We start from the raw sequence: 50,485 nt of genomic DNA, 5'->3' as shown, positions 1-50,485 counted from the left end.
GCGCGCCGCCCTCGCCGCCGGGCTCGACGACGCCCTCCCGGATCTGCGCGACGGCGCGCTTCTCCTCGCGCGGCTGCGCAGCCTGCTACGCGACCGCGGCGACGGGCTCGCGCCGGAGGTGCGCCGCAGCGCCGAGGCGGCGATGGGCTGCGCCGAGGCAGCGGCGGGCTTCGCCCCCGCGCCGCGCATCGCGCACGTCGCCGCCGAAGGGGTGTGCGCACGGGCGCAGGCCGATGCGCTGTCCGCGGCGCTGGGCGTACCGGTCCCGCTGACGCCGGCCGCGGCGCTGCTGACGGCCCAGGGGCCCGCACCCGACGCGGTGCTGATCGGGCTGCCGCCCCACGCCGACGCGGAGCTGGAACTTCTTCCGGCGCTCCGCGCGCAGCACGCCCTGCGCCGCGCGGCCATCGTGGTCCATGGCGGCGANCGCGGTGCTGATCGGGCTGCCGCCCCACGCCGACGCGGAGCTGGAACTTCTTCCGGCGCTCCGCGCGCAGCACGCCCTGCGCCGCGCGGCCATCGTGGTCCATGGCGGCGACGCGGGCGGCCGCGCCGTCGCGCGCGCGCTCGACCTCGGGGCGCATGACGGAATGCCCGGCCCCTTCGAGGTCGAGGAGCTCGCCCTGCGGCTGCGGGGCAGGCTGGCCGCGAAGCGGCGCGCCGACCAGATGCGCGCGGCGCTCGAGGCCGGTCTTGCCGCGGCCGTCATCGACCCGCTCACCGGCCTGCACAACCGCCGTTACGCGGTGCCGCAGCTTGCCCGGATCGCGGCGGCGGCGCGCCGGGAGGATAGGCCCTTCGCCGTGATGATCGCCGATCTCGACCATTTCAAGCAGGTCAACGACCGGCACGGCCACGCCGCCGGCGATGCCGTGCTGACCGAGGTCGCGCGGCGATTGCGCGCCGGGCTCGGGCCCGACGCTCTCGCGGCGCGGATCGGCGGCGAGGAGTTCCTCCTCGTGGTGCCGGACATGCAGCGCCACGCGGCCGAGGCCGCGGCACGACGTCTTTGCGCCACCGTCGCCGAAAGACCCTTCGCGCTGCCCGATGGCCAGGGCCCGGTGCGGGTGACGATCTCCATCGGTCTCGCCGTCGGGCCCGACCCGATGGCGGCGGGACATGCCGAACCCGAAGCGCTGCTCGTCCAGGCCGACCGCGCCCTTTATCGCGCCAAGGCGCGCGGGCGGAACTGCGTCCGCCTCGGCCGCCCCGCCGCGTGACGCCCGACGCGCCTCAGGGGCGACCCGCGCCGCCATGGCGGCCGCCGCGCATGGCCTCGGCAAGCCGGTCGGCATAGCGCGCACGCTCTTCCGGGCGCATCGCCGCGATCTTTGCAAGAAGCGCGCGCCGACCGGCGTCCTGTACGAGACTCGCCGCCGCGAACTGGCGGGAGAGAAGCGCCTCGAACCGCTCGACCGAAAAGGGATCGTCCCGAAGGAGCGAAAGCGCCTCGTCAAAACTCGACCGTCGCGCCTCGCGGGTCATGCCGCCGGCCCGCAGGGCCTGCCGGATGTCCCGGCCGACAGCCAGGCGGTCCCGCACCGGCAGTGCCGCAACGTAGGGCCAGCCGCCGTCGCGTGCCATCGGCGCGCGCCCCTCGCCCCGCAGGGCGAAGCCCGCCACCATCCCCACCACGAGGAGATTGAGCGCGAGCGAGCCCACAAGCAGGATCCTCACCCAGAGCGGCGTCCCCGGGCGGCCGTCGCCGCCTTGGCTGCCGCGTTCCGCTTCCGACTCGGTCATCGCTCAAAGCTCCTCCAGCGCCAGCTCGAACCCGGCCGCGGGCCCGGGCATCGCCGCGCCGCCGCCCGCGAGGGCGGCGAGGCCACCGTCGAGCGCCCGCGGCGCCGCCACCCCGATCCAGACCCCGGCGAGCGCCGCCGCGGAGAGCCCCGCCGCCGCGGGCCAGCCGCCGAGCGTCCGCCAGATCTCCAGGAGCGGCCCCGGCGCCCGGGCGCGCCGCGAGGCGGGCGCGGAATTCAGCGCCGCGGCATCGGCGCGCACGCGCTCGGAGAGACCCGCGGGCGGCTCGGGCCTCGCGGCCCGCGCGGTAGCGAAATGGCGCTCGAGCAGCGCCTCGGTCTCGCGGTCGATGTCATTCATCGCGGTATCCCAACTCCTCGCGCCGCCCGGACAGACTGCGGGCGAGCGCTCTCTTGCCCCGGGCGGTCAGGCTTTCCACCGCCTCGGGCCCGATCTCCATGATGCGGCGATCTCGGCGTTTCCAAGCCCCTCGATATGGCGCAGCACCACCGCCTGGCGCTGGCGCGGCGGGAGCGTGGCGAGCGCGGCCTGAAGCGCCTCGGCGCGCGCCGTCTCCTGCAAGGCCGCCTCGGCGCCCGGCCGCGTGTCCGCGGGCTCCGGCACCCGGTCGAGCGCGAGCGCGCCGCCCGGTCCCGGCCGGGCCGTCCGGCGCTGGCGGTCGATGCAGAGATTGGCCGTCACCCGGTAGAGCCATGTCGTCACCTTCGCTTCGCCCGCCCGCCACTCCGGCGCCACCCGCCAGAGCCGGAGCATCGCCTCCTGCGCCACGTCCTCGGCTTCGGCCGCATCGCCCAGAAGGCGGACGGCATGGGCGTAGACCACCGGCAGGAGCCGATCCGTCAGTCGGCGCGCGGCCGCCCGGTCGCCCCGGGCGGTCGCGGCCAGCAGCGCCGCGTCGTCCAGTTCCGGGCCAGCGTCCTGAGGCATCGCCATGTCGCTCCGGCGTAGTCGCAAGTCATGCCCGGCGCAATCGGCGGGAAGCGCGCCCCCGCCGGATGTGGCCCGCGCCGCCCGATTCAGGGCCGGCCGACCCCGCCGTGATGCGCCCCGCGCATCCCGCGGATGGCGGCGAACTCCTCCCGCGTGAGCGCGCCGTCGGAATTCGCATCGAGCCGCGTGAACATGCGGTCCGCGCCGCGACGCGCTGCAAGCTCGGCCCGGTCGAGCGCACCGTCGCCGTTCATGTCGAGCCGCGCCACCATGCGCGCGATGCGTTCGGCGCGACGCCGCTCGGCCGCCGCCTCGAGTTCGGCCGGCGAAAGCGTGCCGTCGCCGTCGGCATCGGCCGCGGCGAAACGGGACGCCGCGCGGGCCTCCAGCTCTTCGCGGGTGAGCCGGCCGTCGCCGTCGGCGTCGAGCGCCTCGAAACGGGGCATCTCCCGGGCGCCGTCTTGCGCGCGCGCCGCGCCGGCCGCGGAGGTCAGGGCGAGGGCCGCCAGCGCGCCGAGAAGGGCGGCGGGGGTCAGGAACGAACGGGTCATGTCTGTCTCCTTGGTGTCGCGTTTCGGTCAGGACCCGGGTCCTTTGCGTCCGGGGTCGCAGGCTGATACGACGCGCGGCGCGCGTTCCGTCGCCGAACGCCGCGGCAAGGTGGCCGCCGCGAGCGCGGCATCCCGCCGCAAGGACAGGCTGCCGCGTTTCGGGCAAGGGCATGGCAGGGCAGTGTTGGCGGCACGCGAGCGAGGTGAGACGATGCAAGATCACACGACCATTCCCGACCCGCGCCCGGCCCTTCCGGCGCTCTGGCGCGGATGGCGACGGCGTTGCCCGAGCTGCGGCCAGGGCCCGTTGCTTTCGGGTTACCTCGAGGTGCGCAACGCCTGCACCGTCTGCCGCGAGGAGCTGCACCATCATCGCGCGGATGACGGGCCCGCCTATCTCACGATCCTCATCGTCGGACACGTGATGGCGCCGCTTCTGCTCATGGTGTTCATGGCGTGGCGACCCGAGCCGCTGGTTCTCTTCACCATCTTCGCGGTTGGCTGCGTCGGCCTCTCGCTGTATCTCTTGCCGAGACTGAAAGGGATGGTGGTGGCCTTCCAGTGGTCGCGGCTGATGCACGGCTTCGGCGAGGATCCGGCCTGACCCGCCATCCGGGGGGGGCCATGACCGCCGACAGCACGCCGATCCGCGACGCCGCCTCGGTGATCGTCCTGCGCGACCGGGCCACGGAGCCGCGCATCCTGATGGGGCAGCGCGGGGCGGCAGCGGCCTTCATGCCCAACAAGTTCGTCTTTCCCGGCGGCGCGGTCGATCCGCGCGACGCCGAGGTCCCGCTGGCCGAGGGGCTTCACGAGGTCTGCGCCGCGCGGCTGGCCGAGGACGCGGCGGCGAATCTTGGTCCGGCCCTCGCCGCGGCGGCCGTGCGCGAACTCTGGGAGGAGACGGGCCTCATCCTGGGCGCACCCGGACGCTGGCAGGGCACGCCCGGCGTGGACTGGACCGAGTTCGCCGCCACCGGCCACGTGCCCAGCGCGGCGGGGCTCAACTTCGTCTTCCGCGCGATCACTCCCCCGGGCCGGCCGCGCCGCTTCGACGCGCGCTTCTTCCTCGTGGACGCCGACCGGCTCGCCTCGGACCCCGACGATTTCAGCCGCGCGCAGGACGAACTGAGCCATCTGCAATGGGTGCCGCTCGCCCGCGCGCGGGAGGTGGACCTGCCCTTCATCACCGAGGTGGTCCTCGCAGAGGTGGCCGGGCGGCTCGCCGATCCCGGCCCGCCGCCCTCGGTCCCCTTCTTCCGGAACACCGACGAGGAAAGCCTGTTCCTGCGGCTGCGGGGCAAGAGCCCGCTCACCGCGGGCTGAGGCGCGTCAGGCGACGAGGACGAGGCTCACCACCGAGGCCGAAAGCAGCGCGATCCCGGCGAGTTCCGTGCGGCTCACCCGCTCGCGGAACACGAGCACGGTGATCGCCAGCGAGAAGATGAGCTCAACCTGCCCCACGGCCTTCACGAGCGCCGCCGTCTGAAGCGTGAAGGCGAGGAACCAGCAGAAGCTGCCCGCCATGCTCGAAAGCCCGACCCAGAGCGCCACGCGGCGCGCGCCCCAGACCGCGGCGAGCTGGCCGGGCTCGCAGGCGCGCAGGTAGAACGCCATCCCGATCATCTGCGCCGCGGTCACGGCCGCCAGCGTGACGCCCGCGCGGAGGAGCGGGTTTTCGCTCGCCACCTCGAGGGTCGCGCCGCGGTAGCAGACGGAGGAGATCGCGAACAGGAACCCCGAGCCCAGCCCGAGCGCCGCGGCGCGGTTGGCCAGGCGCCGCCAGCCGCGCACCACCTCGCCCGGCGCGGCCGAAAGGAGCCAGACGCCGAAGAGCCCGAGCAGGATCGCGGCGAAGGCCGCCCAGGAGATGCGCTCGCCCAGAAGCGCAACCCCCACGACCGCCGTCTGAACGCCCTCGGTCTTCTTGAAGGTGATGCCGACAGCGAAGTTCCGCGCCCCGAAGAGCGCGACCACGCAGGCCGTGGCCAGCACTTGCGCGGTGCCGCCGGCCAAGGCGTAGGCCCAGAAAAGCACGCCGGTTGCAGGAAGGCCGCCGCCGGTGACTGCGAGGTAGGCCGAGAGCGCGAGCGTCACCAGCGGCGCGGAGTAGGCGAAGCGCGCGAAGGTCGCGCCGACGGTGCTGAGCGCCCCCATGCGCAGCACCTTCTGCAGCGTGAAACGCAGGGTCTGGAACGCGGCGGCCAGGAGGGTGACGAGGATCCAGAGCTCCATCGCTCCCTACTGGCGCGGTTTCAGCCCCTTGGCCAGAGCGGATGCGGCACGGGATCCTTGGCGCGGCGGAAGTAGCGCGCGAACACCTCGCCATAGCTCGCGTAGCGGTAGCTGTCGTTCCGCGCGAGGTAATGCGCGCGATTCGCGGCATAGACCGCGGGAAGCCGGTACCAGGGCACGCGCGGGTGCATGTGGTGCACGACGTGCAGGTTGTTGTTCAGGAAGAGCAGGGAAAGCGGCCCGCGATCCTCCACGATCACGGTGCGCGCGCGGGGTTTCTCATGCGCCTGGTGTTCGAGGAAGGTGCGGATCTTCAGGATCGAGAGCGCGCCGTAGACCGAGAAGAGATAGGCCCACCACGGCATCGCCGCGACCGCGCCCATCCAAAAGACCACCAGCGCCACCGCCGGCACGTGCAGGAGCCAGCCGGCCAGCACCCGGCGGTCGCCCGCGCGGATCGCGCGCCAGTCGGCGGCCATGAAGGCCCACTGCCCGATGGCGGGCCCCACCAGAAGCCGCCCGGCGAGCGTGTTGTTGAACGCCAGCAGGCGCTTCTGCCACGCGGGCAGGCGCGCCCAGACCCGCGGATCGCGGTAGTTGCTTTCCGGATCGTCGTAGGGGTCGGTGATGATCGCGTCGTTATGGTGGGCGAGATGCGTGTCCTTGAAGCGCAGGTAGGGCACGACGAGCGTCAGCGCGGGGAAGACCAGCGCCGCGTTCAGAAGCGGATTGCGGAACGGATGGCCGTGCAGCACCTCGTGGCTGAGCGAGGAGTGCAGCGCCCCCGAAAGCGCCACCAGCACGATGCCGTGAGGAAGCCAGAACGCCGCGGCCCAGGTGGTGCCGAGCGCCCAGACGCCGTAGGCACCGACCAGAAGCGCGAGCGTGGGCCACTCTACCCTCCGGGCGGTGCGGGGATGCGCGCGGGCGTCCGGAGGGGCCTTGGCGGAGAGAACGGGCCGCGAAAGGTCCGTCGTCGCCGCCCGGGCATCCGGGCACAGGGCGTCACGTTGCAAGCCGCGTGGTTGCGTCGTCATTCACGTCTCCGATTGTCTGAAACCGCAGAACGAGTATCAGCGGACGATGTGCTGCGGAATTCCGTATGTGATTAACAAAACGCCGCGAATGTGATACAAATTACCACATGACGCAGATTATCGACAAACGCCGCCGCGCGGAACAATTCCGCCAACGGCTCCGCCAGGCGATGGACGTCACGCAGACCAGCCAGAGCGCGCTCGCCCGCGCGATCGGCGTGGACCGCTCCACCGTCTCGCAGCTTCTCAAGGAGGGCGGCGCGCGGCTCCCGAACGCGCAGGTGGTCGGCGAATGCGCCGCGGCGCTGCGCGTCTCGGCGGACTGGCTGCTCTCGCTCTCCGACCGGCCGGAAAGCGCGGCCGAGATCATGGCCAATTCGCTCACCCTGACAGAGGCGCCCCGGGCGCTCGTGGACGAGCAGATCTTCGCCTGGCATCGCGAGGCGGAGGGCTACAAGATCCGCCACGTTCCCGCCGGGCTGCCCGACATGCTCAAGACCCAGGCGATGCTCGAATGGGAGTATTCGCCCCATCTGGGCCGCACCGCGCAGCAGGCGATCGGCGCCGCGCAGGACCGGCTGGCCTGGATGCGGAGCGCGCAATCGGACTACGAGATCGCGATGCCGCTTTTCGAGATCGACAGCTTCGCCGCCGCCGAAGGGTATTATTCCGGCCTGTCACGAGAGATTCGCCTGGGCCAGATCGACCGTCTGCTGGAGCTCAACGACCAGTTCTATCCTCGGCTGCGAATCTTCCTGTTCGATGCGCGGCGGGTCTATTCCGCGCCGGTCACGGTGTTCGGGCCGATGCTGGCGGTGCTCTATGTCGGGCGGAACTACCTCGCCTTCCGCGACAGCGCGCGGGTGCAGGCCTTCGTGCAGCATTTCGACTGGCTCGTGCGCGAGGCCACGGTCTCGGACCGCGACTTCGCCGCACATCTCGCCCCGCTGCGCGCCGCGCTCGCCTAGACGCGCGACCTTGCAGGGAGGGCTCTTGCCCTTTTCCTTTCGCCCGGCTGCGGGCAAGACTGCGCGGGGAAAGCCAGCAAAGGGAACGGCACGGATGGCGGAACGCATGATCGGGGTGATCGGGGGCTCGGGCCTTTACGAGGTGGAGGGGCTTGCGCAGCCGCACTGGCGCACGGTCGAGACACCCTGGGGCGCGCCCTCGGATTCGGTCCTGACCGGGCGGCTCGACGGCGTGGCCATGGCGTTCCTGCCCCGCCACGGGCGCGGCCACCCGCTCGACCCCGCCTCGGTGCCCTATCGCGCCAACGTCGCGGCGATGAAGATGCTGGGCGTGACCGACCTCGTCTCGGTCTCGGCGGTCGGCTCGTTCCGCGAGGCCATGAAGCCCGGCGACTTCGTGATCGTGGACCAGTTCATCGACCGCACGAAGGGCCGGGCGCAAAGCTTTTTCGGCCCCGGCTGCGTGGCGCATGTGAGCCTCGCCCACCCCACCTGTCGCCGGCTGATGGACGCGGCCGAGGCCGCCGCGGCGGCGGCGGGCGCGACCGTGCACCGGGGCGGCACCTACCTCGCCATGGAGGGCCCGCAGTTCTCCACCCTGGCCGAAAGCCGCCTCTACCGCGAGGTCTGGGGCGCGGACGTGATCGGCATGACCAACATGCCCGAGGCGCGCCTCGTGCGGGAGGCGGAGATCTGCTACGCCTCCGTCGCCATGGTCACAGATTACGACAGCTGGCATCCGGACCACGGGGAGGTCGAGGTGACCGAGATCCTGAAGACCGCCGCCGCCAATGCCGAGACCGCGCGCCGCATGCTCGCCGCGCTGCCCGGGCTTCTGGGCCCGCACGCGCCCTGCCCGGAAGGGTGCGACCGGGCGCTCGAACACGCGATCATCACCGCGCGGGACGCCCGCGACCCCGAGATGGTGGGCCGGCTGCGCCCGATCGCGGGCCGGGTGCTGGATTGACACCGCAAGCACGCCGACGCGCGCCGCGCCCCCACATTCCTGCAGGAAGAGTTTCGCATGAACGACGTCAAGGATTACATCCGCACCATCGTGGACTTCCCCCATGAAGGAATTCTCTTTCGCGACGTGACGACGCTGTTCGCCGACCCGCGCGGGTTTCGCATGGCGGTGGATCGGATGCTGCATCCCCATGCCGGCCGGCGCATCGACATGGTCGCGGGCCTCGAGGCACGCGGCTTCATCCTGGGGGGCGCCGTCGCGCACCAGCTCGGCGCGGGTTTCGTGCCGATCCGCAAGAAGGGCAAGCTTCCGGCCGCCACGATCTCGGAAAGCTACACGCTCGAATACGGCGAAGCGGTGATGGAGGTGCACGACGACGCGATCGCGCCCGGCCAGTCTGTGCTGATCGTCGACGATCTGCTGGCCACCGGCGGCACCGCCGAGGCCGGCATCCGCCTCGTGGAGCGGTTGGGCGGCGACATCGTCGGCTGCGCCTTCGTGATCGAACTGCCGGAACTTGGCGGACGCCGCAAGCTCGAGGCGCTGGGCATGGACGTGCACGCGCTTTGCGCGTTCGAGGGCGCTTGAGACCCCCAGGGCCGCATGCGCCGCCACAAATTCGTGAGGCGCGCGCAAGTCGGCTCGACAGGCCGCGGGGACCGCGATAGCCAGCTATGCAACCCGTCCAAGATCGTGCGAGTGCCGTGACAATCCTGCCTGCCCTGGCTCGTCTTTGCCTTCTCGTCACCGCGCTTGGCCTTGCGGGGTGCGCCGCACCGCGCGAGGGCCCGCCGCCCCCCGGCACCGCCGCCGAGATCGATGAGCTGCGCCTCGGGCTTCTGGCGCTCGGCCCCGACGTTGACCCCGAGGAGGCCGCCCGCGCGGCGCGGCTGACCTATGAGACGACGCACCGCCTCGCCCTCGAATACCAGATCGTGGATCCGCCCCTCGTGCACAACGCGAAGGTGAATGCGGGTCTCAAACCGCGCGGCCTTTGCTGGCACTGGTCGGTGGATCTGGGCGCGCGGCTCGAGCAGGAGAACTTCGAGACGCTCGAGGTGCATTACGCCATCGCCAACGCCTTCAACCCCTTCCGGATCGAGCACAGCACGGCCATCCTCAGCAGCCGCGGCGACAGCATGTATGACGGCATCGTCGTGGATCCGTGGCGCAAGGGCGGCGTTCTCTTCTGGTCGCCGATCGCGGAGGATGTCCGCTACGACTGGCAGCCGCGCATGGAGGTGTTCGCGCGCAAGCGCGCGGTGCAGGACCGGCGCGAGGAGCTTACCGCGCGCGAAAGCTTCTGAGGCAGGCGCGCGTCAGGCCCGCAGAACGGCGCCCGGATTCATGATGCCCATCGGATCGAGCGCCGACTTGATGGCGCGCATCGCGGCCAGTTTCGCAGGGTCGGCGTAGCGTTCCAGATCCTCGACCTTGAGGCGCCCGACGCCGTGCTCGGCACTGACCGACCCGCCGAGCGCGTGCACCAGGTCGTGGACGCAGCGCTTGATGTCGTCGCGCCGGGCCGCGTCATCCGCGCGCCCCTGCCCCGCGACGGGAAAGACGTTGTAGTGCAGGTTGCCATCGCCCACATGGCCGAAGCAGTTGAGGCGGAACGCCCCGATCTTCGCCAGCGCGGGGCCCGCGCGGTCGATGAATTCGGGGATCGCGGCCAGCGGCACGGAGATGTCGTGGCTAGAGATCGCGCCGATGTGGCGGTTGGCCTCGGGTATGCGCTCGCGCACCGCCCAGAACTCGGCGCGCTGCGCCTCGGACTGCGCCACGATCCCGTCATCCGACAGACCCGCCTCGAGCGCGTGTTCGAAAAGCGTCTCCAGTGCCGCAGCGGGGTCGAGCCCGCGCGGCAGCCCCACCTCGATCAGCACCGACCATTCCGGCGGCTCCGGCCAGGGCAGGCGCGTCTCGGGCATGGTCTCGGCCAGGAAGTCGAAGCCCTGCCGGTGCATCAGTTCGAAGGCACTGATCCCGTCGCCGAGCTGGTCGCGGGCCAGCGCGAGCAGCGCAAGCGCGGCCGCGGGGCTTTTCACGGCCAGAAGCGCCGTGCCTTCGCCCGCCGGGCGCGGGTGCAGCGCGAGCGAGGCCGCGGTGATCACGCCGAGCGTGCCCTCGGAGCCGATCAGCAGGTCGCGCAGATCGTAGCCCGCGTTGTCCTTCCTGAGCGGCGTGAGGCCGTGCCAGAGCGAGCCGTCGGGCAGCACCGCCTCGAGGCCGAGGCAGAGCGCCCGGGCGTTGCCGTAGCGCAGCGTGTTGACGCCGCCCGCGTTGGTGGCCAGAAGCCCGCCGATGCGCGCACTGCCTTCCGAGGCGAGCGAGAGCGGGAAAAGCCGCCCGGCGCCGGCCGCGGCGGCCTGCACGTCGGCGAGGATCGCGCCCGCCTCTGCCACGAGGACGTTCTCTTCCGGCGTGACCGAGCGGATCGCGGTCATCCGCTCCAGCGACAGGATGACCGGGGCGGGGCCCTCCGGCGCGATCTGCCCGCCCACCAGCCCGGTGCCGCCGCCATAGGGCAGGACCGGCACCCGTGCCTCCGCGGCGGCGCGGATCACGGCCGCGACCTCCTCGGCGCTGGCGGGGCGCACCAGCACGCCGCCCTGCCCCTGCCAGCGTCCGCGGGGCTCTTCGAGATAGCCCGGCGCGAGCGGGCCGATCGCGCCCGCCCCGAGCCGTGCGGCAAGGCGTTCCGCGAAGCCGGCGTCGGCGGAGACGAGATGGGGCTGGCCGTCCGCCATCACTCGTCCCGCAGCCAGGCGGGCTGGAGGAAGACGACGGTGGGCCGGTCCGGAAGCGTGGCGAGGCTGATGTCGATGTAGGGCGCGCCCTGGTCCACGATGGCGAATTCGTCGGCCATGCCCGCGCGGAACGCGCCCAGCGAATGGCCCGAGAACCAGTGCATCGGCAGCACGACCGAAGACCGCAGGCGCTTCAGCGTGGCGATCATGTCCGACAGCCGAAGCGTATAGCCCCCGTCCACCGGCGCCATCACGACATCGAGCCGTCCGAGCGCGGCGAACTGTTCGTCGGTGGGAACGTGGTGCAGGTGCCCCAGATGCCCGATGCAGAGCCCCGCCACCTCGAAGACGAAGATCGAATTGCCTTTGGGTTCGTCGGCCCCGCCGAAGCCCGAGCGGATGTCGGTGGACACGTTGCGCACCAGCATCTCGCCGAGATCGAGGTGATGGTCGCTTCCTTCCCCGAACGCCTCCCCCCAGCCGCGCAGCACATGGGGGATCGCCGGGTCCGGGTTGGCCGTCCAGTGCGTTTCATGGGCGTGGTTCATCGTCACGACATCGGGAATGAGCGCGGTGTTCCCGATGAATCCGGTGTAGTCCGTGACCGCCGTAAGCCCGCCATGGGTACGCAGCAGAAAGGAGGCGTGCGCGATGAAATGCAGCCGCACCGTGTTTTCTGGCAAGGGCTCGGTATGGGACGCCGTGCCGCCTGCCGCGTGGGTGCCCTCGTGGGCGCGCCAGAGGCGTTCGGGCCCGGCGGCCGAAGCGCGGTGCAGGTAGTGTAGCCCCGGCGCCTGCTCGGCGACGGCGATGCAGTGGCTGGCGCGGCGCTCCTGCGCGGCGGCCGGCAGGACGAGAAGGACGAGCGCGACGGCAACGGCAATCCGGATCATCAGGGCACCTCCTGAGTGAAACGATAGCACGGATGGCGCGATCCTCCATCCGAATGCGTCCCTTGACCCGGCCGGCCCGCGGGCTTCACGCGGCCCGGGACCACCGTGTCCGCGCAGCGCACGTTCATCCCGCATCCGTCCGGCCCCGGCGATCGGCGCGCAGCGCCGCGTAAAGCACATGGGTGCGCCATCGCCCGGCGATCTGAAGATAGCTCTGCGCGACACCCTCGTATTTGAAGCCCGCGCTTTCCAGAAGCCCGCGCGAGGCGACGTTCTCGGGCAGGCAGGCGGCCTCGATCCGGCTGAGGTCGAGCCGGTCGAAGGCGTGGTGCACCACCGCGTCGATCGCCTCGCGCATGTAGCCCTGCCGCGCGTAAGGCGCGCCCGTCCAGTAGCCCAGCGTCCCCGACTGCGACGGCCCGCGCCGGATGTTGTCGAGCGTGATCGCCCCCACGAGGACCTGATCGTCGCGCCGGATCATGAAGAGCGGCACCCCGGTGCCGCCCGAGACCGCCCGGCTGGCCCAGTAGACCCGGTTGGTGAAGGCCTTGCGCGAGAGGTGGTCCGTGGCCCAGGCGGGTTCCCAGGGCGCGAGGAAGGCTTCGCTGTTGCGGCGCAGCGTGGTCCAGTTGCGGAAATCGGCGTGCTGGGGCGGGCGCAGGGTCAGCCGCTCGGTCTCGAGCCGCACCGTACGCCGCGCAAGAAGCATCACGCCGCCCGTCGCGCCTGCAATTCGTCGAGGCCGGGCGCGCCCGCGACGGGCCCGTAAAGCGTGAGCGCGGCGCGCGACCCGGTGACGAGCCGCGCACCGAAATCGCGCACGTCACCGGTGGTGACCGCATCGACCCGCGCCACGGTGTCCTCGACCGTGGGCACCTCGCCCCAGATCTGCACCATGCGTGCGAGGCGCTCGGCACGGTTCGACGGGCTTTCGAGGCCCATCAGCAACCCCGCCTTCATCTGCGCGCGCGCCCGCGCCACCTCGTCCGGGGTCATGTCGTCGGCGGCGCGCTTCATCTCGTCGAGTGTGATCCGCGCGAGCCCCCCAAGCTGGTCGCCGCCGGTGCCAGCATAGATCGTCATCATGCCGGTGTCGGCATAGGCGCCGGCCTGGGCGAAGATCGTGTAGCAGAGGCCGCGCCGCTCGCGCAGTTCCTGAAACAGGCGGCTCGACATGCCGCCGCCGAGTGCGACGGAATAGACCTGCGCGGCGTAGACCTCCGGATCGGTCTGCGCAGGGCTTTCGAAGGCCAGGGCGAGATGCGCTTGCTCGAGCGGTTTTTCGCAGCGCATTTCGCCGCCGCGGAACTCGGCGCCGGCGGGCGCGGGCGCCGCGCGCGGGACGAGATGCCCGAACCGGTCCCCGGCCGCGCGCAGCAGCCAGTCATGGTCGATATCCCCCGCCGCGGCGAGGATCATGCGCCCGGGCCCGTAATGCTCGGCCACGAACCGCGCGAGGTCCTCGCGCCCGAAACGGCCCACCTTCTCGGCGGGGCCGAGGATCGGCCGCCCGATGGGCTGGCCGGGATAGGCCACTTCCTGAAGCCAGTCGAAGATGATGTCGTCGGGCGTGTCGAGCGCCTGGCCGATTTCCTGAAGGATCACGCCGCGCTCGAGCTCGATCTCGCGCTCCTCGAAGCGCGGCGCGAGCAGGATGTCCGAGATGAGGTCGAGCGCCAGCGGCACGTCCTCGCCCAGAACCCGTGCGTAGTAGGCCGTGGCCTCGCGCGAGGTATAGGCGTTGATGTAGCCGCCCACGTCCTCGATCGCCTCGGCGATCTGCAGCGCCGTGCGCCGCTCCGTGCCCTTGAAGGCCATGTGCTCGAGGAAATGGGCGATGCCGTTCTGCTCTTCCCGCTCGTCGCGCCCGCCGGCGCAGACCCAGATGCCGATGGCGGCGGATTGCAGCCCGGGCATGTGTTCGGAAACCACGCGCAGGCCGTTGGGCAATGTGTCGAGTCGGGTCGTCAATTCCGGATACGCTCTCTTACGATGTCTTCCAGCGCGGCGAGGTCGTTGGGCGCCTCGGTCACGCGTTCGTCAAGCTCATAAAGGTTCGCCATGCGCGGGGGAAGCCCCGGCCGGATCCCGGTGGCCTTTTCCACCGCGTCGGGAAACTTCGCCGGATGCGCCGTGGCGAGCGTGACCATCGCGGTGCCGGGCTCCCGCAGCTCTTCGGCGACCTTCACCCCCACCGCGGAATGGGGGCAGAGAAGCTCCCCGGTCCGGCCGAGCGTGCGCTCGATCGTCTCGAGCGTCTCCGCCTCGGTGGCGCGGCCCGAGGCGAAGACCTCGCGCAAGCGCTGGAGCGCGCCCTGGCTGACCGCAAAGCCGCCCTCGGTCTTCAGCTCGTCCATCAGCGCGGCAACCGCACGACCGTCGCGGTCATAGGCGTCGAAGAGCGCGCGCTCGAAGTTCGAACTCACCTGGATGTCCATGGACGGGCTGACCGAGGGGATCACCGCCTCGGTGCGATACTCGCCGGCGGCGAGGCAGCGGTGCAGGATGTCGTTCTGGTTGGTGGCGACGACCAGGCGCTCGATCGGCAGCCCCATGGCGCGGGCCACCCAGCCCGCGAAGACGTCGCCGAAATTCCCGGTGGGCACCGTGAAGCTGACGGGGCGGCCGGGCGCGCCGAGGCTGGCCGCGGCGGAGAAGTAGTAGACGACCTGCGCGAGGACCCGCGCCCAGTTGATCGAGTTGACGGCGCCCAGCCGCACCGCGTCGCGGAAGGCGAAATCGTTGAACATGTCCTTCACGCGCGCCTGGCAGGCGTCGAAGTCGCCGTCGAGCGCGATCGCGTGGACGTTCTCTTCCACCGGCGTGGTCATTTGCCGGCGCTGCACCTCCGACACCCGGCCGTTCGGGAAGAGGATGAAGACATCCACCGCCTCGAGCCCGCGGAACGCCTCGATCGCCGCGCTGCCGGTGTCGCCGCTCGTCGCGCCCACGATGGTCACCCGTTCGCCCCGGCGCTTGAGCGCCGTTTCGAAGAGCTGCCCGATGAGCTGCATCGCGAAGTCCTTGAAGGCCAGTGTCGGCCCGTGGAAGAGCTCGAGCAGGAAATGGTTCGGCGCCAGCTGCTTGAGCGGCGCGCGTGCCGCGTGGCCGAAGCCCGCATAGGCGCGCGATGCAAGCTCGGCAAAGGCGTCCTCGGTGAAGCTTTCCGAGACGAAGGGATACATGACGCGCACCGCCGCCTCCTCGTAGGGAAGCCCCGCCAGCGCGGCGATGTCGCCCTCGGCCATGCGCGGGATGGCCTCGGGCACGTAAAGCCCGCCATCGCGCGCAAGCCCCGTCAGCATCGTGTCCTCGAAGCCAAGAACGGGCGCCTGCCCCCGCGTGGAAACGTATCTCATGACCGGGTGTCCCTCCGTCCCGTCCTGCCGAGCGTGCGCCAGACAAGAAACATGCTCATCGCCGCCCAGACCGCCGCCAGCCCGAACCAGGTGACCGCGTATTCGAGGTGATCGTTCGGGATGCCGGCAGTGTCCACCGGCAGCGGCGTCAGGCCCGGCGCCGAAAGCGACGTTTCCCGCACCACGACGAGCACCGGCTCGGTTCCGAGCGCCTCCGCCATCCGGGGCACGTCGCGCGCGAACCAGATGTTCGCATCGGGGTCGGGCTCCGGCGTGAAGCCGTCCACCTCGTCGGGCCAGTGCAGGTTGCCGACGATATCGGCCGCGCCGGTCGGGCGATCGGCCTCCTTGGCCTCGTTGCGCACGTAGCCCCGATCGACCATCACGCGCCGCCCGGCCTCGGTCGAAAGCGGCGCGATCACGCGAAAGCCCGCCCCCTCGGCCCGCGTGGAGACGAGGACGTGCAGCTCGTCCTCGCCGATCTCGCCCGACACCGCGACGGGCAGGTAGCGGTCCGCCTCGGGATCCGGCTCGGCCGGCAGCGGCACGGGCTCCGCCGCGATCCGGGCCTCGATGTCGGCGAGCACGCCCTCCTTCCACGCCAGCCGCTGGACCTGCCAGACGCCGAGCGCGATCAGGACGGCGGTGCCGAGGATGCCGATGAGCAGCGGGCCGAGGATACGGCGCATGACGAACTCTCCCGGAACGGATCGGGGCGCGCGACCCCTGCCCGCGCGCCCCGTCTTGAACCTGCCCGCGACCGGATTTGCAACCGGACGCGGCACCTTTCGGCCCGCCGCGGGTCAGATGCCCCAGATGTAGACGGCGAAGAAGAGGAACAGCCAGACCACGTCGACGAAGTGCCAGTACCAGGCCGCCGCCTCGAAGCCCATGTGGTTCTCGGCGGTGAAATGCCCTGCCCGCACCCGCAGGTAGCACACAAACAGGAAGATCGTGCCGATGATCACGTGCAGGCCGTGGAATCCCGTGGCCATGAAGAAGTTCGAGAAGAACTTGTCCCCGCCGAAGGTCCAGTCCTGCTCGACGAGCAGGTAACGGTACTCGTAGGCCTGAAGCGCGGTGAAGGCGACGCCCAGGATCACGGCGATCAGAAGCCCGTTCGCCACGTCCTTGCGGGGCCCGTTATGCACCAGCGCGTGATGCGCCCAGGTGACCGCGGTCCCGGACAGCAGAAGCACGAGCGTGTTGATGAGCGGCAGGTGGAACGCGTCCACCTGATAGAATTCCGGCGGGACGTAGCTGGAGCCCGCGTATTCGTTCATCGGGTAGATCGCGTGCTTGAAGAAGCTCCAGAACCAGGCCGCGAAGAACATCACCTCGGACATGATGAAGAGGATGAAGCCGTAGCGCAGCCCGATGAGCACCACCGGCGTGTGGTCGCCCTGCAGGTTCTCGGCCACCGTGTCGGCCCACCACGCATACATGACGTAAAGCACCAGGGCGAAGCCGATCAGTGCCATCCACGGGCCGCTGCCGTGCATCCACAGAACGGCCCCGAACAGCATCACGAAAGCCCCGACCGCGCCGAGGAACGGCCAGATGGAGGGGTTCAGGATGTGGTAGTCGTGGTTTTTCTCATGCGCCATTACGGGTCCCTCGCTGGAGCGCTTACTTCACTGTCGTCGCGTCCGGCTGCGTCAGCGCGGCCTGGGTGGTCGCGTCGGGCAGCGGAATCTCGTGGAACGTATAAGAGAGCGTGATGTGCGGCAAATGCTTGGCGTCGCGGTCGTCGACGATGTCGGGGTCCACGAAGAAGGTCACTGGCATTTCCACCCTCTCGCCGGGTTGCAGCACCTGCTCCTCGAAGCAGAAGCAGTCGATCTTGGCGAAGAACCCGCCCGCCTCGAAGGGCGCCACGTTATAGCTTGCCGTGCCGGCCACCGGACGGTCTGTCGGGTTGTAGGCCTCGTAGAAGGCCAGCCCCGTCTCGCCGATGCGCACCTCCATGCTGCGCTGCACCGGGCGGAAATCCCACGGCATGTCGCGGGCCTTTGACGCGTCGAACCGCACGGTGATCGTCTGATCGAGGATCACGTCAGAATTGGCACCTGCCCGGCTCGTCTCCCCGCCATAGCCCGTGACCCGGCAGAAAAGGTCGTAAAGCGGCACCGACGCCCATGCCATCGCGCCCATGAAGAGAAGCGCCGAGCAGACCTGCACGACCGTCCGGGTCTTGGGCTCGAGCGCGGCGAATGGATTGCGCAGGCTCATCCGTATCCCTCCTCCAGCTTGGGCGGTTCGTACTCGCCCTCCGACACCTTGGCGACCGTCACGGCGAAAACGATGATGACGAGCGCGGCGAGCGCGAGGCCCACGCCGAGATTGCGCCCGAGACGGCGCTTGTGCAGGTCGTGCGTCCGGCTCAGAGCCATGCCCACACCCCCAGCCGTGTCAGCCCGGCATCGACGAGGATCGCGCCGAAATGCGCGAAGAGATAGATCAGCGACAGCCGGAAGAAGCGCTTCTCCACCGCGTAGGAATCCGCCTCGGCCGTCGCCTCGTCGCGCTGCCAGATGCGCCACGCCCCGACAAGGAACATCGCGTTCAGCACCACCGCGGCGGCGAGGTAGACCGGCCCGCCGATCGGCGTCGCCGCCACCCAGAGCGCCAGCGCGGCCAGCGCCACGGTATAGGCGAAGACGTGCCGCCGCGTCGACCGGCGGCCGTGGGTCACGGTCAGCATGGGCACGCCCGCGTCGTCGTAGTCGGACCGCATGAAAAGCGCGAGCGCCCAGAAATGCGGCGGCGTCCACATGAAGATCAGCGCGAACATCAGCCACGGCTCTAGGCTCGTGCCGCCCGTCGCCACGGCCCAGCCGATCACGGGCGGAAAGGCGCCCGCCGCCCCGCCGATGACGATGTTCTGCGGCGTCGAACGCTTCAGCCACATCGTGTAGACGACCGCGTAGAAGAAGATCGTGAAGGCGAGCAGACCGGCGGCGAGCCAGTTCGCCGCGAGACCGAGCAGCACCACCGACAGCCCCGACAGACCGAGCCCGACCGCAAGCGCCTCGTCGGGGGTCACGAGCCCGGCCGGCACGGGGCGCCGGCGGGTGCGGCGCATCACGGCGTCGATGTCGGCGTCCCACCACATGTTGAGCGCGCCCGAGGCGCCCGCGCCGACCGCGATGAAGACGATCGCCGCGAAGCCGATCACCGGATGCACGCCGCCCGGCGCGGCCAGCAATCCGACGAGCGCGGTGAACACCACCAGCGACATCACGCGCGGCTTCAGCAGCGCGAAATAGTCGCCGAAGCCCGCTTCCTGCGGTCCGCTCGCACTCTGGAGGCTGACGTCGGTCATGGTCTTCCTTTGGATGGCGGCGGGCCGCGCAGGGCCCGCCTGTCGGCTCGTGCGCCGGCTTACTCTGCCGCGGCCACGTCGTAGGCCGCGGGCTGTCCCGCGTATTCCGCCCGCGCGCCGTCGAGCCACTGCTCGTAGGCCTCGGGGCTCACGACCTTCACCGTGATCGGCATGTAGGCGTGGTCCTTGCCGCAAAGCTCGGAGCACTGGCCGAAGTAGACGCCCTCCTTCTCGGCGTTGAACCACAGCTCGGCCAGGCGGCCGGGAACGGCGTCCTGCTTCACGCCGAAGGCGGGGATCGTCCAGGAATGGATCACGTCGGCGGCGGTCACCTGCATCACGACGGTCGCGCCGCTCGGGACCACGACGGCCGTGTCCGTGGCCAGAAGGTACTCGTTCTGGCTGTAACCGTACTCCTCGAGCTGGTCGCGCTGCAGCATGAAGCTGTCGAAAGCGAAGCCCTCGTCGACGTATTCGTACCCCCAGAACCACTGGTAGCCGGTCACCTTGATGGTGATGTCGGCCTCGGGAATCTCCTGCTGCTTGAAGAGCACGGGCAGCGAGAAGGACCCGATGAACACCAGGATCACGATCGGCACGACGGTCCAGGCGACCTCGATCGGCGTGTTGTGGGTGAATTTGGCGGGCTCGGGGTTGCGGCGGCGATTGTAGCGCACGATCGAGACCGCCAGCAGCGCGGTGACGAACAGCACGATCGCGGTGATGATCACCATGAGCATCCCGTCGAGCCACTGCAGGTCGCGTGCGAGCTCGGTCGCCGCGGGCTGGAACCCGGTGGCGCGGTCCACCGGGCGGCCGATGATCTCCAGCCCTTCGGTGGCGGCGTTCATGTCCTGCGCGGCTGCGGGAAGGGCGGTCATCGCAGTCAGAGCGGCGGAAAATGTCTTGATCGGTCGCATGAATCACCCTGATCGTTGGCTGGCACTGGTCCCGGCTGGCGGGGCGGTGGGTGCCGGTTGTCTCGCGGCTGGTAGAAACCATATTCCGAGAGACAGATAAAGCACCATCCTTGCGGCAAAGGGCCGCTTTTTTTGATCTGGATCAAATCCGAGGACCGTAAGTCAATGTCGCACAGCGCTTTCCGCCCCTTCGATACGCATCTCGACCGCGACGCGACACTCGCCGCGCTTCGCGCCGCCACGGACGGCGCCGATGACGGCGAGATCTTCCTCGAACGGGCCAGAAGCGAAAGCCTCGTCTACGACGACGGGCGCCTTCGCAGCGCCTCCTACGACGCGTCCGAAGGGTTCGGGCTGCGCGCGGTGCGGGGCGAGGTCACAGGCTATGGCCACGCCACCGAGATCAGCGCCGCGGCGCTCGACCGCGCCGCAGAAACCGCGCGGCTTGCGGTCGGCGCCGGCGGCGGCACCTGGTCGGAGCCGCCCGCGGCCACGAACCGGCACCTATATTCCGACATCGACCCGATCGCCGGCGCCGAGTTTCCCGTGAAGGTCGAGACGCTCCGCGCCATCGACGACTACCTGCGCGCGGCCGACCCGCGCGTGGTGCAGGTGACCGCGAACGTGGCCGCCGCCTGCCAGGAGGTCGAGATCCTGCGCCCCGACGGGACCCATGTGCGAGACGTGCGGCCGATGGCGCGCCTCAACGTCTCCGTGATCCTCGAGGAGAACGGCCGCCGCGAAGCGGGCAGCGCCGGCGGCGGCGGCCGCATCGGCCTCGAGTCGCTCATCGACCCCGCGGCCTGGCGCGAGCGCGCCGACGAGGCGCTTCGGATCGCGCGGGTCAACCTGCGCGCCGAGCCCGCGCCGGCAGGCGTCATGGACATCGTGCTCGGCCCCGGCTGGCCCGGCATCCTGCTGCACGAAGCGGTGGGCCACGGGCTCGAGGGCGACTTCAACCGCAAGGGCAGTTCGGCCTTCGCCGGGCTGATGGGAAGCCAGGTCGCGGCGAAGGGCGTCACCGTCATCGATGACGGCACGCTTCCCGATCGCCGCGGCTCCATCACCGTGGACGACGAGGGCACGCCCAGCGCCCGGAACGTGCTGATCGAGGACGGTGTCCTCGTGGGCTTCCTCCAGGATCGGCAGAACGCGCGGCTGATGGGCGTCGCGCCCACCGGGAACGGACGACGCCAGAGCTTCGCCCACGCGCCGATGCCCCGCATGACCAACACGATCATGGAAGGCGGCGATGCCGACCCGGAAGCGATGATCGCCGAGTTGAAGGACGGCATCTACGCCGTGGGCTTCGGGGGCGGCCAGGTCGACATCACCAACGGCAAGTTCGTCTTCTCCTGCACCGAGGCCTACCGCGTGAAGAACGGCAAGATCGGCGCGCCGGTGAAGGGCGCCACGCTGATCGGCGACGGCGCGACGGCGCTGCGCAACGTGCGCGCGGTCGGCAACGACATGGCGCTCGATCCGGGCATCGGCACCTGCGGCAAGGACGGGCAGTGGGTGCCCGTGGGCGTGGGCCAGCCGAGCGTGACGATCGGCGGGCTGACCGTGGGCGGCGCGCAGGCGGGGTGATCGACTCCGCCCGCTGGCCGGCGCTGCGCACAAAACCGGTCGCGCGGCCGCCCCTTCAACGGCTCGCCGCCGCTGCGCTCGCCGCATGGATCGCGCCGCCGGCGGCCGGTGCGGCGCTGCTGGTGCTGGGCAACCTTTTGCCGCCGGGGCCCGGCCCGACGGCTCTGAGCGTCGAGGGCTTCTTTCTCGTGTCGTCGGTGCGACTGTCCTGGGCGGGCCTCCTGGCCGGCGTGCCGCTGTCAATGCTGGCGCTGCGCGCGGGGTTGGCCGGCTGGGCCGTGGCGCTGGGGGCCGGTGCGGCGCTGGGTGTGGGCGCAGGCCTTGCGGTCGGGCTCGAGCCCGGGATCGTGCTGCCCGGTTCGGTCATGGCAGCCGCCGCCTACTGGCTGACGCTGCGCGGGGCGATCGGGCCGGACCGGATGAGACCCGAGGACCGCTGACGCCGCGACCAGAGTTTACGCGCCATTAACCCTCGAGGGCCTACAAGCGATTCTGCAAGACGGCGGAGCGGCGATGGCCGGAACATCAGTTTCTTCCACTCACCCCCCACTCCCACACACCATGGAAGACGACGTGGTCACGTGGCTTCGCCTCTTGCGCTCGCGGCGGGTGGGGCCGACCACGTTCCACAGGCTCATGGCGGAGCACGGCTCGGCGGCGGCCGCGCTTGACGCGCTGCCCGGGATCGCCCGCGCCGCCGGGATCGAACACTACCAGCCCTGCCCCCCCGGCGTCGCGCAGGCCGAACTTGCGGCAGGGCACGCGGCCGGCGCGCGGCTCCTGCGCTTCGGACAACCGGGTTATCCGGCCGCGCTCGCCGATCTGCCGGATGCGCCGCCCGCGCTCTGGGCGGTCGGACGCCCCGACAGCCTCGCGCGGCCGCTCGTCGCACTCGTGGGGGCGCGAAACGCCTCCTCGCTCGGCACGCGGATGGCCCGCGCGCTGGCGCGCGGCCTGGGCGAGGCGGGCTATGCCGTGGTCTCGGGCCTTGCCCGCGGGGTCGACACCGCCGCGCATCACGCCGCGCTGGAAACCGGCACGATCGCCGTGCTGGCAGGCGGCGTCGACGTCGCCTACCCTTCCGAAAACGCGGAGCTTTTCCAGATGATCGGGCGGCAGGGGCTGCGGCTTTCGGAACAGCCCCCCGGCCGGGTCCCGCAAGCGCGCCACTTCCCCGCGCGCAACCGCATCATCTCGGGGCTGGCGCGCGCGGTCGTCGTGGTGGAGGCGGCGGCGCGATCGGGCAGCCTGATCACCGCGCGCGCCGCGCTCGACCAGGGGCGCGAGGTTCTGGCCGTGCCCGGCCACCCGTTCGACGCGCGCGCCGCGGGCTGCAACATGCTGATCCGCGACGGGGCGCGGCTGGTGCGCCGGGCCGAGGACGTGATCGAGGCGATAGGGCTGCCCGGGGACCACCCGACCGGCCAGCCGGACCTGCCCCTGGCGCCGCCCGCGGCCCGGACATCGACGGAGGCGGGAGGGTCGCCGCCCGCGGTGCCGCATTGCGGTGTCCCGCGGGGCACCGCATCGCTCCGGGACGACATACTGGACAGGCTGGGCCCGTCCCCACTGGCCGAGGATCAGCTTGTGCGCGACCTCGCGCGGCCCGCGGCCGAGGTCGCCCCCGCGCTTCTGGAGCTCGAACTCGACGGGCGGATCGCGCGGCGGCCGGGCGGCCTTCTCACCCGGACCTGACGGGCCCGGCGGGCGGCAGGGCCTCGCGGCGCCGATTGACTCGAGGGGCTTGCACGCCAAGTGTTGCGCGGTCATATCCCGGCACAAACCGCAGGAGCCGCCCCCCAGCATGCCCGTCGTCGTCGTCGAATCCCCGGCCAAGGCCAAGACCATCAACAAGTATCTTGGCGACGACTATACCGTTCTGGCCTCCTACGGGCATGTCCGAGACCTGCCGCCCAAGGACGGATCGGTGGATCCCGAGCACGGCTTCGACATGAAATGGGAGGTGGCGAGCGACAGCCAGAAGCATGTCCGCGCCATCGCCGAGGCGCTCAAGGACGACCCCGAACTCATCCTCGCCACCGACCCCGACCGCGAGGGCGAGGCGATCTCCTGGCACCTCGAGGAGGCGCTCAGGAAGCGCCGTGCCCTCAAGAAGGACACGCCGGTGCGCCGCGTCGTCTTCAACGCGATCACCAAGTCGGCCGTCACCGAGGCGATGAAGAACCCGCGCGACATCGACGCCCCGCTGGTCGAGGCCTATCTCGCGCGCCGGGCGCTCGACTACCTCGTGGGGTTCAACCTCTCCCCCGTGCTGTGGCGCAAGCTGCCCGGCGCGAAATCGGCGGGCCGCGTGCAGTCGGTCTGCCTGCGCCTCATCGTCGAGCGCGAGATGGAGATCGAGGCGTTCCGGCCCCGCGAATACTGGACGGTGACGGCCGAACTCGCCACGCCGCGCGGCCAGACCTACGCGGCGCGGCTTACCGTGCTTGGCGGCAAGAAGCTCGACAAGTTCGACATCGCGGACGCCACGCAGGCCGAACTTGCGGTGCAGGCGATCACCTCGCGGGATCTCGCCGTCAGCTCTGTCGAGGCCAAGCCCGCCACCCGCAACCCGGCGCCCCCCTTCATGACCTCCACGCTCCAGCAGGAGGCCAGCCGCAAGTTCGGCATGGGCGCGCGCCAGACCATGAGCACGGCGCAACGGCTCTACGAGGCCGGGCACATCACCTACATGCGGACCGACGGGATCGACATGGCGCCCGAGGCGGTACACGCGGCGCGGGACGCGATCGCGGACCGTTTCGGCGCGGACTACGTCCCGAAATCGCCCCGCATGTACAAGAACAAGGCGAAGAACGCGCAGGAAGCGCACGAGTGCATCCGCCCCACCGACATGACGAAGGATGCCGCGGCGCTGCGCCTTTCCGACGCCGACCAGCGCAAGCTCTACGACCTGATCTGGAAGCGCACGCTCGCCTGCCAGATGGAGGCCGCGCGGCTGGAGCGGACCACCGTCGAGATCGGCAGCCGCGACGGCCAGGTGGGCCTGCGCGCCACGGGCCAGGTCGTGCTTTTCGACGGTTTTCTCAAGATCTACGAGGAAGGCCGCGACGACGCCGAGGACGAGGACGGCAACCGCCTGCCGCAGATCTCCGAGGGCGAGGCGGCCGAGAAGCGCGACATCAAGCCCGAACAGCATTTCACCCAGCCCCCGCCGCGTTACACCGAGGCGACGCTGGTGAAGAAGATGGAGGAGCTGGGCATCGGCCGGCCCTCGACCTATGCCTCCATCGTCACCACGATCCAGGACCGGGGCTATGTCCGCAAGGACAAGAACCGGCTTCTCCCCGAGGACAAGGGGCGGCTCGTGACCGCCTTCCTCGTCAATTATTTCCGCAAATACGTCGGCTACGACTTCACCGCCAAGCTCGAGGACGAGCTCGACGATGTGAGCGCGGGCGAGCGGGACTGGAAGGACGTTCTGGACCGGTTCTGGCGCGATTTCTCCGCGGCGCTGGCCGAAACGTCGGACCTGCGCATCTCGGAGGTGCTCGACAAGATCGACGAGGTGCTCGCGCCCCATCTCTACCCGCCGCAGGAGGACGGGGGCGACCCGCGCGCCTGCCCCATCTGCGGCAACGGGCGGCTTTCCATGCGCACCTCGCGGGCGGGCGGCGCCTTCATCGGCTGCTCGAACTACCCCGAGTGCCGCTTCACGCGCCCCTTCGGCCCGCCGGGCATGGAGGACGGCGACGAGATCGGCCCCGACGGCAAGTTGCTGGGCCATGACGCGGGCGACGCGATCACGCTGCGAAAGGGTCGGTTCGGGCCCTACGTGCAGCGCGGCGAAGCGAGCGAGGCGCAGCCCAAGCCGCCGCGCGCCTCGCTGCCCAAGGGGTGGGAGCCGTCTGAGATCGACCTGGAAAAGGCGCTCCTTCTGCTCAGCCTTCCGCGCGAGGTCGGTCCCCATCCCGACGACGGCGAGATGATCGAGGCCGGGATCGGACGCTACGGGCCCTTCGTGAAGCACGGCAAGAAATACGCCAACCTTTCCAGCGTCGAGGAGGTCTTCGAAATCGGCCAGAATCGCGCCGTCGAGGTTCTGGCCCAGAAGAAGACGCGCGGGGCGAGCACCGCCAAGCCGCTCAAGGAGCTGGGCGAGCACCCCGAAAACGGCGGGCCCATCGCCGTGATGGATGGCCGCTACGGGCCTTACGTGAAATGGGAGAGGGTGAACGCGACGCTGCCCAAGGGCACCGATCCCGCCGACGTGACGCTCGACATGGCGGTGAAGCTCGTGGCCGAGAAGGCTGCGAAGAAGGGCGGCGGCAAGACGGCGGCGAAGAAGCCCGTCTCCGCCAAAAAATCCGGCGGCGCGAAGAAATCCGGCACGGCGAAGAAATCCGCCGCGTCGGGCGGCGGCTCCACGGCGCGCCGCAAGGCCGCGGGCGGCTGAAACCGGTTCCCGGCCCGCGACGGGCCCCGCTGCGCCGTTGACACTCCGCGGACGCGCGGCCACAACTCGCCGCGATATTCGGCCATCAGGGAGACCGGCATGAACAAGGTCTATGGCAGCGCCGCCGAGGCGCTCGACGGGCTCTTGCACGACGGGATGTTCATCGCGGCGGGCGGCTTCGGCCTCTGCGGCATCCCCGAGCTGCTCTTGCAGGCGATCAAGGAGGCGGGCACGAAGGATCTGACCTTCGCCTCGAACAATGCCGGGGTGGACGATTTCGGCATCGGCATCCTGCTTCAGACCCGGCAGGTGAAAAAGATGATCTCCTCCTACGTGGGCGAGAACGCGGAATTCATGCGCCAGTACCTGTCCGGAGAGCTGGAGCTGGAGTTCAACCCGCAAGGCACGCTGGCCGAGCGGATGCGCGCGGGCGGCGCGGGCATCGCCGGATTCTACACCAAGACCGGCTACGGCACGCAGATCGGCGAGGGCAAGGAGGTGAAGGAGTTCGGCGGCGAGCCCTACATCCTCGAGCGCGGCATCTTCGCCGACCTGTCCATCGTCAAGGCGTGGAAGGCCGACACCACCGGAAACGCGATCTTCCGCAAGACCGCCCGCAACTTCAACCCGCCGGCCGCGATGTGCGGCAAGGTCTGCGTCATGGAGGTCGAGGAGATCGTGGAGCCGGGCGAGCTCGACCCCGACGGCATCCACCTGCCCGGCATCTACGTGCATCGCCTGATCCAGGGCGATCACGAGAAGCGCATCGAACAGCGGACGGTCCGCAAGAAAGAGGAGGCGCCGGCATGACCCTCAGGGCCAGCGATATCGAGAAGCTTCTGGCCGACAGCGCCAGCTCGGAGGTCTTCATCGAGATGGAGGACGCCGAGGTCGAGATGGACACCGGTCACGGCAACCTCGAAAATCTCGCGAAAGCGCACGGTTACCGCCTCGGCGACCGGATCCATCAGGACGGCCGGAGCGGCCGCATGTTCCACCTCTACCCGGAGAAGAGCTGATGCCCTGGGACCGCGATCAGATGGCCGAGCGGGCCGCTCGGGAACTCGAGGACGGGATGTATGTCAACCTCGGCATCGGCATCCCGACGCTGGTGTCGAACTACATCCCCGAGGGCGTGCAGGTCACGCTCCAGTCGGAGAACGGGATGCTCGGCATGGGCCCCTTTCCGGTCGAAGGCACGGAGGATCCCGATCTCATCAACGCCGGCAAGCAGACGATCACCGAACTGCCGCACACCGCCTATTTCGACAGCGCGACCAGCTTTGGCATGATCCGGGGCGGCAAGATCGCGATGGCGATCCTGGGCGCGATGGAGGTCTCGGAGGAGGGCGACCTCGCCAACTGGATGATCCCCGGAAAGCTGGTGAAGGGCATGGGCGGGGCCATGGACCTGGTGGCGGGCGTGAAGCGCGTCGTCGTGGTCATGGATCACACCAACAAGGCCGGCGCCGCGAAGATCCTCAAGGAATGCACCCTGCCGCTGACGGGCAAGGGCGTCGTGGACCGGATCATCACGAATCTCGGCGTGCTCGACGTGGCGCACAAGGGGCTTCACATCGTCGAGACCGCGCCCGGCGTCACCCGGGAGGAGATCATCGCCAAGACCGAGGCGGCGATCGTCTGAGGCGCGCGATCCCGCGCGGGGCCGGCGCCGCCCGCCCTGCGCGCGGCGCGCGAGACAGCTAGTTGCCGTTCGCGGCGACGTTCGTCGCGAAGACGCAGCCGTCGCTGAGGAACATGGGCGGGGTGATGCACAGGCCCCGCGCCACCTCGTAGGCGGCCAGCACCTTCGGCACGTAGTCGCGCGTCTCGGCGAAGGGGGGCACGCCCGCGTGGTCGTCCACCGCGCCCTCGCCCGCGTTGTAGCCTGCCAGCACCAGCATCGGGTCGCCGTCGAAACGGCGCATCAGCCAGTCCAGATAGGCGACCCCGCCGTCAATGTTCTGCGCCGTATCGAAACTGTCCGTCACGCCGAAGCGCGCGGCGGTCGCCGGGATGAGCTGCATCAGCCCCTCTGCGCCCGCACGGCTCACCGCGTCGGCGCGCCCGCCCGACTCCACCGAGATCACGGCCAGCACGAGGGCGGGCGACACCCGCGTTCCGGCGGTGGCCCGCAGGATCGCCGCGCCATGGGCGCGCGCGATCTTCTGCAGGCTTTGCAGGCGCGGCGCGCGCACCGCCCCGTCGCCCGGGGCACGCCCGAGGGCGGCAAGCGCCGCGTCGAGCCGGCCCGGCCCGCCCTGCGCCCGGCCCGGAGAGACGGCCTCCCAGAACCACGCGTGGCGCCCCGCGTCGGGCGGCGTCGCACCCTCACCGGGCGTGGGTGTCCGCGCGCGCGGCTCGCGCGGCTCGAGCGGCCCCCAGGCGCGTTCCATGTCCTCCGGCGTGATCTGGACGGTCACGCGCGGCCGCTCCCCGGGGGCCGGCGGCTTGACGAACCGGGGCGACACCCCGGGCTCCTCGGGCGCGGTCTCGGCGCTGGCCATGCCGGCCAGCGCCATGGCGGCGACGGCGATCAGCCTGCCTCGCATGGGGGTCGCTCCTGCTCTGCCTCGCCGGCGCCTGGCGCGCCGGTCATCGTGTTTTTCTCCGCTCCGCCACGCATCGCGTGCGGCCAGAACCACCCTACACGCCCTGGCGCCCGCATCCGTGAGCGGGAACCGCGACCGGCTGACATTTCTTCTAATTGTGCCAGTTGCGCCTCAGTCGAACCACATTTCGAGGCGATTCATTACCTCAGCCGACACGGGGCAACGCTGCCAAACAGACCAGCCCGCAGGCTCCGGACGGTGCAAAGTGAAACGCGACGATGTCATCGCAATATGGAGACGAGACAATGATGAACTTCCTCAAGACCTTCCGCAAGGACGAAGCCGGCGCCGTGACCGTGGACTGGGTCGTGCTGACCGCAGCGGTCGTGGCCCTCGCCATCGCCGCCTACGGCGCCATCAACGACAACGCGTTCTCGCTGGCTCAGACCGCGGCGACCAACGTCGGCACCGAAGGCCCGAGCTACGGCGGCGGCAGCTAAGTCGTACCAACGGATGGCCCTGCGGGGCCGCAAAAGCCCGGCGCTCCAGCGCCGGGCTTTCTTCTTTGGCCCACGGGCAGACGGACGAAGGTCATGCCGTGCGGAGGGCACCCGGCTTCGGCACGCGGGATCGGGCCGCGGCGCCTGGCAGCCAGACAGCTCGCCCCATGCCCCGGATGACGTGGTGCGCCCGAAACGGTCCTTTTCCGGACCAGGGCCAATCCGCGCATCGCGGCGGATCTCCCCGGAAAGGACCGAAAATTCGTGCCGCCGCAACGCCACGCGCGCTCGAGCGGGCACATTTGAAACCATTCACGCCAAAAATGCGCCCGAATTTTCACGTCTACTCAACGTCAACCGTAACGGGGGCGGCGGATCGAAAGGCTGCTGAAATTTGCGAAGCGGTGGTCGCCGAGCAACGCTTCGAACCGGAGATTTGATGATGCTTTATTTCCTGAAGACCTTCCGAAAGAGGGACGACGGCGCCGTCACCGTGGACTGGGTGGTCCTGACCGCGGCGGTCGTGGCCCTTGCCGTCGTCGCCTATGTGAACATCAACGACAACGCGATGACCCTCAGCACGGCCACCGCGAACCAGATCCCGACGGATCTCAAGGAATATTGAGCCCGCCGCACGCGGCAGCCGCGCCCCATACGATGCAGGTGTGGCGCGGGCGGCCCGGCTTGCCCCGCCACGGGATGGGCACGCCCGCCGGGGCCCAACGCCCGCGGTCGCGCGTTTTCCCGCGGTTTTCCCAGAAATCGACACAATCTGGCGGCACGATCCGATCGAAGCATTCGCGCGCCGTTACAATCGGCAATTTTTCGTGGGCGCCGCGACCCCGCGCAAGCAGTGAGGATATGACATGCGACTCGTATTCGGCCTCGTGCTGATCCTCGGCCTCGCCCTGGCGGGCGGGGCGGTCTTCATGGCCAAGAACTACATCGAAGGATACCAGACGGCGCTGGCGCAGGAGCGCGCGGCCCGTCCCGCGCCGGTGCCCACGGAGGAGGTGTTCGTCGCGGCCCGCGCGCTGAAATACGGAGAGATCCTCACGCCCGAGGACGTGCGCACGGTCGCGTGGCCCAAGGCCGCCCTGCCCGAGGGCGTCTTCCTTGCGAGCGCGGGATCGCTTTTCGACGAGGGCGAGGACCGCCCGCGCACCGTGACCCGCGCCATGGAAGAGAACGAGGCCATCCTTGCCGTGAAAGTCACCGAGCCCGGCGAAGCGGCCGGGCTGACCACGCGCCTGCCCCGCGGGATGCGGGCCTTCGCGATCAAGGTGGACGTGGCCTCGGGCGTTTCGGGCTTCCTGCGCCCGGGCGACCGCGTGGACATCTACTGGACCGGCCGGGCGGTCGGCTCCGGCGGCGGCGACATGACGAAGCTCATCGAGACCGGTGTCGAACTCATCGCGGTGGACCAGAGCGCGGACAGCGCCGAGATCTCGGATACGACCATCGCGCGGACGGTGACGGTGGCGGCATGGCCGCAGCAGGTGGCGGCGCTGGCGCAGGCGCAGTCGACCGGGCGCCTCGCGCTGTCGCTCGTCGGCGTCAACGACGACACCGTCGCCGAGGCGATCGAGGTGGACCAGATGGAACTTCTCGGCATCGAAAAGCCCGAGCCGACCATGCAGAAGAGCCCCGAGAAGGAGGTGTGCACGGTCCGGACACGCCGCGGCAACGAGGTCGTCGAAATCCCGATCCCCTGCACAAACTGAAACAGTTTCAATCGGTTGCGGATCGCCCGCACGCGCAAAGCGTGCGGGCGATCTTGCATTCTCGGTGCACGTGTTGCCACTTGTCCACATAAGCTGCAAAGGCGAACCCTTTGATTCTTGATTGAAATCGGAAAATGGGCCACGTTCGGTTCAAAGGCGGCGACGAGACCGCTCCATCCCCGTGATCCGAGAGGCAGGTCACATGCAATTTAACCGAGTCGTCACGGCCGCCATGCTTGGTCTGGCCGCCGCCGCAGCAAATCCCCCCGCACCGGCCGCCGCCGAGACCGTCCGCGTGATTCGCGAAGGCACGTCTTCGCGCCTCGACGTCGCGGTCAGCCGCGCCGTGGTCGTCGAAAGCGACGTGCCCTTCGCGGAGCTGTCGATCGCCAATCCGCAGATCGCCGACATCTCGTCTCTGAGCGACCGCACGATCTACGTGCTCGGCCGCGCGCCCGGTGTCACGACGCTGTCGCTGTTCGACGCGGCCGGGCAGCTCATCACCAACGTAGACGTCCGCGTCGCCGCGGACGTGACCGAGTTCAAGGAGCGCCTTCAGCAGATCCTGCCGGGCGAGCGAATCGAGGTGCGCACCGCGAATGACGGCATCGTGCTTTCGGGCACGGTCTCCTCTTCCCAGAGGCTTCAGCGCGCCCTCGACCTGGCCGAACGCTACGCGCCCGACCGCGTCTCCAACCTGATGAGCGTGGGCGGTGTTCAGCAGGTCATGCTCAAGGTGCGATTCGCCGAGATGCAGCGTTCCGTCTCCAAGTCGCTGAGCAGCTCGGTCGCCCTCGGCGGCGCGGCGTTCGACGACGAGCTGGGCATCCAGTCCGGCACCAACACCGCAATTCCCTTCGGGGGCCAGCAAAGCACGCTGAACGGCAACCTGCCGGCGTCCAACTCCAACAACGGCGCCATCCTCTTCGGGTTCGACGTGGGCTCGGTCGAGGTCGGCATCCTGCTCGAGGCGCTGGAGTCGAAGGGCATGGTGCGCACGCTCGCGGAGCCCAACCTCACCGCCCTGTCCGGGCAGGAGGCCCAGTTCCTCGCCGGCGGCGAATACCCGGTGCCGATCGCGCAGGACGACGGCAACGTCACGGTGGAATTCAAGCCCTTCGGCATCGAGCTCAACTTCACGCCCCGGGTCGTGGACGGGGATCTCATCAACCTCGAACTCGAAGCGGCGGTCTCGGCCATCGATCCGGCCAACGGCATCTCGATCGACGCCTTCCGCATCGACGCGTTCCGCCGCCGCGAAGCGTCCACCACGGTGGAGATGCGCGACGGCGAGAGCTTCGCCATCGCGGGACTGCTTCAGGACGATTTCCGCGACCTGAACGGCCAGGTGCCGTGGCTGGGCGACATCCCGGTGCTGGGCGCGCTCTTCCGCAGCGCCGAGTATCAGCGCGAGCAGTCCGAGCTTGTGATCATCGTGACGCCGCATCTCGTGTCGCCGACGCGCGGCGAGGCGCTCGCGTTGCCGACCGACCGCGTCACGCCGCCGACGGAGCGGGACCTCTTCCTCTTCGGGCGCGTCGCGAGCGAGCGTAACGCCAACATGCGCGGCGGCGCGGGCGAGGTCGCACGGCAGGATTTCAGCGGGTCCTACGGCTACGTGATGGACTGAGGCACGGGACAGCGAACAGGAGATCGCGCCATGATGAAGTATCTCGCCCCGATCGGACTGGTGGCGCTTGGCGCCTGCTCCGATCCCGGGAACCCGGGCACCCGCGCCTTCGACAGGCCCGCCGGCGCCATCACCGACGCACAGGGCGGGTTTGGCGCGGCCACGATGAACAACAAGCTGGTGATGACCGGCCAGCAAAGCGCGGCGATGAACCTCGCCAACCGCTTCGCGGAGGCCGTGCCGACCACGGTGAATTTCGCCTTCGACAGCGCGGTGCTCGACGCCGACGCGCAGCAGACCCTGCGCGCGCAGGCCGACTTCATCCGCCAGTTCCCCGAACTGCGCTTCCGCGTCTACGGCCATACCGACCTGGTCGGAAGCGCGGCCTACAACAAGCAGCTCGGCCTGCGCCGGGCGCAGGCCGTCGTGGGATATTTCGCGAGCCTCGGCATCTCGCGCGACCGGCTGGAGGCGGTGGCCTCCTTCGGCGAGACGCAGCCGCTGATCCCGACGCCGGGCCGCGAGCGGCTGAATCGGCGCACGGTCACCGAGGTCTCGGGCTTCTACGAGCGCCACCCCAGCGTGCTGGACGGCAAATACGCGCAGGTTGTCTACCGCGAATACGTCGCGAGCGCGGTGCCGACATCGGGCCTCGAAGGGACCACTGCGGGCGATCTGTAAACAAACCCAGGGGCGAGGGCCGACCGTCGCCGCGGATCGAACAAATACGATCTTTCGGCCCTAATCTTGCCCAACTTCTCAGACACTTTCCCTCTAACGGGTTGGTGGGCCACCCCAAAGCCGGGACAGGCCCGAGCTTCCGGGGCCGCGCGATCCATCCGTGGACCCTGCCGCCCAAGGCTGCACGACTGCATCTGCGGCACAAGGCAAAGGACGAGAGGCGATGACGAGTAACGCGACGCTGCAAACCGAGCCAAGTCCGATCCTGGCCTGCACGGTAAGCCGGGATGTCCAGCATTTCGACCTTCTGATCGAGGACATGGAAGCGGTTCTGGGAGAGGCATGGGGCGATCTCGGCTTCGCGGAGGCGCTGACCTTCTTCTCGCAGCCCGAGGCCGGCGCGCTCGAGTTCGTGGCGCTCGCCATCGACGAGGAGGACGAGCGAAATCTCGACCTTCTGGCCGAGGTCATCACCGCCGCCGCCAAGCACAAGATCAAGGTGGTCGTGATCGCCGAGGACGTCACGCCGGCGGCGCTGCACCAGCTTCTGCGCCAGGGCGCGGACGAATTCGTGCCCTATCCCCTTCCCGAAGGAGAGCTTGCCGCCGCGGTGCGCCGGCTGCGCACGCCGCCGCCCGCCGCGCAGGCCGCGGCGAGCCCGCTTGCGGAAAGTGGCGAAGGCGACGGCGTGATCCTCGCGGTGCACGGCCTCGCGGGCGGTGTCGGCGCCACGACCTTCGCGGTCAATCTGGGCTGGGAGCTCGCCAACGTGGTCAAGGAAGATCCGCCGCGTGTCTGCGTGATCGACCTCGACCTGCAATTCGGCACGGTCGCCACCTACCTCGACCTACCCCGCCGCGAGGCCGTGCTGGAACTCATCTCCGACATCGAGGCGATGGACGCCGAGGCCTTCGGGCAGGCGCTCATGTCCTTCGAGGATCGCATGCAGGTGCTCACCTCCCCGTCGGAACTGGTGCCTCTCGACCTGATGGGGCCGCCCGATGTGGAAAAGCTGCTGAACACCGCGGCGCGGCATTTCGATTTCGTGCTGGTGGACATGCCCTCCACCGTGACGCAATGGACCGAGACGGTCCTGAGCGCCGCGCATGTGTATTTCGCGCTGATCGAGCTCGACATGCGCTCGGCCCAGAACGCGCTGCGCCTGAAGCGGGCGCTGCAGGCCGAGGAGCTGCCCTTCGAGAAGCTGCGCTTCGGGCTCAACCGCGCGCCCAAGTTCACCGACCTCAACGGCAAGTCCCGCGTGAAGCGGATGGCCGAATCGCTCGGAATCTCCATCGAGCTTCAGCTTCCCGACGGCGGGCGCCCGGTGATGCAGAGCGGCGACCACGGGCTTCCGCTGGCCAGTTCCGCCGCGAAGAACCCGCTCCGCCGCGAAATCGCGAAGCTCGCGCAGTCGCTCTACGACATCGGCCAGTCGAACGCCGAAGCCGCCGCCTGACGCACCCGAAGGAGCCCCCATGTTTTCGCGCTACAAGAAGCCCGGTCAGGAACCGGCCCAGAAGCCCGGCGGTGGCAGCCCCAAGGTCGCCGAGATCCCGCGCGCCCAGCCCGTCGACCAGCCTGCGGTCATCCGCAAGCCGATGCCCTACCGGCCCGCGCAGGCGGGTCCGCAGGACAAGGAAAAGAAGCGCAAGGAGAAGATGGGCGAGATCAAGCTCGACCTGCATCGCGAGCTGCTCGACAACCTGAACCTCGCCGCGCTGGAGCACGCCACCGAGGCCGATCTTCGCGCCGAGATCTCGGACATCGCCGGCGAATACCTTCAGGAACGCGGCATCGTCCTGAATCGCGACGATCGTGCCACCCTCACCCAGGAACTCTACGACGAGGTCCGCGGCCTCGGCCCGCTCGAGACGCTTCTCCAGGACGACAGCGTCAACGACATCCTCGTGAACGGCCCGCACCAGATCTTCGTGGAGCGCAACGGCCGGCTCGAGATGTCCGACGTCACCTTCAAGGACGAGCGTCACCTGCTGCGAATCATCGACAAGATCGTTTCGGCGGTTGGCCGCCGCGTCGACGAGTCCAACCCCTACGTCGACGCCCGCCTGGCGGATGGCTCGCGCTTCAACGCAATGGTTCCGCCCGTGGCGGTGGACGGCTCGCTCGTCTCGATCCGGAAATTCAAGAAAGAAAAGCTCGGGATCGACGACCTGATCCGCTTCGGCGCCTTCAACGAGGAGATGGCCGCCTACCTTCAGGCCGCGGTGGCCTGCCGGCTCAACATCATCGTGTCGGGCGGTACCGGCTCGGGCAAGACGACGACGCTCAACGCGCTGTCGAGCTTCATCGACGACGCCGAACGGATCCTGACGATCGAGGACACCGCCGAACTCCAGCTGCAGCAGACGCATGTCGGCCGGATGGAAAGCCGCCCGCCCAACGTCGAGGGCAAGGGCGCCGTCACCCAGCGCGACTGTCTGAAGAACGCGCTCCGGATGCGCCCCGACCGGATCATCGTCGGCGAGACGCGCGGCGAGGAGGTCATCGACATGCTGCAGGCCATGAACACCGGCCACGACGGCTCGATGACCACGATCCACGCCAACAACGCCCGCGATGCCGTCTCGCGTCTGGAGAACATGATCGCGATGGCCGGCATCGAGATGCCGCTGAAGGCGATGCGCAGCCAGATCGCCAGCGCCGTGCATCTGATCGTGCAAGCGAGCCGCCTGCAGGACGGCTCGCGCCGGATGGTGTCCATCACCGAGGTCACCGGCATGGAGGGCGACGTGATCGCCATGCAGGAGGTCTTCCGCTACCAGCGCGTGGGCCTGACGCCCGAAAACAAGATCATCGGACACTTTACCGCGACCGGCGTGCGCAGCCACTACGCCGAGCGTTTCCGGATGTGGGGCTACGACCTGCCGCCGGCCATCTTCGACCCTGTGGCGGCGGAGTAAGCCATGGAAGTCTCGGCAGAACCACTCATCTACGGCGCGATCTTCGTAAGCGTCCTCGTGCTTGTCGAGGGGATCTACCTGACCGTTTTCGGCAAGTCGATCAGCCTCAACAACCGGGTCAATCGCCGGCTCGAGATGCTTCAGTCCGGCGGGCGGCGCGAGGAGGTGCTGGCAAAGCTCCGCAAAGAGATGGACCAGCACATGCGCTCGCGCTCCGTGCCGCTCTATTCGCTGCTCGCGGACCGGGCGCAGAAGGCCGCCATCGCCTTCACGCCGAAGCAACTCATCCTGATCATGGTGGCGCTGACCATGGTGGCGTTCATCGGCCTTTCGGTCGCCACCGAGACGGGCCTTGCGGTGCGCCTAGTGACCGCGGTCGCCATGGGCGTGGGCGGCGTCTATTTCTGGGTGAACTCAAAGGCGAAGAAGCGGATCGCGATGATCGAGGAGCAGCTCCCCGACGCGGTGGAGCTGATGGTGCGCTCGCTGCGCGTCGGCCATCCCTTCTCCTCGGCCATCTCGATCGTCTCAAAGGAGATCGCGGACCCGCTGGCCACCGAATTCGGCGTGATCGCGGACGAGGCCGCCTATGGCCGGGACGTGGGCGAGGCGCTGCGCCACATGGCCGAGCGCCTCGACATCCAGGACCTCCGGTTCCTGTCAGTGGCCGTCACGATCCAGCAGCAGTCGGGCGGCAACCTGGCCGAGATCCTCGCCGGCCTCGCCCAGGTGATCCGGGCGCGCTTCCGCCTCTTCCGCCGCGTCAAGGCGATCACGGCCGAGGCGCAATGGTCGGGCAAGTTCCTCTCGGCCTTCCCGATCGTCGCGCTGATCGCGATCAACATCCTCGACCCCAACTACTACGACGAGGTCCTGGACCACCCGTGGTTCGTGCCGGCCTGCTTCCTGGTGGGCATCTTCCTCACGGCGAACCTTTTCGTCATGCGCATGCTGATCAACATCAAGGTCTGAGTCCATGAACCCTCTCGCGCCCATCAACGACGTCCTGATCGAAATGCTGGGTCCGCTCGGCCCGATGATCGCGGTGGGCGGCCTCGGCCTGCTGCTCGTGCTTCTCACCGTTCCCTTCATGCTGAACGTGAAGAAGGACCCGCTGGACAAGCTGAAGGATGCGACCCGCGAGAAGCGCGACACCGACCGCGAGAATCAGGCCGCGCTGCGGCAGCGCGAGAAGGGCGAGAAACTCAAGCGCTATGCCAACTTCCTGGAGCCCCAGGACGCGAAGGAACTTTCGGCGATCAAGCTGAAGCTTCTGCGCGCGGGCTACCGCTCGCGCGAGGCGGTGCGCATCTTTCACTTCGCCCAGATGGCGTTCGGCCTGTTCGGCCTCGTCCTCGGGGTCGCCTACCTGCTCGCCTTCGGGGACGCCGATAACACGAGCCCGCAGCAGCTCGCCTTGTACGTGCTCGGCCCTGGCGCGGCGGGTTACCTGCTGCCGAAATACTGGGTCACGCGGCGCGTCGAGGAGCGCAAGGAGGAAATCACCGACGGCTTTCCCGATTCCCTAGACATGCTTCTCGTCTGCGTCGAGGCCGGGCAGTCCCTCAACCAGGCGATCATCCGGGTCGCCAGGGAATTGCGGGCCTCCTTCCCCTCGCTTGCCGACGAATACGAGATCGTCAGCCACGAGATGAAGGCGGGCAAGGACAAGGCGCAGGTTCTCACCGACATGGGCGAGCGCTGCGGCGTCCAGGACGTGTCGAGCTTCGTCACGGTGCTGATCCAGAGCCAGACCTTCGGCACGTCGATTTCCGAAGCGCTCCGGGTCTACGCCGCCGAGATGCGCGACAAACGGGTGATGCGCGCCGAGGAAAAAGCGAATAAGCTGCCGACCAAGATGACGCTCACGACCATGATGCTCACCGTGCCGCCGCTTCTGATCATCCTCATCGGCCCCTCGGCCATCGGCATCGCGAAGCTGGGCGAGATGTCCGGCAACTAGCGATGAGGCGGGCGGGGGCGCTTACGACGATATCGCTGACGCTCGCCCTCGGCGCCTGCTCCGTCCTTCCCGGTGCGCCCGACGAGGCCACCCCCTTCGCCCCTGCCATCGATCCGCGCGGCGAGGCCGTCGACGGGCTGGTGGTCGGCCACCGCCTGATGGAGGCCGGAGAATACGAGCTTGCCCTCGATGCGTTCCGGCGCGCGGGGGCGCGCGACGGGCTCACGCCCGAGGTGCTGAGCGCGCTCGGATCGGCCAATCTCGGGTTGGGGCGCCTCAATCAGGCCGAAACGCTCCTGCGGCGCGCAACCGACAGCGGCGACGCATGGCCCGAGGTCTGGAACAATCTCGGCGTGGTGCTGCTGGAACGCGGAAATACGGCCGAGGCGGTGCAGATCCTGCGAAAAGCCTACGCGCTCGACGATGGCGAAAGTGACGCGATTCGCGACAATCTGCGACTTGCGCTCGCAAAACTCGACGAAACCGCGTATGCTGTGGACGCTGAGCAGCAAAATTACAAGCTGGTGCGCCGCGGAAGCAGCGAATACCTGATCCGCCGCGTACCTTGAGAGGCAAGAGCAGCAAAAGGACGCAGGCAAATGCGCCACCCCATCTTCGTGTCCCTCTGCCTAGCGGGGGTCGTCGCCCTGTCCGGCTGCGCGGGGACGAACGGCAATGCCGTGGACCGCAAGCTGGCCGATCTCAACGTCGTCGATGAAAGCAACCTCAACGACGTGATGCTGACATCCGCCGACCCGGGCGAGGCGGTGAACTATTTCCAGCGGGCCAGCGCCGCCGAGCCGGAGCGGATCGACCTCTTGCGCGGTCTCGCCACATCGCTCGTGCGCGCCAAGCGCAACACCGAGGCCGTCCCGGCCTGGGAAAAGGTGGCGGCCCACGAGGAGGCCACCGACGAGGACAGCGTCGCGTTCGCCGACGCGCTGATCCGGGCGGACCAGTGGGGCCGCGCCGGCGAGGTGCTCGACTCGATCCCGCCCACGCACGAGACGTTCCGGCGCTACCGCCTCGAAGCGATGATCGCCGACAGCGAGAAGGACTGGAAGAAGGCCGACAGTTTCTACGAAACGGCGGTGGGGCTGACCACACAACCCGCGAACGTGATGAACAACTGGGGCTTCTCGAAACTCTCGCGCGGCGATTACGCGGGGGCCGAGCGGCTCTTTCTCGAGGCGATCCGGCAAGACGAAAAGCTTTTCACCGCCAAGAACAATCTCGTCATGGCCCGGGGCGCGCAGGGCAACTACACCCTCCCCGTCATCCCGATGAGCCAGGTGGAGCGCGCCCAGCTGCTGCACACCCTCGGGCTCGCCGCGGTGAAGCGTGGCGATACCGAGACCGGCAAGGGCATCTTCCGCGAGGCCATCGAGACCCATCCGCAGCACTTCGAGGCCGCCGCAAGAAGCCTGGCGGCGCTCGAAGGCAACACCCGCGGCTGACCGGGACGGCTCGCAGATGCTGCAGATCAGCGCCGCGTCAGCGCAGTGGTTCCTGCCCTTCGTGGTGCCGGTCTGCCTTTACGTCTGCTGGTCGGACATGCGCGCCATGAAGATCCCCAACCGGGCGGTGCTGGCGCTTCTGGGCATCTTCCTCGCCGTGGGGCTCGTGGCGCTGCCACTTGCGGAGTACCCTTGGCGGCTCGTGCAACTTGCCGTGGTGCTGGCGCTCGGGATCGTGCTGAACGCGGCCGGCGTCATGGGCGCGGGGGACGCCAAGTTCGCCGCCGCGGCCGCGCCCTTCATTCATCCCGGCGACATGCGGTTCCTGATCGCGCTCTTCGCGGCGGTCCTGCTGGCCGCCTTCGTGTCGCACCGCCTCGTTCGCGCGACGCCGCTGCGCCAACTCGCGCCGGACTGGGAAAGCTGGACCCGCGGGCGCGACTTCCCCATGGGCCTCGCCCTGGGCGGCACGCTCGCGGCCTATCTGGCGCTCGGCGCCGTGTGGGGCAGCTGAGAGGAGGGGACGGCACGAAATGCCACGAAAACGCCACCGTTATTCCCTGTCGCGCCCGCGATCCGGACGCATCTTCGCCGCCGTGCAGGCAAAACCGGGGGACCGCCGATGAACATGCAACCCGCCGCGAGCACGAGAGTGGAACCGCCACCGCCGCCGAGGCGGCTGGACGAGATGGAACTTCCGCTCGTGATGATGCGCGACATCCTGCTCAAGACGATGTTCCGCAAGAACCTCGACCTCGCCTCCGATCTCGCCCGCGCGGTCTGCCTTCCGGTGAACGTCACGCAGGAACTCGTGGACCTCGCGCGCCAGCAGAAGCTGGTCGAGGCGACCGGCACGCTGAGCGCCAATGCCGGCAACGAGATGGGTTACCAGCTGACCGATGCGGGGAAGTCCCGCGCGCTCGACGCGCTCTCGCAGTCGGAATATTTCGGTGCCATGCCGGTGCCGCTTCAGGCCTACCGCGAGCAGATGCGCCGCCAGTCGATCCGCGACATCCAGATCACCCGCGCCCAGCTCGTCAACGCGATGGGGCACCTCGTGCTGCCCGAGGATCTGCTCGACCATCTCGGCCCCGCGGTCAGCTCGGGCCGGTCGATCCTGATGTACGGGCCGCCGGGCAACGGGAAATCGTCGATCTCGAACGGCATCCGCGACGCGATGGGCGACAAGATCTACGTGCCCCGCGCGATCGAATACGCGGGCCAGGTGATCACCGTCTACGACCCGATCGTGCACTCCGCCGCCGAGGAGGAGGTGGACGACCCGACGAGCCTGCGCCGCAGACGCACCTTCGATACGCGCTACGTGCGCTGCGAGCGGCCCACGGTGATCACGGGGGGCGAGCTTTCGCTTTCCATGCTCGATCTCGTCTACAATCCCACGGCGCGCACCTACCAGGCGCCGCTTCAGCTGAAGGCCTCGGGCGGCATCTTCATCGTCGACGACCTCGGCCGCCAGGCCGATCCGCCCCAGGCGCTCGTGAACCGCTGGATCGTGCCGCTCGAGGAATCGAAAGACATCCTCGCGTTGCAGTCGGGCGAGAAGTTCGAGGTGCCTTTCGACACGCTGGTGATCTTTTCGACGAACTTCCACCCGAACGAGATCTTCGACCAGGCCGCGCTGCGCCGGATCTTCTTCAAGATCAAGGTGGACGGACCGACGCAGGAGAATTTCCTGAAGATCTTCGCGCTCGTGGCGCGCAAGAAGAAGATGCCGCTCGACGAGGACGCGCTCATCCACCTGCTTCAGAACAAGTATCCGACGATCGGGAACGTCTACGCCAACTACCAGCCGATCTTCCTGATCGACCAGATGATCTCGATCTGCGAGTTCGAGGGCATCCCCTACCAGATGTCGCCCGAACTCGTCGACCGGGCCTGGGCCAACATGTTCGTGCGGGACGAGAAGATCGTGAAGTGAGCCGCCCGGCCCGGGCGGGCGGAAAATTCTTCGAAGAATTTTCCCAAGAGTTTTCGAAAACTCTTGGGCCCCTCCCTATCTGTCGTGCATGACCGCCCTGCCCGCCCCGTTTGCCCAATGGTTCGCCGCCCGTGGCTGGCAGGCGCATCCCCACCAGCTGGAGCTGCTGGCGCGCAAGGACGCGCGCGCGCTCCTGCTCGTGGCGCCGACGGGTGGCGGCAAGACGCTCGCAGGCTTCCTGCCCTCGCTCACAGAGCTCGCCGACGGGACGCATCGCGGTCTTCACACGCTCTACGTCTCGCCGCTCAAGGCGCTCGCCGCCGACATCCGCCGCAACCTCGCCCGGCCGATCGAGGAGATGGGGCTGCCGGTGCGCGTGGAAGACCGCACCGGCGACACCGCCCAGAGCCGGCGCACGCGCCAGCGCGCGGACCCGCCGCACATCCTGCTGACGACGCCCGAAAGCCTGGCGCTCCTGACCTCCTACGAGGATGCGCCGCGGATCTTCGCCGGGCTCGAGCGGGTCGTCGTCGACGAGATCCACGCGATCGCTGAATCGAAGCGCGGCGACCAGCTGGCGCTCGCCCTCGCCCGCCTGCAGACGCTGCGTCCGGGGCTGCGCCGCGTCGGGCTTTCCGCGACGGTGGAGGATCCGCCCGCACTGGCCCGCTTTCTCGCGCCCCATCCCGACCCCTGCGACGTGCTCGCGGCCGATCCGGTCCCCGCGCCCGACATCGCCATGCTGGACACGGCGCAGGCGCCGCCCTGGGCCGGCGGCGGCGGGGTCTACGCCGTGGGCGACGTCCTGCGGGAGATCCGACGCCACCGCACCACGCTCGTCTTCCACAATACCCGCGCGCAGGCGGAGATCTTCTTCCGCGCGCTCTGGATGGCCAATGACGACGGGCTTCCCATCGGCATCCATCACGGCAGCCTCGACCGCGCCCAGCGCGAGCGGGTGGAGACGGCGATGGCGGCGGGCGAGCTCCGCGCCGTGGTCTGCACCGGCTCGCTCGATCTCGGGATCGACTGGGGCGACGTGGACCTCGTCATCCAGGTGGGCGGGCCGAAGAACGTCAAGCGCCTCGTGCAGCGGATCGGGCGCGCGAACCACCGCTACAATGCGCCGTCGAAGGCGCGTCTCGTGCCCGCCAACCGCTTCGAGGTGGTGGAATGCGTGGCCGCGCTCGAGGCGGTGCGCGCGGGCGAGCTCGACGGGGCGCCGCGCGGCCCGGGCCCCCTCGACGTGCTCTGCCAGCACATCCTGCTGACGGCCTGCGCGGGACCCTTCGATGCCGACGCGCTTTTCGCCGAGCTGCGCCGCGCCGGACCCTACGCGGATCTTGCACGGACGGATTTCGACGCCTGCCTCGATTTCGCGGCGACCGGCGGCTACGCGCTGCGCGCCTATGACCGCTGGCAACGGCTTCGGCAGGGGCCGGACGGGCGCTGGGCGCTGCGCGACCCGCGCACCGCACGGCGCATCCGCATGAACGCGGGCACCATCCAGGACGCGGAGCTTCTGAAGGTGCGGATGCGCGGGCGCGGCCCGTCGCTGGGCGAGGTGGAAGAGGCCTTCGCCGCGACCCTGACGCCGGGGGATACCTTTCTCATCGGCGGGCGCGTGGTGCGCTACGAGGGGCTGCGCGAACTGACGCTGGAGGTCTCGAACGCCGCCACCGGCACGCCCAGGATCGCCGTGTTCGGCGGCACGAAATTCGCCACCTCCACGCAGCTTTCCGAACGCATCCTGCGCCTTTTCGCCGCCGGGCGCTGGCCGCAGCTTCCCGCCCACACGGCGGAGTGGCTGGCGCTTCAGCGCGAGGTCTCGCGCCTGCCGGAACCCGGGCGCCTACTGGTCGAGACCTTCCCGCACGAGGGGCGCGCCCATCTCGTCGCCTACGGCTTCGCGGGGCGGAACGCCCAGCAGACGCTCGGGCTTCTCCTCACCAAGCGGATGGAAGAGGATGGCCTTGCGCCGCTCGGCTTCGTGGCCACCGACTACGCCACGCTGATCTGGGGGCTCGAGGCGGTGGCCGACCCCGCGCCGCTCTTCGATCCTGACGCGCTCGAGCGGGGGCTGGCGCGCTGGCTTGCCGCGAACGCGGTGATGAAGCGGACGTTCCGCGCCTCGGCGACCATCGCGGGCCTCATCGAGCGCAACATGCCCGGCCAGCGCAAGACGGGACGGCAGGCCACCTTCTCCTCCGACATCCTCTACGACACGCTGCTCAAATACGACCCCAATCATCTGCTCATGCGCATCACGCGCGACGAGGCGATGCGGGGGCTCGTGGATTTCGGGCGCCTGCGCGCCATGACCGAACGCGTGGCCGGGCGGATCGACCACGTCGCGCTGAACCGTCTCAGCCCGCTCTCGGCGCCGCTCTTCCTGGAGCCGGGGCGCGTGCCGGTGGAGGGGGCGGGGCGCGAGCGCCTGCTCGAGGAGGCCGCGGCGCAGCTCATGGAAGACGCGGGCCTCCCGCCCTGAGGCGCCCGGGCGCGCGCACCTGGCCGCGTCTCTCCCCTTGCCTCGCGCGCTGAAACGGGGCAGGGAACAATGCATGAACGGGTACGCCTTCACCCTCGCCGGCGCGGCGCTTGAGGCGCTGGGCTCCGGCGCGCTCTGGTGGCCGGCGCGGCGGCTCCTCTGCGTCTCCGACCTCCATCTGGGCAAGGCCGAGCGGGTGGCGCGGCGCGGGGGTCCGACGCTTCCACCCTACGAGACGCAGGACACGCTCGACCGGCTCGCCGCCGATCTGGCCGCGACGGGGGCCGCGACGGTGATCTGCCTCGGCGACAGTTTCGACGACGACGACGCGGCCGCCGCCCTGCCCGAAGAGGTGCTGCTGCGGATCGCGCGGATGCAGGCGGGGCGGCGCTGGATCTGGATCGCCGGCAACCACGATCCGGGGCCGGTGACGCTGGGGGGCGCCCATCTCGTGGACGCCGCCGAGCCGCCGCTCGTCTTCCGCCACATCGCCGGGCCCGGTGCGGAGGGCGAGGTCTCGGGGCACTACCACCCGAAGGCGAGCCTTTCGGGGCGCGGCGCGCGCATCACGCGGCCGGCCTTCCTGATCGACACGCACCGCGCGATCCTGCCCGCCTACGGCACCTACACCGGCGGTCTGCGCACGGACGCGGATGCGCTGCAGGCGCTGATGGGGCCGGACGCCCGCGCGGTACTGACGGGGGCGCGGCCCGTGGCGGTGCCCATGCGTCATGGGCGCGCCCGGCCCCGCCCGCTTGCCACATTGGGCCGCGGCGGGCGAAACTGAGCGCGCACTGCAAGGGAGCCTGAGAGCCGATGCCCGATCCCGCCCCGACCCCGCCGCTCGGGCCCGCGCGCGAGGCCAGCATCCGTGAAAGCTTCGCCGCGCAGAGCATGATGACGACGCTCGGCGCGCGTCTCGTGCGTCTTTCCGAAGGCGCGGCGGTGATCGAGGCCCCGGTGGTAGAGGGCGCGCGTCAGCAGCACGGCTATGCCCACGCGGCGCTTCCCTTCGCCATCGGCGACAGCGCGGCGGGCTACGCCGCGCTCACGCTCATGCCCGAGGGCGCGGAGGTGCTGACCGCGGAGATCAAGATCAACCTGCTCGCCCCGGCGCGCGGCCCGCTGCTGACGGCGACGGGGCGCGTCGTGCGCGCCGGGCGCCGCCTCAGCGTGGTGAGCGCCGAGGTCTGGGACGCAGAGACGCAGGTGGCGCTCCTGCAGGGCACGATGGTCGCGGTCGCGCCCCGCGGGCAGGGCTAGGCTTCAGGCAGTCAGGCCCTCGGGCTCGAGCAGCCCGTTGGCGCGGCAGCAGGCCGTGAGCGTGTTGGCGAGGAGGCAGGCGATGGTCATCGGGCCGACGCCGCCCGGCACCGGCGTGATGGCGCCCGCGACCGCCGCGCAGCTCTCGAAATCGCAGTCGCCGACGAGGCGCGTCTTGCCCTCGCCCTTTTCGGGTGCGTCCACGCGGTTGATGCCCACGTCGATCACCGTGGCGCCGGGCTTGATCCAGTCGCCCTCGACCATCTCGGGCCGGCCCACCGCCGCCACCACGATGTCGGCGCGGCGCACCACCCCGGGCAGGTCGCGGGTGCGCGAATGGGCGACGGTGACGGTGCAGCTGTCGCCGAGAAGCAGCTGCGCCATGGGCTTGCCCACGATGTTCGAGCGCCCGATCACCACCGCCTCCAGCCCCGAGAGGCTGCCCAGATGGTCGCGAAGCATCATCAGGCAGCCGAGCGGCGTGCAGGGCACCATCGCCTTCTGCCCCGTGCCCAGCAGCCCCACGTTCGAGATGTGGAAGCCGTCCACGTCCTTCGCCGGGTCGATCGCGTTGATGACCTTTTCCGCGTCGACATGGCCGGGCAGCGGCAGCTGCACAAGGATGCCGTGCACCGCCGGGTCCGCGTTGAGCCGGGCCACGAGATCCAGAAGATCGGCCTCGGGCGTGTCGGCGGGCAGGCGGTACTCAAAGCTTTCCATCCCGGCCTCGAGCGTCTGGGCGTGCTTGTTGCGGACATAGACCTGGCTCGCCGGATCCTCGCCCACCAGCACCACGGCGAGACCCGGCTGGATGCCGTGCGCCTCCTTGAGCCGCGCCACATGCTCCGCCACCTCGCCGCGGATACGGGCGGCGAAGGCCTTCCCGTCGATGATTGTCGCCGTCATGCCGATCCTCGCTCTGTGTTCTGCTGTCATGTCCCGCGTCTGCCATAGCGGGTGCATGCGAGCACGCACCCGACAGCAGCGCCTGGCGCAGGGTGCGTGCTCGCACGCATATTCCCTTTATCCCCCGGTCAGAAGAGCCCCTCGATGAAGCCTTCGTCGTTCAGCCGGATGGTTTCGGCCGCGGGTGCCGAGGGCAGGCCCGGCATGGTCATGATCTCGCCGCAGATCACCACCACGAAGCCCGCGCCGGCCGAAAGGCGCACCTCGCGGATCGGCACGGAGTGGCCGTTGGGCGCGCCGCGCCGGGTGGGATCGGTGGTGAAGGAATACTGCGTCTTGGCCATGCAGACCGGCAGATTGCCGTAGCCCGCGGCCTCCCATTCCTTCAGCTGGGTTCGGATCTTCTGGTCGGCCAGCACCTCGTCCGCGCGGTAGATGCGCTTGGCGATCGTCTCGACCTTCTCGAGAAGGCCCATCTCATCGGGGTAGAGCGGCGCGAAGTTGGCCTCGCCCTTGTCGGCGATCTCGGCCACGCGGGTCGCCAGTTCCTCGATCCCCGCGGAGCCGTCGGCCCAGTGCTTGCAGAGGATCGCCTCGGAGCCCTGCCCGGCCACGTAGTCCTGCACCGCCGCGATCTCGGCCTCGCTGTCCCCGGCGAAATGGTTGATGCCGACGACGACCGGCACGCCGAAGCTTTTGACGTTCTCGATGTGCCGGCCGAGATTGGCGCAGCCCGCCTTCACGGCGTCGACGTTCTCCGCGCCGAGATCGGCCTTGGCGACGCCGCCGTTCATCTTCATCGCGCGCACCGTGGCCACCACCACCACCGCCGCGGGCGCGAGGCCCGCCTTGCGGCACTTGATGTTCATGAACTTCTCGGCGCCCAGATCGGCCCCGAAGCCCGCCTCGGTCACCACGTAGTCGGCGATCTTGAGCGCGGTGCTCGTCGCCATCACGGAGTTGCAGCCATGGGCGATGTTGGCGAAGGGTCCGCCATGGACGAAGGCGGGGTTGTTCTCCAGCGTCTGCACGAGGTTGGGCTGGATCGCGTCCTTGAGCAGCACCGCCATCGCGCCGTCGGCCTTGAGGTCGCGGCAGGTGATCGGCGCCTTGTCGCGGGTGTAGGCCACGATGATGTCGCCCAGCCGGCGCTCGAGGTCGGAAAGCGAGGTGGCGAGGCAGAGGATCGCCATTACCTCCGAGGCCACGGTGATGTCGAAGCCGGTTTGGCGCGGGAAGCCGTTGGCCACGCCGCCGAGCGAGGTGACGATGTCGCGGAGGGCGCGGTCGTTCATGTCGAGCACGCGGCGCCAGACCACCCGGCGCTCGTCGATGCCGAGCTCGTTGCCCCAGTAGATGTGGTTGTCGATCATCGCGGAAAGCAGGTTGTGCGACGAGGTGATCGCGTGGAAATCGCCCGTGAAGTGGAGGTTCATCTCCTCCATCGGCACGACCTGCGCGTAGCCGCCGCCCGCGGCCCCACCCTTCATCCCGAAGCAGGGGCCGAGCGAGGCTTCGCGGATGCAGATCGCGGCCTTCTTGCCGATCCGGTTCAGCCCGTCGCCGAGGCCCACGGTGGTGGTCGTCTTGCCCTCGCCCGCGGGGGTGGGGTTGATCGCGGTCACGAGGATGAGCTTGCCGTTCGCGTTGCCCTGGACCCGGTCGATGAAGGCCTGGCTGACCTTCGCCTTGTCGTGGCCATAGGGCAGCAGGTCCTCGGCCCCGATGCCGAGCTTCGCGCCGATCTCCTGGATCGGTTTCTTCTGCGCCTCGCGGGCGATCTCGATGTCGGATTTGTGGCTCATGGCTCGGCTGTCCTTGTCTCTGGCCGGCGCGTGGCGTCGCGCCGGCGGGGGTCCGGCCCGCCTATACCGCGCGGGCCCCGGGGGGCGGCGCGCGTTTCCGACATTTCCGGTCGCGCTTGCGGCGAGGTGTCGCGGCTCGCGTTTCGGATCGGAAACGCCGCGCGCGCCGGCCGGCTCAGACCGCGCGCCGGGCGTCGGGAGGCGCCCAGGCCGGCTGGTCGGGGACATGCAGGCGCAGCGCGTCGCCGAGGCGGATTTCGCCCTCCCGCTCCACCCAGGCGGTCACGCCGCGCCGGCCGCGCGCGGCTGCCTTGAACGTCCGGCCCTTCCCCGGCGCGGCCGCGTCGATGACCTTCGCGGGCAGGTGGCAGGGCCGGTTTTCCATGTCCACCACGAGCGTCGCGCCCGCCGGCGCCTGCAGGCGCGAGGACGGCGGGACATGCGAGAAATCCGCGATCCCCTGCACCACGAGCGACGCGCCGAGCCAGGCGGGATCGAGGGCGGCAAGCCCCAACTCGGCGGCGATCAGGGCGATCTCCTCGGCGGAGAGCACGGAAAGCTGGCGCACGTTGCGGATCTCGGTGCCCTTGGGGTGCTGCGCCACCACGCGCGAGCAGGACCGCCGCGTGAGGCCGCCGTGGCTTTCCCCGGCGATCCCGGCGAAGGTCAGTTCCGCCGCCTCCAGCGCCTCGGCGACGAGCGCGGCCTCGCGATCGGCCACGCGGCCGATCCAGGTGACGGTGCCGAAGATCCCCGTGGGTTTGAGCGCGGGCATGGGCGGAACCTCCTTCCGGGTCGGCGCCAGACTGCCGCGCCGGGCGCGCGCCGGCAATCCGAAAGCGGGCCGGTCCGCGGCCTCTGGCCAGCGCCCGGCGCGGTGTCTATCGTGGCCCGGCGTCAGAGGGGAGCATCGCGCCTTGGTCATCGGAACGCTCGCCGACGGGCTGGCCCGCGGGGTCGAAAGCGTCGGCGACAGGATCAGCGAGACCTTCTTCGAGCCCGTCATCCGCCTTGGCGTGACCGGGCTGTCGCGGGCGGGCAAGACCGTTTTCATCACCTCGCTCGTGGCCAACCTGATCGAGCGCGGCCGGATGAGCGGGCTCGCCGCCGCCGCCGAGGGACGGATGGAGGCCGCCTACCTTCAGCCGCAGCCCGACGACACGGTACCGCGCTTCGACTACGAGACGCATCTTGCCGCGCTCACCGCCGCCGCGCCGCACTGGCCCGAAAGCACGCGCTCGGTCAGCGAGCTGCGCCTGTCGTTCCGGGTCCGGCCCACGGGGCTTCTAGGCGGGTTGGCGGGGCCGCGCATCGTCCATCTGGATATCGTGGACTATCCCGGCGAATGGCTTCTGGACCTGACGCTGATGGAACGCAGCTACCGCGAATGGTCCGAGGAAACGCTCGCGCGGCTCGACGCGCGGCCGGGTGGCGGGGACTACCTGCGCGCTGCCGCCGCCGCGTCCGGCCGCGCCGACTGGGAAGAGCCCGAGGCGAAGACGCTGGCAGAGGCCTACACCGCCTATCTGGCCCAGGCGCGCGCGGCGGGGTTCTCGGATCTCTCTCCGGGCCGGTTCCTGATGCCCGGCGACCTCGCGGGCTCCCCGGCGCTGACCTTCGCGCCACTGCCGCCCGAGGCGTCGCCGCCCCGCCGCGGGCTCTGGCGAGAGATGGAGCGGCGCTACGACGCCTACAAGCGCGCGGTCGTCCGCCCCTTCTTCCGCGAGCATTTCGCCCGGATCGACCGGCAGGTGGTGCTCGTGGACGTGCTCGGCGCGATCCATGCCGGCCCCCGCGCGGTCGAGGACCTGCGGCGCACCATGGCCGACATCCTGTCGGCCTTCCGCCCCGGCCGAAACGACTTCCTGAGCCAGATCCTGCGCGGCAAGCGGGTCGAGAAGATCCTCTTTGCCGCGACGAAGGCCGACCACCTGCACCACAGGCAGCACCCGCGCCTCACGGCGATCATCGAAGCGATGATGCGCGAGGCGCGCGAGCGCGCCCATTTCGCCGGCGCGGAGACATCCGCGCTTTCCATCGCGGCGCTGCGGGCCACCACCGAGGAGATGGTGACCCATGAGGGGGAGGAGCTTCCCTGCGTGCGCGGGCGCGTCCTCGAAACGGGGCGGCAGGCCGCCTTCTACCCCGGGGCGCTGCCCGAGAATCCCTCGGAACTTCTCGCGCCGGCACGGGAGGGCCGGGAGACATGGCTGGAGGCGGATTTCTCCAACATGCGCTTCGCGCCCGCGCCGCTGACGCTGAAACCCGGGGACGGCCCGCCGCATATCCGGCTGGACCGCGCCGCGCAGATCCTTTTCGGGGACCGGCTGTGAGGCTCGCGCTCGCCCCCGCGCGCCCGCGAGACGCGCGCCCGCTCGCGCGGATCCTGGGCGCCTGGAGCCGGGAGACGCCGTGGATGGAGCAGCCGCTCGGCACGGCGGAGGACCGGCTCGCCCTCTGCCGCCTCATCCGCGACAGCGACGTGGTCACGCTCCGAACATGGCGCGGGCCGGTGGCTTTCCTCGCCCGGCGGGGCGAGGAGATCCACGCGCTCTACGTCGCCCCGGAGGCGCGCGGGCAGGGCCTCGGCAAGCGGCTTCTCGACGACGCCAAGGCGCGGGCCGACCGGCTCGCGCTCTGGACCTTGCAGGCCAATGCAGGCGCGCGGCGCTTCTATGCCCGCGAGGGCTTTCACGAGACGCGCTTCAGCTTCGGCGAGGGCAACGACGCGCGGCTGCCGGACGTGCGGCTCGTCTGGCAGCGGGAGGAGGCGAGATGACACGCAAGCACGGCCCGGTCCTGATCGAGCTCGACGAGGAGGAGGCCCAGGGCGCCTCGCCGGCCGACGCGCCGCCCGTGCCCGACCTCGACGCGGCCGGGGCCGAGGGCCGCGCGATGCAGACGGTGGCGACGCTCGCCGCGCGCCGCGGCGGGCGCCTCGCGG

The 50,485-nt window shown here is 69.8% G+C and carries 53 protein-coding genes and 1 pseudogene (1 of these 54 cut by a window edge); 33 read left to right on the top strand and 21 right to left on the bottom strand.

Annotation, left to right across the window (positions count from 1 at the left end; all coding sequences use genetic code 11):
* The first annotated feature begins 590 nt into the window (after positions 1-590).
* Positions 591-1,220, top strand: a complete 630-nt coding sequence (locus AB6A66_RS13490) for a GGDEF domain-containing protein (protein WP_371056292.1) — start codon at positions 591-593, stop codon at positions 1,218-1,220.
* A 13-nt stretch (positions 1,221-1,233) separates the two neighbouring features.
* Here the strand turns inward: AB6A66_RS13490 and AB6A66_RS13485 are convergent, their stop codons facing one another.
* The 4 genes and pseudogenes from AB6A66_RS13485 to AB6A66_RS13470 form a co-directional block, all read right to left on the bottom strand.
* Positions 1,234-1,743, bottom strand: a complete 510-nt coding sequence (locus AB6A66_RS13485; protein ID WP_371036986.1) for a periplasmic heavy metal sensor — start codon at positions 1,741-1,743, stop codon at positions 1,234-1,236.
* A gap of 3 nt (positions 1,744-1,746) precedes the next feature.
* On the bottom strand, positions 1,747-2,103 hold the full coding sequence (locus tag AB6A66_RS13480) for a hypothetical protein (protein WP_371056289.1): 357 nt from the start codon (positions 2,101-2,103) through the stop codon (positions 1,747-1,749).
* Positions 2,096-2,697 (bottom strand): annotated as a pseudogene (locus AB6A66_RS13475) (RNA polymerase sigma factor). The gene AB6A66_RS13480 and the pseudogene AB6A66_RS13475 overlap by 8 nt, the downstream one beginning before the upstream one ends.
* Before the next feature lie 83 nt (positions 2,698-2,780).
* The gene (locus AB6A66_RS13470; protein ID WP_371036989.1) at positions 2,781-3,245 is read right to left on the bottom strand and encodes an EF-hand domain-containing protein; all 465 of its coding nucleotides are present in this window, start codon (positions 3,243-3,245) and stop codon (positions 2,781-2,783) included.
* 211 nt (positions 3,246-3,456) lie between these two features.
* Between AB6A66_RS13470 and AB6A66_RS13465 the strand changes: the two genes are divergently transcribed.
* Together AB6A66_RS13465 and AB6A66_RS13460 are read left to right on the top strand one after the other, a co-directional pair.
* Entirely contained in the window at positions 3,457-3,849 is a 393-nt protein-coding gene (locus tag AB6A66_RS13465) for a DUF983 domain-containing protein (protein WP_371056288.1), read from the top strand.
* Between the two features lie 20 nt (positions 3,850-3,869).
* Positions 3,870-4,571, top strand: coding sequence for an NUDIX domain-containing protein (locus tag AB6A66_RS13460; protein ID WP_371056287.1), 702 nt, complete (start codon positions 3,870-3,872; stop codon positions 4,569-4,571).
* A 6-nt stretch (positions 4,572-4,577) separates the two neighbouring features.
* Here AB6A66_RS13460 and AB6A66_RS13455 read toward each other — a convergent pair whose 3' ends face one another.
* On the bottom strand, positions 4,578-5,480 hold the full coding sequence (locus tag AB6A66_RS13455; RefSeq protein ID WP_371056286.1) for an EamA/RhaT family transporter: 903 nt from the start codon (positions 5,478-5,480) through the stop codon (positions 4,578-4,580).
* Between the two features lie 20 nt (positions 5,481-5,500).
* On the bottom strand, positions 5,501-6,517 hold the full coding sequence (locus AB6A66_RS13450; protein WP_371056285.1) for a fatty acid desaturase: 1,017 nt from the start codon (positions 6,515-6,517) through the stop codon (positions 5,501-5,503).
* Between the two features lie 107 nt (positions 6,518-6,624).
* Here AB6A66_RS13450 and AB6A66_RS13445 point away from each other — a divergent pair, with 107 nt between their 5' ends.
* The 4 genes from AB6A66_RS13445 to AB6A66_RS13430 all read left to right on the top strand — a co-directional run bounded on the left by AB6A66_RS13445 (position 6,625) and on the right by AB6A66_RS13430 (position 9,759).
* On the top strand, positions 6,625-7,485 hold the full coding sequence (locus AB6A66_RS13445) for a helix-turn-helix domain-containing protein (RefSeq protein WP_371036994.1): 861 nt from the start codon (positions 6,625-6,627) through the stop codon (positions 7,483-7,485).
* 94 nt (positions 7,486-7,579) lie between these two features.
* A complete protein-coding gene (locus AB6A66_RS13440) occupies positions 7,580-8,452 on the top strand; it encodes an S-methyl-5'-thioadenosine phosphorylase (RefSeq protein WP_371056284.1) in 873 nt (290 codons plus the stop codon).
* Between the two features lie 57 nt (positions 8,453-8,509).
* Positions 8,510-9,040, top strand: coding sequence for an adenine phosphoribosyltransferase (locus tag AB6A66_RS13435; protein WP_371056283.1), 531 nt, complete (start codon positions 8,510-8,512; stop codon positions 9,038-9,040).
* Positions 9,041-9,156: 116 nt separating this feature from the next.
* Entirely contained in the window at positions 9,157-9,759 is a 603-nt protein-coding gene (locus AB6A66_RS13430; protein WP_371056282.1) for a hypothetical protein, read from the top strand.
* Positions 9,760-9,771: 12 nt separating this feature from the next.
* Here AB6A66_RS13430 and AB6A66_RS13425 read toward each other — a convergent pair whose 3' ends face one another.
* The 11 genes from AB6A66_RS13425 to coxB all read right to left on the bottom strand — a co-directional run bounded on the left by AB6A66_RS13425 (position 9,772) and on the right by coxB (position 19,660).
* Complete coding sequence (locus AB6A66_RS13425) at positions 9,772-11,202, bottom strand: FAD-binding oxidoreductase (protein ID WP_371056281.1); 1,431 nt, start codon at positions 11,200-11,202, stop codon at positions 9,772-9,774.
* Positions 11,202-12,095, bottom strand: coding sequence for an MBL fold metallo-hydrolase (locus tag AB6A66_RS13420; RefSeq protein WP_371056280.1), 894 nt, complete (start codon positions 12,093-12,095; stop codon positions 11,202-11,204). Before AB6A66_RS13420 ends, AB6A66_RS13425 begins: the two co-directional genes overlap by 1 nt.
* Before the next feature lie 124 nt (positions 12,096-12,219).
* The gene (locus AB6A66_RS13415) at positions 12,220-12,804 is read right to left on the bottom strand and encodes a GNAT family N-acetyltransferase (protein WP_371037243.1); all 585 of its coding nucleotides are present in this window, start codon (positions 12,802-12,804) and stop codon (positions 12,220-12,222) included.
* Positions 12,804-14,066: a M16 family metallopeptidase gene (locus tag AB6A66_RS13410; protein ID WP_371056279.1), complete on the bottom strand. Its 1,263-nt coding sequence runs from the start codon at positions 14,064-14,066 to the stop codon at positions 12,804-12,806. Before AB6A66_RS13410 ends, AB6A66_RS13415 begins: the two co-directional genes overlap by 1 nt.
* Positions 14,063-15,454, bottom strand: coding sequence for a threonine synthase (gene thrC, locus AB6A66_RS13405; RefSeq protein ID WP_371037001.1), 1,392 nt, complete (start codon positions 15,452-15,454; stop codon positions 14,063-14,065). Before thrC ends, AB6A66_RS13410 begins: the two co-directional genes overlap by 4 nt.
* The gene (locus AB6A66_RS13400) at positions 15,451-16,143 is read right to left on the bottom strand and encodes an SURF1 family protein (RefSeq protein WP_371037002.1); all 693 of its coding nucleotides are present in this window, start codon (positions 16,141-16,143) and stop codon (positions 15,451-15,453) included. The genes thrC and AB6A66_RS13400 overlap by 4 nt, the downstream gene beginning before the upstream one ends.
* A 114-nt stretch (positions 16,144-16,257) precedes the next feature.
* Positions 16,258-17,061, bottom strand: coding sequence for a cytochrome c oxidase subunit 3 (locus AB6A66_RS13395; RefSeq protein ID WP_371037003.1), 804 nt, complete (start codon positions 17,059-17,061; stop codon positions 16,258-16,260).
* Positions 17,062-17,083: 22 nt separating this feature from the next.
* Positions 17,084-17,686, bottom strand: a complete 603-nt coding sequence (locus AB6A66_RS13390) for a cytochrome c oxidase assembly protein (protein ID WP_371056278.1) — start codon at positions 17,684-17,686, stop codon at positions 17,084-17,086.
* A complete protein-coding gene (locus tag AB6A66_RS13385) occupies positions 17,683-17,847 on the bottom strand; it encodes a hypothetical protein (protein WP_371037005.1) in 165 nt (54 codons plus the stop codon). Before AB6A66_RS13385 ends, AB6A66_RS13390 begins: the two co-directional genes overlap by 4 nt.
* On the bottom strand, positions 17,838-18,779 hold the full coding sequence (cyoE, locus tag AB6A66_RS13380) for a heme o synthase (protein ID WP_371037006.1): 942 nt from the start codon (positions 18,777-18,779) through the stop codon (positions 17,838-17,840). The genes AB6A66_RS13385 and cyoE overlap by 10 nt, the downstream gene beginning before the upstream one ends.
* Positions 18,780-18,838: 59 nt before the next feature.
* Complete coding sequence (gene coxB, locus AB6A66_RS13375) at positions 18,839-19,660, bottom strand: cytochrome c oxidase subunit II (RefSeq protein ID WP_371056277.1); 822 nt, start codon at positions 19,658-19,660, stop codon at positions 18,839-18,841.
* 204 nt (positions 19,661-19,864) lie between these two features.
* On the opposite strand from coxB, the gene tldD reads away from it, so the two are divergent.
* The 7 genes from tldD (at position 19,865) to AB6A66_RS13340 (ending at position 27,351) form a co-directional block, all read left to right on the top strand.
* Complete coding sequence (gene tldD, locus AB6A66_RS13370; RefSeq protein WP_371056276.1) at positions 19,865-21,289, top strand: metalloprotease TldD; 1,425 nt, start codon at positions 19,865-19,867, stop codon at positions 21,287-21,289.
* Positions 21,286-21,729 (top strand): hypothetical protein, encoded by a 444-nt coding sequence (locus AB6A66_RS13365; RefSeq protein ID WP_371056275.1) that lies wholly within the window; start codon positions 21,286-21,288, stop codon positions 21,727-21,729. Before tldD ends, AB6A66_RS13365 begins: the two co-directional genes overlap by 4 nt.
* Before the next feature lie 73 nt (positions 21,730-21,802).
* Complete coding sequence (gene dprA, locus AB6A66_RS13360; RefSeq protein WP_371037010.1) at positions 21,803-22,984, top strand: DNA-processing protein DprA; 1,182 nt, start codon at positions 21,803-21,805, stop codon at positions 22,982-22,984.
* A 109-nt stretch (positions 22,985-23,093) separates the two neighbouring features.
* Positions 23,094-25,706 (top strand): type I DNA topoisomerase, encoded by a 2,613-nt coding sequence (topA, locus tag AB6A66_RS13355; RefSeq protein ID WP_371056274.1) that lies wholly within the window; start codon positions 23,094-23,096, stop codon positions 25,704-25,706.
* A 99-nt stretch (positions 25,707-25,805) separates the two neighbouring features.
* Positions 25,806-26,516 carry a CoA transferase subunit A gene (locus AB6A66_RS13350; protein WP_371037012.1) on the top strand — a complete coding sequence of 237 codons (711 nt, stop codon included), beginning with the start codon at positions 25,806-25,808 and terminating at the stop codon, positions 26,514-26,516.
* A complete protein-coding gene (locus AB6A66_RS13345) occupies positions 26,513-26,725 on the top strand; it encodes a hypothetical protein (protein WP_371037013.1) in 213 nt (70 codons plus the stop codon). Before AB6A66_RS13350 ends, AB6A66_RS13345 begins: the two co-directional genes overlap by 4 nt.
* Positions 26,725-27,351 carry a 3-oxoacid CoA-transferase subunit B gene (locus AB6A66_RS13340; protein WP_371056273.1) on the top strand — a complete coding sequence of 209 codons (627 nt, stop codon included), beginning with the start codon at positions 26,725-26,727 and terminating at the stop codon, positions 27,349-27,351. Before AB6A66_RS13345 ends, AB6A66_RS13340 begins: the two co-directional genes overlap by 1 nt.
* A 58-nt stretch (positions 27,352-27,409) precedes the next feature.
* Here the strand turns inward: AB6A66_RS13340 and AB6A66_RS13335 are convergent, their stop codons facing one another.
* On the bottom strand, positions 27,410-28,258 hold the full coding sequence (locus AB6A66_RS13335; protein ID WP_371056272.1) for a lytic transglycosylase domain-containing protein: 849 nt from the start codon (positions 28,256-28,258) through the stop codon (positions 27,410-27,412).
* 305 nt (positions 28,259-28,563) lie between these two features.
* Between AB6A66_RS13335 and AB6A66_RS13330 the strand changes: the two genes are divergently transcribed.
* The 16 genes from AB6A66_RS13330 (at position 28,564) to AB6A66_RS13255 (ending at position 44,830) form a co-directional block, all read left to right on the top strand.
* A complete protein-coding gene (locus tag AB6A66_RS13330) occupies positions 28,564-28,758 on the top strand; it encodes a hypothetical protein (protein ID WP_371056271.1) in 195 nt (64 codons plus the stop codon).
* Between the two features lie 439 nt (positions 28,759-29,197).
* The gene (locus AB6A66_RS13325; RefSeq protein ID WP_371056270.1) at positions 29,198-29,383 is read left to right on the top strand and encodes a hypothetical protein; all 186 of its coding nucleotides are present in this window, start codon (positions 29,198-29,200) and stop codon (positions 29,381-29,383) included.
* A 241-nt stretch (positions 29,384-29,624) separates the two neighbouring features.
* A complete protein-coding gene (cpaB, locus tag AB6A66_RS13320) occupies positions 29,625-30,482 on the top strand; it encodes a Flp pilus assembly protein CpaB (protein ID WP_371056269.1) in 858 nt (285 codons plus the stop codon).
* A gap of 202 nt (positions 30,483-30,684) precedes the next feature.
* Positions 30,685-32,112, top strand: a complete 1,428-nt coding sequence (locus AB6A66_RS13315) for a type II and III secretion system protein family protein (protein ID WP_371056268.1) — start codon at positions 30,685-30,687, stop codon at positions 32,110-32,112.
* 33 nt (positions 32,113-32,145) lie between these two features.
* On the top strand, positions 32,146-32,793 hold the full coding sequence (locus tag AB6A66_RS13310; protein ID WP_371056291.1) for an OmpA family protein: 648 nt from the start codon (positions 32,146-32,148) through the stop codon (positions 32,791-32,793).
* Between the two features lie 223 nt (positions 32,794-33,016).
* Complete coding sequence (locus tag AB6A66_RS13305) at positions 33,017-34,252, top strand: CpaE family protein (protein ID WP_371056267.1); 1,236 nt, start codon at positions 33,017-33,019, stop codon at positions 34,250-34,252.
* A 19-nt stretch (positions 34,253-34,271) separates the two neighbouring features.
* The gene (locus tag AB6A66_RS13300) at positions 34,272-35,717 is read left to right on the top strand and encodes a CpaF family protein (protein WP_371056266.1); all 1,446 of its coding nucleotides are present in this window, start codon (positions 34,272-34,274) and stop codon (positions 35,715-35,717) included.
* Between the two features lie 3 nt (positions 35,718-35,720).
* The gene (locus AB6A66_RS13295) at positions 35,721-36,689 is read left to right on the top strand and encodes a type II secretion system F family protein (RefSeq protein ID WP_371037022.1); all 969 of its coding nucleotides are present in this window, start codon (positions 35,721-35,723) and stop codon (positions 36,687-36,689) included.
* Positions 36,690-36,693: 4 nt separating this feature from the next.
* Positions 36,694-37,680, top strand: coding sequence for a type II secretion system F family protein (locus tag AB6A66_RS13290; RefSeq protein ID WP_371037023.1), 987 nt, complete (start codon positions 36,694-36,696; stop codon positions 37,678-37,680).
* 2 nt (positions 37,681-37,682) lie between these two features.
* Complete coding sequence (locus tag AB6A66_RS13285) at positions 37,683-38,249, top strand: tetratricopeptide repeat protein (protein ID WP_371037024.1); 567 nt, start codon at positions 37,683-37,685, stop codon at positions 38,247-38,249.
* Between the two features lie 30 nt (positions 38,250-38,279).
* On the top strand, positions 38,280-39,137 hold the full coding sequence (locus AB6A66_RS13280; protein WP_371037025.1) for a tetratricopeptide repeat protein: 858 nt from the start codon (positions 38,280-38,282) through the stop codon (positions 39,135-39,137).
* Positions 39,138-39,153: 16 nt separating this feature from the next.
* Positions 39,154-39,651 (top strand): prepilin peptidase, encoded by a 498-nt coding sequence (locus tag AB6A66_RS13275; RefSeq protein ID WP_371056265.1) that lies wholly within the window; start codon positions 39,154-39,156, stop codon positions 39,649-39,651.
* Between the two features lie 108 nt (positions 39,652-39,759).
* Positions 39,760-41,076 carry an ATPase gene (locus tag AB6A66_RS13270; protein WP_371037027.1) on the top strand — a complete coding sequence of 439 codons (1,317 nt, stop codon included), beginning with the start codon at positions 39,760-39,762 and terminating at the stop codon, positions 41,074-41,076.
* A gap of 88 nt (positions 41,077-41,164) precedes the next feature.
* Positions 41,165-43,567: a ligase-associated DNA damage response DEXH box helicase gene (locus AB6A66_RS13265; protein ID WP_371056264.1), complete on the top strand. Its 2,403-nt coding sequence runs from the start codon at positions 41,165-41,167 to the stop codon at positions 43,565-43,567.
* Positions 43,568-43,640: 73 nt separating this feature from the next.
* Positions 43,641-44,354, top strand: a complete 714-nt coding sequence (gene pdeM / locus AB6A66_RS13260; RefSeq protein WP_371037029.1) for a ligase-associated DNA damage response endonuclease PdeM — start codon at positions 43,641-43,643, stop codon at positions 44,352-44,354.
* Positions 44,355-44,383: 29 nt separating this feature from the next.
* A complete protein-coding gene (locus AB6A66_RS13255; protein WP_371037030.1) occupies positions 44,384-44,830 on the top strand; it encodes a PaaI family thioesterase in 447 nt (148 codons plus the stop codon).
* 3 nt (positions 44,831-44,833) lie between these two features.
* On the opposite strand, the gene folD is transcribed toward AB6A66_RS13255, so the two are convergent.
* The 3 genes from folD to AB6A66_RS13240 all read right to left on the bottom strand — a co-directional run bounded on the left by folD (position 44,834) and on the right by AB6A66_RS13240 (position 48,316).
* Complete coding sequence (gene folD, locus AB6A66_RS13250) at positions 44,834-45,736, bottom strand: bifunctional methylenetetrahydrofolate dehydrogenase/methenyltetrahydrofolate cyclohydrolase FolD (protein WP_371056263.1); 903 nt, start codon at positions 45,734-45,736, stop codon at positions 44,834-44,836.
* 128 nt (positions 45,737-45,864) lie between these two features.
* Positions 45,865-47,541 (bottom strand): formate--tetrahydrofolate ligase, encoded by a 1,677-nt coding sequence (locus tag AB6A66_RS13245; RefSeq protein ID WP_371056262.1) that lies wholly within the window; start codon positions 47,539-47,541, stop codon positions 45,865-45,867.
* Positions 47,542-47,716: 175 nt separating this feature from the next.
* A complete protein-coding gene (locus AB6A66_RS13240; protein ID WP_371056261.1) occupies positions 47,717-48,316 on the bottom strand; it encodes an MOSC domain-containing protein in 600 nt (199 codons plus the stop codon).
* Between the two features lie 142 nt (positions 48,317-48,458).
* Between AB6A66_RS13240 and AB6A66_RS13235 the strand changes: the two genes are divergently transcribed.
* The 3 genes in view from AB6A66_RS13235 to AB6A66_RS13225 are tightly spaced (each overlapping or abutting the next) and all read left to right on the top strand, a layout consistent with a single transcriptional unit that may run on beyond the window.
* The gene (locus AB6A66_RS13235) at positions 48,459-49,874 is read left to right on the top strand and encodes a YcjX family protein (protein WP_371056260.1); all 1,416 of its coding nucleotides are present in this window, start codon (positions 48,459-48,461) and stop codon (positions 49,872-49,874) included.
* Positions 49,871-50,320, top strand: a complete 450-nt coding sequence (locus AB6A66_RS13230) for a GNAT family N-acetyltransferase (RefSeq protein ID WP_371056259.1) — start codon at positions 49,871-49,873, stop codon at positions 50,318-50,320. The genes AB6A66_RS13235 and AB6A66_RS13230 overlap by 4 nt, the downstream gene beginning before the upstream one ends.
* A protein-coding gene (locus tag AB6A66_RS13225) for a YcjF family protein (protein ID WP_371056258.1) crosses the window boundary here: on the top strand, positions 50,317-50,485 show its beginning. The gene runs 839 nt beyond the window's last position; 169 of the gene's 1,008 nt are visible here — the first part of the coding sequence; it begins with the start codon at positions 50,317-50,319; its stop codon lies off the right edge, out of view. Before AB6A66_RS13230 ends, AB6A66_RS13225 begins: the two co-directional genes overlap by 4 nt.

The sequence above is a fragment of the Rhodosalinus sp. K401 genome (assembly GCF_041365735.1).
Taxonomy (GTDB): domain Bacteria; phylum Pseudomonadota; class Alphaproteobacteria; order Rhodobacterales; family Rhodobacteraceae; genus Rhodosalinus.
The sequence above is the reverse complement of the archived record's forward strand: the minus strand, read 5'-3'. Positions and strand labels throughout refer to the sequence as shown.

Excerpts from the sequence above, each read along its gene's own strand:
- AB6A66_RS13490 (WP_371056292.1), top strand. The coding sequence starts at position 591 with ATGCCCGGCCCCTTCGAGGTCGAGGAGCTCGCCCTGCGGCTGCGGGGC.
- AB6A66_RS13485 (WP_371036986.1), bottom strand. The coding sequence starts at position 1,743 with ATGACCGAGTCGGAAGCGGAACGCGGCAGCCAAGGCGGCGACGGCCGC.
- AB6A66_RS13480 (WP_371056289.1), bottom strand. The coding sequence starts at position 2,103 with ATGAATGACATCGACCGCGAGACCGAGGCGCTGCTCGAGCGCCATTTC.
- AB6A66_RS13470 (WP_371036989.1), bottom strand. The coding sequence starts at position 3,245 with ATGACCCGTTCGTTCCTGACCCCCGCCGCCCTTCTCGGCGCGCTGGCG.
- AB6A66_RS13465 (WP_371056288.1), top strand. The coding sequence starts at position 3,457 with ATGCAAGATCACACGACCATTCCCGACCCGCGCCCGGCCCTTCCGGCG.
- AB6A66_RS13460 (WP_371056287.1), top strand. The coding sequence starts at position 3,870 with ATGACCGCCGACAGCACGCCGATCCGCGACGCCGCCTCGGTGATCGTC.
- AB6A66_RS13455 (WP_371056286.1), bottom strand. The coding sequence starts at position 5,480 with ATGGAGCTCTGGATCCTCGTCACCCTCCTGGCCGCCGCGTTCCAGACC.
- AB6A66_RS13450 (WP_371056285.1), bottom strand. The coding sequence starts at position 6,517 with ATGACGACGCAACCACGCGGCTTGCAACGTGACGCCCTGTGCCCGGAT.
- AB6A66_RS13445 (WP_371036994.1), top strand. The coding sequence starts at position 6,625 with ATGACGCAGATTATCGACAAACGCCGCCGCGCGGAACAATTCCGCCAA.
- AB6A66_RS13440 (WP_371056284.1), top strand. The coding sequence starts at position 7,580 with ATGGCGGAACGCATGATCGGGGTGATCGGGGGCTCGGGCCTTTACGAG.
- AB6A66_RS13435 (WP_371056283.1), top strand. The coding sequence starts at position 8,510 with ATGAACGACGTCAAGGATTACATCCGCACCATCGTGGACTTCCCCCAT.
- AB6A66_RS13425 (WP_371056281.1), bottom strand. The coding sequence starts at position 11,202 with ATGGCGGACGGCCAGCCCCATCTCGTCTCCGCCGACGCCGGCTTCGCG.
- AB6A66_RS13420 (WP_371056280.1), bottom strand. The coding sequence starts at position 12,095 with ATGATCCGGATTGCCGTTGCCGTCGCGCTCGTCCTTCTCGTCCTGCCG.
- AB6A66_RS13415 (WP_371037243.1), bottom strand. The coding sequence starts at position 12,804 with ATGCTTCTTGCGCGGCGTACGGTGCGGCTCGAGACCGAGCGGCTGACC.
- thrC (WP_371037001.1), bottom strand. The coding sequence starts at position 15,454 with ATGAGATACGTTTCCACGCGGGGGCAGGCGCCCGTTCTTGGCTTCGAG.
- AB6A66_RS13400 (WP_371037002.1), bottom strand. The coding sequence starts at position 16,143 with ATGCGCCGTATCCTCGGCCCGCTGCTCATCGGCATCCTCGGCACCGCC.
- AB6A66_RS13395 (WP_371037003.1), bottom strand. The coding sequence starts at position 17,061 with ATGGCGCATGAGAAAAACCACGACTACCACATCCTGAACCCCTCCATC.
- AB6A66_RS13390 (WP_371056278.1), bottom strand. The coding sequence starts at position 17,686 with ATGAGCCTGCGCAATCCATTCGCCGCGCTCGAGCCCAAGACCCGGACG.
- AB6A66_RS13385 (WP_371037005.1), bottom strand. The coding sequence starts at position 17,847 with ATGGCTCTGAGCCGGACGCACGACCTGCACAAGCGCCGTCTCGGGCGC.
- cyoE (WP_371037006.1), bottom strand. The coding sequence starts at position 18,779 with ATGACCGACGTCAGCCTCCAGAGTGCGAGCGGACCGCAGGAAGCGGGC.
- coxB (WP_371056277.1), bottom strand. The coding sequence starts at position 19,660 with ATGACCGCCCTTCCCGCAGCCGCGCAGGACATGAACGCCGCCACCGAA.
- tldD (WP_371056276.1), top strand. The coding sequence starts at position 19,865 with ATGTCGCACAGCGCTTTCCGCCCCTTCGATACGCATCTCGACCGCGAC.
- dprA (WP_371037010.1), top strand. The coding sequence starts at position 21,803 with ATGGCCGGAACATCAGTTTCTTCCACTCACCCCCCACTCCCACACACC.
- topA (WP_371056274.1), top strand. The coding sequence starts at position 23,094 with ATGCCCGTCGTCGTCGTCGAATCCCCGGCCAAGGCCAAGACCATCAAC.
- AB6A66_RS13350 (WP_371037012.1), top strand. The coding sequence starts at position 25,806 with ATGAACAAGGTCTATGGCAGCGCCGCCGAGGCGCTCGACGGGCTCTTG.
- AB6A66_RS13345 (WP_371037013.1), top strand. The coding sequence starts at position 26,513 with ATGACCCTCAGGGCCAGCGATATCGAGAAGCTTCTGGCCGACAGCGCC.
- AB6A66_RS13340 (WP_371056273.1), top strand. The coding sequence starts at position 26,725 with ATGCCCTGGGACCGCGATCAGATGGCCGAGCGGGCCGCTCGGGAACTC.
- AB6A66_RS13335 (WP_371056272.1), bottom strand. The coding sequence starts at position 28,258 with ATGCGAGGCAGGCTGATCGCCGTCGCCGCCATGGCGCTGGCCGGCATG.
- AB6A66_RS13330 (WP_371056271.1), top strand. The coding sequence starts at position 28,564 with ATGATGAACTTCCTCAAGACCTTCCGCAAGGACGAAGCCGGCGCCGTG.
- AB6A66_RS13325 (WP_371056270.1), top strand. The coding sequence starts at position 29,198 with ATGATGCTTTATTTCCTGAAGACCTTCCGAAAGAGGGACGACGGCGCC.
- cpaB (WP_371056269.1), top strand. The coding sequence starts at position 29,625 with ATGCGACTCGTATTCGGCCTCGTGCTGATCCTCGGCCTCGCCCTGGCG.
- AB6A66_RS13315 (WP_371056268.1), top strand. The coding sequence starts at position 30,685 with ATGCAATTTAACCGAGTCGTCACGGCCGCCATGCTTGGTCTGGCCGCC.
- AB6A66_RS13310 (WP_371056291.1), top strand. The coding sequence starts at position 32,146 with ATGAAGTATCTCGCCCCGATCGGACTGGTGGCGCTTGGCGCCTGCTCC.
- AB6A66_RS13305 (WP_371056267.1), top strand. The coding sequence starts at position 33,017 with ATGACGAGTAACGCGACGCTGCAAACCGAGCCAAGTCCGATCCTGGCC.
- AB6A66_RS13300 (WP_371056266.1), top strand. The coding sequence starts at position 34,272 with ATGTTTTCGCGCTACAAGAAGCCCGGTCAGGAACCGGCCCAGAAGCCC.
- AB6A66_RS13295 (WP_371037022.1), top strand. The coding sequence starts at position 35,721 with ATGGAAGTCTCGGCAGAACCACTCATCTACGGCGCGATCTTCGTAAGC.
- AB6A66_RS13290 (WP_371037023.1), top strand. The coding sequence starts at position 36,694 with ATGAACCCTCTCGCGCCCATCAACGACGTCCTGATCGAAATGCTGGGT.
- AB6A66_RS13285 (WP_371037024.1), top strand. The coding sequence starts at position 37,683 with ATGAGGCGGGCGGGGGCGCTTACGACGATATCGCTGACGCTCGCCCTC.
- AB6A66_RS13280 (WP_371037025.1), top strand. The coding sequence starts at position 38,280 with ATGCGCCACCCCATCTTCGTGTCCCTCTGCCTAGCGGGGGTCGTCGCC.
- AB6A66_RS13275 (WP_371056265.1), top strand. The coding sequence starts at position 39,154 with ATGCTGCAGATCAGCGCCGCGTCAGCGCAGTGGTTCCTGCCCTTCGTG.
- AB6A66_RS13270 (WP_371037027.1), top strand. The coding sequence starts at position 39,760 with ATGAACATGCAACCCGCCGCGAGCACGAGAGTGGAACCGCCACCGCCG.
- AB6A66_RS13265 (WP_371056264.1), top strand. The coding sequence starts at position 41,165 with ATGACCGCCCTGCCCGCCCCGTTTGCCCAATGGTTCGCCGCCCGTGGC.
- pdeM (WP_371037029.1), top strand. The coding sequence starts at position 43,641 with ATGAACGGGTACGCCTTCACCCTCGCCGGCGCGGCGCTTGAGGCGCTG.
- AB6A66_RS13255 (WP_371037030.1), top strand. The coding sequence starts at position 44,384 with ATGCCCGATCCCGCCCCGACCCCGCCGCTCGGGCCCGCGCGCGAGGCC.
- folD (WP_371056263.1), bottom strand. The coding sequence starts at position 45,736 with ATGACGGCGACAATCATCGACGGGAAGGCCTTCGCCGCCCGTATCCGC.
- AB6A66_RS13245 (WP_371056262.1), bottom strand. The coding sequence starts at position 47,541 with ATGAGCCACAAATCCGACATCGAGATCGCCCGCGAGGCGCAGAAGAAA.
- AB6A66_RS13240 (WP_371056261.1), bottom strand. The coding sequence starts at position 48,316 with ATGCCCGCGCTCAAACCCACGGGGATCTTCGGCACCGTCACCTGGATC.